Source organism: Pseudoclavibacter terrae (assembly GCF_008831075.1).
Lineage (GTDB): Bacteria > Actinomycetota > Actinomycetes > Actinomycetales > Microbacteriaceae > Pseudoclavibacter > Pseudoclavibacter terrae.
In genome coordinates, this window is sequence record NZ_WBJX01000003.1 from 55,442 (window position 1) to 111,424 (window position 55,983).

At 68.8% G+C, this 55,983-nt stretch carries 55 protein-coding genes (1 of these 55 running past the window's edge); 22 read left to right on the forward strand and 33 right to left on the reverse strand.

The window, feature by feature from the left end:
* Positions 1–219: 219 nt before the first annotated feature.
* The 5 genes from nagB to F8O03_RS09730 form a co-directional block, all read right to left on the reverse strand.
* Positions 220–1,002 (reverse strand): glucosamine-6-phosphate deaminase, encoded by a 783-nt coding sequence (gene nagB / locus F8O03_RS09710; protein WP_151423708.1) that lies wholly within the window; start codon positions 1,000–1,002, stop codon positions 220–222.
* A gap of 184 nt (positions 1,003–1,186) precedes the next feature.
* Positions 1,187–3,112 (reverse strand): N-acetylglucosamine-specific PTS transporter subunit IIBC, encoded by a 1,926-nt coding sequence (nagE, locus tag F8O03_RS09715; protein ID WP_151423709.1) that lies wholly within the window; start codon positions 3,110–3,112, stop codon positions 1,187–1,189.
* A 94-nt stretch (positions 3,113–3,206) separates the two neighbouring features.
* On the reverse strand, positions 3,207–3,923 hold the full coding sequence (locus tag F8O03_RS09720) for a GntR family transcriptional regulator (protein ID WP_167516537.1): 717 nt from the start codon (positions 3,921–3,923) through the stop codon (positions 3,207–3,209).
* A gap of 177 nt (positions 3,924–4,100) precedes the next feature.
* Complete coding sequence (locus tag F8O03_RS09725) at positions 4,101–5,078, reverse strand: SDR family NAD(P)-dependent oxidoreductase (protein WP_151423711.1); 978 nt, start codon at positions 5,076–5,078, stop codon at positions 4,101–4,103.
* Positions 5,079–5,202: 124 nt separating this feature from the next.
* Positions 5,203–5,505, reverse strand: coding sequence for a DUF427 domain-containing protein (locus F8O03_RS09730; protein ID WP_151423712.1), 303 nt, complete (start codon positions 5,503–5,505; stop codon positions 5,203–5,205).
* Positions 5,506–5,692: 187 nt separating this feature from the next.
* Between F8O03_RS09730 and glgX the strand changes: the two genes are divergently transcribed.
* Positions 5,693–7,744, forward strand: coding sequence for a glycogen debranching protein GlgX (gene glgX / locus F8O03_RS09735; RefSeq protein WP_425280955.1), 2,052 nt, complete (start codon positions 5,693–5,695; stop codon positions 7,742–7,744).
* On the opposite strand, the gene F8O03_RS09740 is transcribed toward glgX, so the two are convergent.
* Together F8O03_RS09740 and F8O03_RS09745 are read right to left on the reverse strand one after the other, a co-directional pair.
* Entirely contained in the window at positions 7,713–8,810 is a 1,098-nt protein-coding gene (locus F8O03_RS09740) for a DUF418 domain-containing protein (RefSeq protein WP_244296161.1), read from the reverse strand. The two genes, glgX and F8O03_RS09740, sit on opposite strands and share 32 nt — an antisense overlap.
* Before the next feature lie 158 nt (positions 8,811–8,968).
* Entirely contained in the window at positions 8,969–9,268 is a 300-nt protein-coding gene (locus F8O03_RS09745) for a hypothetical protein (RefSeq protein WP_151423714.1), read from the reverse strand.
* A 130-nt stretch (positions 9,269–9,398) separates the two neighbouring features.
* Between F8O03_RS09745 and F8O03_RS09750 the strand changes: the two genes are divergently transcribed.
* Positions 9,399–9,995, forward strand: a complete 597-nt coding sequence (locus F8O03_RS09750; RefSeq protein ID WP_208851837.1) for an RBBP9/YdeN family alpha/beta hydrolase — start codon at positions 9,399–9,401, stop codon at positions 9,993–9,995.
* Between the two features lie 29 nt (positions 9,996–10,024).
* Positions 10,025–10,609, forward strand: coding sequence for a hypothetical protein (locus tag F8O03_RS09755; RefSeq protein WP_151423715.1), 585 nt, complete (start codon positions 10,025–10,027; stop codon positions 10,607–10,609).
* Between the two features lie 63 nt (positions 10,610–10,672).
* Here the strand turns inward: F8O03_RS09755 and F8O03_RS09760 are convergent, their stop codons facing one another.
* The gene (locus tag F8O03_RS09760; RefSeq protein WP_151423716.1) at positions 10,673–13,228 is read right to left on the reverse strand and encodes a LuxR C-terminal-related transcriptional regulator; all 2,556 of its coding nucleotides are present in this window, start codon (positions 13,226–13,228) and stop codon (positions 10,673–10,675) included.
* A gap of 145 nt (positions 13,229–13,373) precedes the next feature.
* Entirely contained in the window at positions 13,374–14,066 is a 693-nt protein-coding gene (locus tag F8O03_RS09765; protein ID WP_104254184.1) for a hypothetical protein, read from the reverse strand.
* A gap of 339 nt (positions 14,067–14,405) precedes the next feature.
* On the opposite strand from F8O03_RS09765, the gene F8O03_RS09770 reads away from it, so the two are divergent.
* The 6 genes from F8O03_RS09770 to F8O03_RS09795 all read left to right on the forward strand — a co-directional run bounded on the left by F8O03_RS09770 (position 14,406) and on the right by F8O03_RS09795 (position 16,875).
* Positions 14,406–14,873, forward strand: a complete 468-nt coding sequence (locus tag F8O03_RS09770; RefSeq protein WP_151423717.1) for an Asp23/Gls24 family envelope stress response protein — start codon at positions 14,406–14,408, stop codon at positions 14,871–14,873.
* Entirely contained in the window at positions 14,870–15,070 is a 201-nt protein-coding gene (locus F8O03_RS09775) for a DUF2273 domain-containing protein (RefSeq protein WP_104285408.1), read from the forward strand. Before F8O03_RS09770 ends, F8O03_RS09775 begins: the two co-directional genes overlap by 4 nt.
* Positions 15,067–15,447, forward strand: a complete 381-nt coding sequence (locus F8O03_RS09780; RefSeq protein ID WP_151423718.1) for a hypothetical protein — start codon at positions 15,067–15,069, stop codon at positions 15,445–15,447. The genes F8O03_RS09775 and F8O03_RS09780 overlap by 4 nt, the downstream gene beginning before the upstream one ends.
* Positions 15,444–16,025 carry a DUF6286 domain-containing protein gene (locus F8O03_RS09785; protein WP_151423719.1) on the forward strand — a complete coding sequence of 194 codons (582 nt, stop codon included), beginning with the start codon at positions 15,444–15,446 and terminating at the stop codon, positions 16,023–16,025. The genes F8O03_RS09780 and F8O03_RS09785 overlap by 4 nt, the downstream gene beginning before the upstream one ends.
* Positions 16,022–16,627 (forward strand): hypothetical protein, encoded by a 606-nt coding sequence (locus F8O03_RS09790; protein ID WP_151423720.1) that lies wholly within the window; start codon positions 16,022–16,024, stop codon positions 16,625–16,627. Before F8O03_RS09785 ends, F8O03_RS09790 begins: the two co-directional genes overlap by 4 nt.
* Before the next feature lie 74 nt (positions 16,628–16,701).
* The gene (locus F8O03_RS09795; RefSeq protein WP_104254193.1) at positions 16,702–16,875 is read left to right on the forward strand and encodes a CsbD family protein; all 174 of its coding nucleotides are present in this window, start codon (positions 16,702–16,704) and stop codon (positions 16,873–16,875) included.
* A 78-nt stretch (positions 16,876–16,953) separates the two neighbouring features.
* Here F8O03_RS09795 and F8O03_RS09800 read toward each other — a convergent pair whose 3' ends face one another.
* The 3 genes from F8O03_RS09800 to F8O03_RS18425 all read right to left on the reverse strand — a co-directional run bounded on the left by F8O03_RS09800 (position 16,954) and on the right by F8O03_RS18425 (position 18,852).
* Positions 16,954–17,433 carry a CinA family protein gene (locus F8O03_RS09800; protein ID WP_151423721.1) on the reverse strand — a complete coding sequence of 160 codons (480 nt, stop codon included), beginning with the start codon at positions 17,431–17,433 and terminating at the stop codon, positions 16,954–16,956.
* Between the two features lie 88 nt (positions 17,434–17,521).
* Positions 17,522–18,610 carry an NtaA/DmoA family FMN-dependent monooxygenase gene (locus tag F8O03_RS09805; RefSeq protein ID WP_244296163.1) on the reverse strand — a complete coding sequence of 363 codons (1,089 nt, stop codon included), beginning with the start codon at positions 18,608–18,610 and terminating at the stop codon, positions 17,522–17,524.
* 2 nt (positions 18,611–18,612) lie between these two features.
* Positions 18,613–18,852 carry a hypothetical protein gene (locus F8O03_RS18425; protein ID WP_244296165.1) on the reverse strand — a complete coding sequence of 80 codons (240 nt, stop codon included), beginning with the start codon at positions 18,850–18,852 and terminating at the stop codon, positions 18,613–18,615.
* Between the two features lie 114 nt (positions 18,853–18,966).
* Between F8O03_RS18425 and F8O03_RS09810 the strand changes: the two genes are divergently transcribed.
* Together F8O03_RS09810 and F8O03_RS09815 are read left to right on the forward strand one after the other, a co-directional pair.
* Positions 18,967–19,581, forward strand: coding sequence for a TetR/AcrR family transcriptional regulator (locus F8O03_RS09810; RefSeq protein ID WP_151423722.1), 615 nt, complete (start codon positions 18,967–18,969; stop codon positions 19,579–19,581).
* The gene (locus tag F8O03_RS09815) at positions 19,578–20,285 is read left to right on the forward strand and encodes an NADPH-dependent F420 reductase (protein ID WP_244296167.1); all 708 of its coding nucleotides are present in this window, start codon (positions 19,578–19,580) and stop codon (positions 20,283–20,285) included. The genes F8O03_RS09810 and F8O03_RS09815 overlap by 4 nt, the downstream gene beginning before the upstream one ends.
* Positions 20,286–20,320: 35 nt before the next feature.
* Here the strand turns inward: F8O03_RS09815 and F8O03_RS09820 are convergent, their stop codons facing one another.
* Both F8O03_RS09820 and ppsA read right to left on the reverse strand, forming a co-directional pair.
* Complete coding sequence (locus F8O03_RS09820) at positions 20,321–21,154, reverse strand: alpha/beta fold hydrolase (RefSeq protein ID WP_151423724.1); 834 nt, start codon at positions 21,152–21,154, stop codon at positions 20,321–20,323.
* A 115-nt stretch (positions 21,155–21,269) separates the two neighbouring features.
* Complete coding sequence (ppsA, locus tag F8O03_RS09825; RefSeq protein WP_151423725.1) at positions 21,270–23,699, reverse strand: phosphoenolpyruvate synthase; 2,430 nt, start codon at positions 23,697–23,699, stop codon at positions 21,270–21,272.
* A gap of 124 nt (positions 23,700–23,823) precedes the next feature.
* Between ppsA and F8O03_RS09830 the strand changes: the two genes are divergently transcribed.
* Both F8O03_RS09830 and F8O03_RS09835 read left to right on the forward strand, forming a co-directional pair.
* On the forward strand, positions 23,824–25,263 hold the full coding sequence (locus F8O03_RS09830; protein ID WP_151423726.1) for an XRE family transcriptional regulator: 1,440 nt from the start codon (positions 23,824–23,826) through the stop codon (positions 25,261–25,263).
* 47 nt (positions 25,264–25,310) lie between these two features.
* A complete protein-coding gene (locus tag F8O03_RS09835; RefSeq protein WP_151423727.1) occupies positions 25,311–27,548 on the forward strand; it encodes a beta-glucosidase family protein in 2,238 nt (745 codons plus the stop codon).
* A gap of 51 nt (positions 27,549–27,599) precedes the next feature.
* Here F8O03_RS09835 and F8O03_RS09840 read toward each other — a convergent pair whose 3' ends face one another.
* A complete protein-coding gene (locus F8O03_RS09840; RefSeq protein ID WP_151423728.1) occupies positions 27,600–28,202 on the reverse strand; it encodes a TetR/AcrR family transcriptional regulator in 603 nt (200 codons plus the stop codon).
* Positions 28,203–28,363: 161 nt separating this feature from the next.
* Here F8O03_RS09840 and F8O03_RS09845 point away from each other — a divergent pair, with 161 nt between their 5' ends.
* Positions 28,364–29,437 carry an alkene reductase gene (locus F8O03_RS09845; protein ID WP_151423729.1) on the forward strand — a complete coding sequence of 358 codons (1,074 nt, stop codon included), beginning with the start codon at positions 28,364–28,366 and terminating at the stop codon, positions 29,435–29,437.
* A 29-nt stretch (positions 29,438–29,466) separates the two neighbouring features.
* Positions 29,467–30,180, forward strand: a complete 714-nt coding sequence (locus tag F8O03_RS09850) for an SDR family oxidoreductase (protein WP_151423730.1) — start codon at positions 29,467–29,469, stop codon at positions 30,178–30,180.
* Positions 30,181–30,685: 505 nt separating this feature from the next.
* Here the strand turns inward: F8O03_RS09850 and F8O03_RS09855 are convergent.
* The 3 genes from F8O03_RS09855 to F8O03_RS09865 form a co-directional block, all read right to left on the reverse strand.
* Positions 30,686–31,546: an alpha/beta fold hydrolase gene (locus tag F8O03_RS09855; protein WP_151423731.1), complete on the reverse strand. Its 861-nt coding sequence runs from the start codon at positions 31,544–31,546 to the stop codon at positions 30,686–30,688.
* Between the two features lie 52 nt (positions 31,547–31,598).
* Entirely contained in the window at positions 31,599–32,594 is a 996-nt protein-coding gene (locus F8O03_RS09860) for an NADP-dependent oxidoreductase (RefSeq protein WP_151423732.1), read from the reverse strand.
* Between the two features lie 123 nt (positions 32,595–32,717).
* On the reverse strand, positions 32,718–33,908 hold the full coding sequence (locus F8O03_RS09865) for an MFS transporter (protein WP_244296169.1): 1,191 nt from the start codon (positions 33,906–33,908) through the stop codon (positions 32,718–32,720).
* Positions 33,909–34,264: 356 nt separating this feature from the next.
* Here F8O03_RS09865 and F8O03_RS09870 point away from each other — a divergent pair, with 356 nt between their 5' ends.
* A complete protein-coding gene (locus F8O03_RS09870) occupies positions 34,265–34,723 on the forward strand; it encodes a winged helix-turn-helix transcriptional regulator (RefSeq protein WP_151423733.1) in 459 nt (152 codons plus the stop codon).
* A 56-nt stretch (positions 34,724–34,779) separates the two neighbouring features.
* Here the strand turns inward: F8O03_RS09870 and F8O03_RS09875 are convergent, their stop codons facing one another.
* Entirely contained in the window at positions 34,780–35,175 is a 396-nt protein-coding gene (locus tag F8O03_RS09875) for a hypothetical protein (RefSeq protein WP_151423734.1), read from the reverse strand.
* A gap of 224 nt (positions 35,176–35,399) precedes the next feature.
* On the opposite strand from F8O03_RS09875, the gene F8O03_RS09880 reads away from it, so the two are divergent.
* Both F8O03_RS09880 and F8O03_RS09885 read left to right on the forward strand, forming a co-directional pair.
* Positions 35,400–36,335 carry an SDR family oxidoreductase gene (locus F8O03_RS09880; protein WP_151423735.1) on the forward strand — a complete coding sequence of 312 codons (936 nt, stop codon included), beginning with the start codon at positions 35,400–35,402 and terminating at the stop codon, positions 36,333–36,335.
* 9 nt (positions 36,336–36,344) lie between these two features.
* Positions 36,345–37,190, forward strand: a complete 846-nt coding sequence (locus F8O03_RS09885) for a helix-turn-helix transcriptional regulator (RefSeq protein WP_151423736.1) — start codon at positions 36,345–36,347, stop codon at positions 37,188–37,190.
* 33 nt (positions 37,191–37,223) lie between these two features.
* On the opposite strand, the gene F8O03_RS09890 is transcribed toward F8O03_RS09885, so the two are convergent.
* From F8O03_RS09890 to F8O03_RS09915, 6 genes are read right to left on the reverse strand one after another with little or no spacing between them, the layout of a single operon-like run.
* A complete protein-coding gene (locus tag F8O03_RS09890; protein WP_151423737.1) occupies positions 37,224–37,874 on the reverse strand; it encodes a class II aldolase/adducin family protein in 651 nt (216 codons plus the stop codon).
* Complete coding sequence (otnK, locus tag F8O03_RS09895) at positions 37,871–39,121, reverse strand: 3-oxo-tetronate kinase (RefSeq protein ID WP_208851838.1); 1,251 nt, start codon at positions 39,119–39,121, stop codon at positions 37,871–37,873. Before otnK ends, F8O03_RS09890 begins: the two co-directional genes overlap by 4 nt.
* A gap of 2 nt (positions 39,122–39,123) precedes the next feature.
* Positions 39,124–40,140, reverse strand: coding sequence for a TRAP transporter substrate-binding protein (locus tag F8O03_RS09900; protein WP_167516538.1), 1,017 nt, complete (start codon positions 40,138–40,140; stop codon positions 39,124–39,126).
* Positions 40,141–40,184: 44 nt separating this feature from the next.
* The gene (locus tag F8O03_RS09905; RefSeq protein WP_151423739.1) at positions 40,185–41,441 is read right to left on the reverse strand and encodes a TRAP transporter large permease; all 1,257 of its coding nucleotides are present in this window, start codon (positions 41,439–41,441) and stop codon (positions 40,185–40,187) included.
* Positions 41,441–42,022, reverse strand: coding sequence for a TRAP transporter small permease (locus tag F8O03_RS09910; RefSeq protein ID WP_151423740.1), 582 nt, complete (start codon positions 42,020–42,022; stop codon positions 41,441–41,443). Before F8O03_RS09910 ends, F8O03_RS09905 begins: the two co-directional genes overlap by 1 nt.
* On the reverse strand, positions 42,019–43,017 hold the full coding sequence (locus F8O03_RS09915; protein WP_151423741.1) for a zinc-dependent alcohol dehydrogenase: 999 nt from the start codon (positions 43,015–43,017) through the stop codon (positions 42,019–42,021). The genes F8O03_RS09910 and F8O03_RS09915 overlap by 4 nt, the downstream gene beginning before the upstream one ends.
* A gap of 174 nt (positions 43,018–43,191) precedes the next feature.
* On the opposite strand from F8O03_RS09915, the gene F8O03_RS09920 reads away from it, so the two are divergent.
* Together F8O03_RS09920 and F8O03_RS09925 are read left to right on the forward strand one after the other, a co-directional pair.
* Positions 43,192–43,935: a FadR/GntR family transcriptional regulator gene (locus F8O03_RS09920; protein ID WP_167516540.1), complete on the forward strand. Its 744-nt coding sequence runs from the start codon at positions 43,192–43,194 to the stop codon at positions 43,933–43,935.
* A 112-nt stretch (positions 43,936–44,047) separates the two neighbouring features.
* Positions 44,048–44,818 carry an SDR family NAD(P)-dependent oxidoreductase gene (locus F8O03_RS09925; protein WP_151423743.1) on the forward strand — a complete coding sequence of 257 codons (771 nt, stop codon included), beginning with the start codon at positions 44,048–44,050 and terminating at the stop codon, positions 44,816–44,818.
* Between the two features lie 510 nt (positions 44,819–45,328).
* Here the strand turns inward: F8O03_RS09925 and F8O03_RS09930 are convergent.
* From F8O03_RS09930 to F8O03_RS09960, 7 genes are all read right to left on the reverse strand, one after another.
* Positions 45,329–45,859 carry a hypothetical protein gene (locus F8O03_RS09930; protein WP_151423744.1) on the reverse strand — a complete coding sequence of 177 codons (531 nt, stop codon included), beginning with the start codon at positions 45,857–45,859 and terminating at the stop codon, positions 45,329–45,331.
* Positions 45,860–45,883: 24 nt separating this feature from the next.
* Positions 45,884–46,396, reverse strand: coding sequence for a heat shock protein transcriptional repressor HspR (locus F8O03_RS09935; RefSeq protein WP_151423745.1), 513 nt, complete (start codon positions 46,394–46,396; stop codon positions 45,884–45,886).
* Between the two features lie 8 nt (positions 46,397–46,404).
* Entirely contained in the window at positions 46,405–47,415 is a 1,011-nt protein-coding gene (locus F8O03_RS09940) for a DnaJ C-terminal domain-containing protein (protein WP_104254235.1), read from the reverse strand.
* 114 nt (positions 47,416–47,529) lie between these two features.
* On the reverse strand, positions 47,530–48,240 hold the full coding sequence (locus tag F8O03_RS09945) for a nucleotide exchange factor GrpE (RefSeq protein ID WP_104254236.1): 711 nt from the start codon (positions 48,238–48,240) through the stop codon (positions 47,530–47,532).
* Between the two features lie 2 nt (positions 48,241–48,242).
* The gene (dnaK, locus tag F8O03_RS09950) at positions 48,243–50,108 is read right to left on the reverse strand and encodes a molecular chaperone DnaK (RefSeq protein ID WP_104254237.1); all 1,866 of its coding nucleotides are present in this window, start codon (positions 50,106–50,108) and stop codon (positions 48,243–48,245) included.
* A 236-nt stretch (positions 50,109–50,344) separates the two neighbouring features.
* Positions 50,345–51,115, reverse strand: coding sequence for a MerR family transcriptional regulator (locus F8O03_RS09955; RefSeq protein ID WP_167516541.1), 771 nt, complete (start codon positions 51,113–51,115; stop codon positions 50,345–50,347).
* A gap of 85 nt (positions 51,116–51,200) precedes the next feature.
* A complete protein-coding gene (locus F8O03_RS09960; protein WP_208851839.1) occupies positions 51,201–52,448 on the reverse strand; it encodes a DUF418 domain-containing protein in 1,248 nt (415 codons plus the stop codon).
* Between the two features lie 258 nt (positions 52,449–52,706).
* Here F8O03_RS09960 and F8O03_RS09965 point away from each other — a divergent pair, with 258 nt between their 5' ends.
* The gene (locus F8O03_RS09965; protein WP_151423747.1) at positions 52,707–54,332 is read left to right on the forward strand and encodes an ABC transporter substrate-binding protein; all 1,626 of its coding nucleotides are present in this window, start codon (positions 52,707–52,709) and stop codon (positions 54,330–54,332) included.
* A gap of 130 nt (positions 54,333–54,462) precedes the next feature.
* Here F8O03_RS09965 and F8O03_RS09970 read toward each other — a convergent pair whose 3' ends face one another.
* Entirely contained in the window at positions 54,463–55,326 is an 864-nt protein-coding gene (locus tag F8O03_RS09970) for a hypothetical protein (RefSeq protein ID WP_151423748.1), read from the reverse strand.
* A gap of 173 nt (positions 55,327–55,499) precedes the next feature.
* On the opposite strand from F8O03_RS09970, the gene F8O03_RS09975 reads away from it, so the two are divergent.
* Positions 55,500–55,983, forward strand: the beginning of a protein-coding gene (locus F8O03_RS09975) for an MFS transporter (protein WP_151423749.1). It continues 971 nt past the right edge of the window; only the first 484 of its 1,455 coding nucleotides appear in the window; its start codon is at positions 55,500–55,502; the stop codon falls past the right edge of the window.

Here is a 55,983-nt window from a genome sequence, read left to right on the forward strand (position 1 = left end):
GAGGCCGCTTCCACTCCCGGCGTCGAACCGCCTCGGCCGTTGGACCGTGTTGGCTTTTGCTCACCCTGATGGGTTTTTACCCATCACCGTTCGCCGAAACCCAGCACGAGCATCCCAGAAACCCATCAGGGCTGCGGGAACCCCGCACGGTCAGCCTCGAACACGGCGTCGGAATGATCACCGATCGGCCGAGGATGCTGCCTCCTGCTTCTGCCCCGCCTACGCCTGCGGCTGCACCCCGGCGCGGTGTTTGACCGTGTACCGGTAGTAGTCGGCCATGGTGAGCTCGGATGCTGCGGCTTCGTCGATGACGATCGTCGCGCGGCGGTGCAGCTGGAGCACGGAGCCGGGCCACATCGAGGAGACGGGGCCCTCGATCATGGCTGCGACGGCGCGCGCCTTCGACGCGCCTTGGGCGACGAGCACGACGCTTCTCGCGTCGAGGATGGTGCCGAGCCCTTGCGTGAGGCAGTGCACGGGCACATCCTCTGCCTTGTCGAAGAAGCGGGCGTTGTCGTCGCGGGTCTTCGGGGCGAGCGTCTTGACGCGGGTGCGCGAGGAGAGGGAGGAGGTGGGCTCGTTGAAGCCGATGTGTCCGTTGGCGCCGATGCCGAGGAGCTGCACGTCGACGCCTCCCGCGGCGAGGATCTTGGCCTCGTAGTCGGCGCAGGCCGCGTCGAGGTCGGATGCGAGGCCGTCCGGCACGTGCACGCGTGAGGGGTTCAGTCCGAGCGGTTCGACGACCTCGCGCCCGACCACTGCGTGGTAGGACTCCGGATGCGATCGGGGGATGCCGACGTACTCGTCGAGCGCGAAGGCGGTCACGCGACTGAAGTCGAGCCCCGCATCCCGTCGCGCGGCGAGCGCGCGGTACGTCTCCAGGGGGCTCGAGCCGGTGGCGACTCCCAGCACTGCTTCCGGGTTGCCCGCGACGACGTCCGCGATGCGGCCGCCGGCGAAGGCGCCGACTTCCGTCGGCCCGGCCATGATGACAACTTCCATGCGCTGCTCCTAGAGATCGACGACGATCGGTGTGCCTCAGCCCAGTCTTGTGGAGGTCCGGCGTGATCGGCGAGGCGTGTTGCGCATCACCTTACCGGCAAAGCCCTGAGTGGTCTAGTCCACAAGCACGAGGGGTGAGCCGCCGAACCCGGCAACTCACCCCTCGACTCGGTGTGGAGCAGCGTCAGCGCAGCTTCAGCTCGACATCCGTGCCTCCGAGCACGATGACCGGCGTCACGACCGGGTGCCCAGCGGCGCGGATGGCCTCGAGATCGAACCGCAGCAGCGGGGTACCCTCGGTGACCACATCCCCGACCGAGACGAGCGTCTCGAACCCCTGACCCTTCATCTCCACGGTGTCCACGCCGACGTGGACGAGCACCTCGGTGCCATCCTCGAGCCTCATCGCGACCGCGTGGCTCGTCGGGAAGACGTGGGCGACGGTGCCGTCAGCTGGAGCCCACACGGTGTCACCCGTCGGCTCGACTGCGACACCTGGCCCCATGATGCCCTCGGAGAAGGTCGCATCCGGAACCTCGGAGAGCGGCACGACGCGACCCGCGACCGGCTGACGCAGCGTGAGCACCGTCTTCGTGGCGACACCGCCCTGCGGGCCGTCACCTGCGCCTGCATCAGCAGCAACGACCGGCGCGGCGACTGCCGCAGCTGGAGCTTCGACGCGGCCGGCGATGAGGTCCTCCATCGCGTCCTTCACGAACTGCACCTCGAGGCCGTAGATGACCTGCACGGACTTCCCGCCCGGCTTCATGATGCCAGCGGCGCCAGCGCGACGGATCGCCGCGTCGTCCACCTTCGAGACGTCGGCGATCTCCATGCGGAGCCGCGTGGCGCAGTTGTCGAGCTCGAGCACGTTGTCCTTGCCGCCGAGTCCCTTGAGGATCGCGGAGGCCTGGCTCAGGAACTTCGACGACCCCGTCGACGTCTCATCCACCTCGACTTCCTCGTCTTCGCGACCCGGCGTCTTCAGGTCGAAGCGCTTGATGATGAAGTAGAAGGACACGAAGTAGATGACGAACCAGACGGCGCCGGCCAGGAAGATCGCCCACGGGTTCTGCGCCAGCGGGTTGACCCAGCCGAGCATGAGGTCGATGAACCCGCCGGAGAACCCGAAGCCCATGCGCACCGGCAGCAGCGCCATGATGAACATCGAGATGCCCGTGAAGATCGCGTGGACGACGTACAGCGCCGGCGCGAGGAACATGAAGGCGAACTCGAGTGGCTCCGTCACGCCCACGAAGAACGAGGCGAAGGCGCCGGACAGCAGGATGCCCGCGGTGACCTTGCGACGGTTGGTCTTGGCCGTGAGGTACATGGCGAGGGCGGCACCCGGGAGGCCGAACATCATGATCGGGAAGTAGCCGGTCATGTACTGGCCGGTGACGCCTGCCGTGCCCGTGCCGTTGAGGAAGTTGCCGAGGTCGTTGATGCCGGCGACGTCGAACCAGAACACCGCGTTGAGCGCGTGGTGCAGGCCGAGCGGGATGAGCAGGCGGTTGAAGAAGCCGTAGAGGCCAGCGCCGACCGGGCCGAGCCCGACCATCCACTCACCGAACGAGACGAGGCCGCCGAACAGGACCGGCCACACGAAGTAGAGGACGAGCGCGACGACGAGGGATGCGCCCGTCGTGACGATCGCGACGGAGCGCTTGCCGGAGAAGAACGACAGGGCGGCCGGCAGCTGGACGTCCTTGAACTTGTCGTAGCAGTACGCGCCGATGAGGCCGCAGATGATGCCGACGAACGCGTTCTCGATGCGACCGAAGCCGATGTTCACGTCCTCGACGGCGATGCCCTGCAGGGTCGCGACCGTCTCGGGGCTCAGGAGTCGCGTGACGACGAGCCACGACACGAGTCCCGCGAGCGCGGCGGTACCGTCTGGCTTCGATGCCATGCCGATTGCCACGCCGAGCGCGAAGAGCAGGGGCAGGTTGTCGAGGAGCGCGCCTCCCGCTGCAGTGAAGAAGGCCTGGACGAAGTTCTCGCCGGCCGTGTTGAGGATCCAGTACCCGATACCGGACAGGATGGCCGCTACCGGCAGGACAGCCACCGGCAGCATGAGCGACTTGCCGAGTTTCTGGAGATATTTCATGACGAGACTCCGTGGTCAAAGGAAAAGTTAGGGGGACTCTACTTGGAAAATCCGCCCTGGTATAGACCAGAGTTCGTCGGTGGTGCGGTTTACTTCACGAGAAGGGCAGCGTGAGGCGCTCCTGCAGGGGGAAGGTGAGCTCGAAACGATCCGCGGGGAACGTCGCCCGCGAGTACGACATGGGCAGGCCGCGGGCGATCGCGGCTCGCGTGAGGCGCAGAACCGGGTAGCTCGCGGCGATGCCGAGCACCTCGATCTCCTCGGGGCTCGGCAGCGTGGCCGTGACCACCTCGACGCCCTCTGTCGGCAGCAGATCGAGCGTCTCGAGCATCTCGTAGAGACTCCCCTTCGCCGTCTCCTCGTTGAGCTGGGGAACCAGCGCCGCGGGAAGCCACTCGTCCTCGAGCGCGAGGGGCCGGTCGTCGCCGAGGCGCAGCCGGCGCAGGTGGATGGTCTCGGCGTCCGGTGGGAGCTGCAGGTGCTCGTCCACTTCGGCGGGGCGGTCGGTGCTCCGCACGAACGACAGCACCTGCGTCTCTGCGTGCATCCCGTGCTCGCGGACCGCGCTCGCGAACGACCGCAGCCGAACCTGGAGGGAGACGGGCGGGGCGAGCTTCTCCGTGCCGATGCCGCGCTTGGTGCGGACGAGGCCCTCGCGTTCGAGGACGTCGATCGCGGCACGCACCGTCATCCGTGCCACTCCGAGCTCCGCTGCGAGCGTGCGCTCCGAGGGCAGCAGCTCGCCCGGCGAGAGTGATGCGGCGAGGGCGCGAACACCCTGGAGAGCTGTTGAACCACTGACCCTTGCCATGTCGCAAGTATCCCACCGTGTCCGGACCCGGGCGCGGTCATCCGGCTCGCGATCGCCGCCCCGCGTGCGCCGATAGGTCACTTGACGCCCGTTCGCGGCCTCGGGAAGGGCTGAAAGTGACCCGACGAACGGCGCGGGATGCATGGGCGGCAAGGGCCGCGGCAGTTCGGAGGCGCCTCACCCCAGCTCGCTGCGGCTCGGCCCTCGGCCTCCGTACCGGCGGTAGGCGAGGAGCGCGGCTCCGACACCGAGAAGGCCAATGGCCAGGCGTCGCGCCTGCGAGGCTCTCCATCCACCCGTGACGGCACCCTCGTCGGCGACGGGGTGCAGGACGGTTCCGTCGGTGTCGTCGGCGGGACCGCGAAGTCCGACGAGCTCCATCGTGGCGCGGATTCCACGATCGTAGGCGCCCGGGAAGAGCGTGAAGAGCGGGATGCCCGCCGACTGCATGCGGCCGACGGTTCTCGAGTTGCGGGCCCCGGGGCGCGTGGCGCGAACGACAGCCGCGGCAACTCGATGCGGGGACACGGCCGGGGGGATCGCTCGGGGTTGCCGACCGGTCCTGTTGCCCGCCCGCTGATAGCCGGGGGTATCGATGGTGGCTGGCGACACGACGCGCACGTTGATGCGCGGCTCGGACAGGAGCTCCTGTCGAAGGGAGTGCGCGAACCCCTGCACACCGAATTTGCTCGCCACGTACGACGAGACGTACGGGGCCGAGACGTGCCCGAACACGGAGGCGATGAGCACGAACGTCCCGCGGCCCTGCGCACGGAACACGGGCAACGCGGAGCGCACGCCGTTGACCTGGCCGAGGAGGTTGGTGGCCACCACCTGGTCGAAGAGCTCCGGCGGGACTTCCTCGACACGGCCGTAGGCGAGCACTCCCGCGGCTCCCACCCACACGTCGATGCGGTCGAACCTGTCGATCGCCGCGCGGACGAGGCCGTCGACCTCGGATGCCCGCGAGACGTCGGTCGGCACGATGAGCGTCTGCGCTCCGAGCGCCGCGCATTCGGCGGCGGTCGCCCGGAGCGCCATCTCGTCGCGGGCTGCGAGGACGAGGTTGTCGCCTCGCCTCGCGAAGGCGAGGGCCGTCGCGCGGCCAGCGCCCCGCGACCCGCCGGTCACCACGATGGTGCGCGCCCGGCTCACGGCTGCTCGTCTGCTGCGGCGGGGATGGGGGAACGGGGATTGGGGCTCGACACGTCCCCGAAGCTACGCGGCGGCTCCGTCGTCTTGCACGGCCTTGACTTCCCAGGCTGCCGGCGTCACTCGGTCAGCCGATGCTGACCTGCGACTTGTCGAAGGCGACGTAGCCGGCGAAGTCGTGGCCGACCTTCTCGGCCGCACCGGCGAAGGGCTCCGGGTAGCTCCACGCGGCGTCGCGGTGCGTCTCGCCGTCCGTCACCACGTCCCAGTACTGCGCGTGGCCCTTCCACGGGCACGTGTACTGCGTTGCGCTCTCGGTGAATGCTCCCGACGTGAGCGAGGACGGCGGGAAGTAGTGGTTGCCCTCGATGCCGACGAGCTCGGACTCGGGCGCCTCGGCGACGACGGTTCCGTTGACAGTTGCCTTCATGATGCTTCCTCCAAGGGGTAGCGAGTGGGGAGACGGGAAGCGTCGCCCCACAGGCTGGGAGAACGGTGATGCCCGTGGATGCGCGCCGCGCGTACCTGGGAGAACGTCGGCAGAGGCACGGGCCGGCTGCCCTACTCTCAACGGCGGGGTTCCGCGCCGGGGCTCCGCTCCCCCGCCCCTGGAAGGCCTGCCGTTGTCGCACTCCGATCGCTCCCGCCCGTATCCGCTCGGCTTCAGCACCGTCGCCGGCCGCTCGAACTTCGCCGTCTACTCCGAGACCGCAGACGCCGTATACGTGTGCACATTCGACGAGTCGGGATCTGAGACCCGCACCCTGCTCGAGGAGCGCACGGGCCACGTGTTCCACGGCTTCGTCGACGCGCTGCAGGTCGGCACCCGCTACGGGATCCGCGTCGACGGCCCATGGGCGCCGGAGCAGGGCCTCCGCCACAACGTGAACAAGCTGCTCCTCGACCCCCACGCCACCGCGATCGAGGGCCAGTACAGCTGGTCGCAGGCCGTGTTCGGCCACGACATGAACGAGCCCGAGCAGCGCGATGACACCGACTCGGCCGGCTCCGTGCCGCTGAGCGTCGTCACGGACCCGAGCTTCGACTGGGGTGACGACGCGTCGCCGCGCGTCCCGCTCGACCAGACCGTCATCTACGAGGTGCACGTCAAGGGCTACACCCAGCTCCACCCGGAGGTGCCGGAGGAGATCCGCGGAACCTACGCCGGCCTCGCTCATCCCGCCGCCATCAAGCACCTCGTCGACCTCGGCGTCACCTCCGTCGAACTGCTCCCCGTGCAGCAGTTCGTGCAGGACAGCCACCTCGAGGAGAAGGGTCTGCGCAACTACTGGGGCTACAACTCGATCGGCTTCTTCGCGCCGCACGGCGACTACGCAGCTGCCGGCGACGGCGGTGGCCAGGTCGCCGAGTTCAAGGAGCTCGTGAAGGCGCTGCACGCCGCCGGCCTCGAGGTGATCCTCGACGTCGTCTACAACCACACCGCCGAGGGCAACCACCTTGGCCCGACACTGTCGCTCAAGGGCCTCGACAACGCCGCCTACTACCGGCTGGTGGAGGGCGACGAGAGCCACTACTTCGACACGACGGGCACCGGCAACAGCGTCAACGTCAGCCACCCGGCGGCGCTCGGCCTCATCATGGATTCCCTGCGCTACTGGGTGACGGAGATGCACGTCGACGGCTTCCGCTTCGACCTCGCCACGACCCTCACCAGGCAGGGCGGCGACGCGGAACTGCACAGCGCGTTCCTCACGCTCATCCAGCAGGACCCGGTGCTCGCACCGGTGAAGATGATCGCCGAGCCGTGGGATACGGCCGGCTACCAGGTGGGCGGGTTCCCAGCGGACTGGTCGGAGTGGAACGGCAAGTTCCGCGACGACGCCCGCGACTACTGGAACGGCAGCGACGCGACCCTCGGCACGACGGCGCAGCGCATCCTCGGCTCCCCCGACGTGTACGAGGCGAGCCGCCGCTCGCCCCTGTCGAGCGTGAACTTCATCACCGCGCACGACGGGTTCACGCTCGCCGACCTCACGTCCTACAACGACAAGCACAACGCCGCGAACGGCGAGGACAACCAGGACGGCGAGAGCGACAACCGCTCGGCGAACGGCGGGGCTGAGGGGCCGACCGACGACGAGGCCGTCAACGAGCGCCGTGCGCGCAAGCGCCGCAACCTGCTCGCGACGCTGCTGCTCTCCGCGGGCGTGCCCATGATCCTCGGCGGCGACGAGCTGGGCCGCACGCAGGGTGGCAACAACAACGCCTACTGCCAGGACAACGAGATCTCCTGGTTCGACTGGGAGGCCGTCGACGGCGACCTGCTCGAGTTCACGCGCACGCTCATCTCGCTGCGCGCCGAGCATCCGGCGCTGCGGCCCGTCTGGTTCCGGCAGGCACCGGATACGGGCGCGGACGCCACGGTGGACGTGCTGCGGTCGGATGCGCTCGGCTTCGACGACGCCGACTGGGACAACCCGGAGGCGCGTTCCATCGCGTTCGTGTTCTCGCACACGGGTGCCGACTCCTTCGCCCTGCTGCTCAACGCGGCCGAGAACGCCGTCGAGTTCACCGTCCCGGATGCGCCGCACGGCACCTGGGAGCTGGCGCTCTCGAGCGACGACGAGCAGCAGGTCAGCGACCCCGTGACGACGCTCATGGTCAAGGAGGGGTCCTTCACGCTGCTGCGTTCGCCGCTCCAGCGCTGACCGCGCTGGTCTGCGTGGCCTCTCCGGCGGGCAGCCGACGGAGAGGTCCACGCGTGCCCCACGTGCCCCAGCGCCAGAGCCATTCGAGTGGGCCCTGTGTGAAGGACCGGAGCCAGAGCGTGCTCGCGACCCACTGCAGCGCGAGGATGCCGACGACGATGCTCAGCAGCAGCGTCCACGAGGTGCTGTGGGGCAGGTCGAACAGCACGCCGGCCGCGAGCATCAGCGGGGCACCGGCGACGTAGTTGGTGAGCGCCATCTTGCCGAGGGGCGCGAACGCGAGCTGGAGGCCGGGCGCGGCTGGGGTTGTCAGGAGCAGCGACAGCAGTGCGACGTAGGCGCCGGCCATCGCGAATCCGGCGAGCCCGGAGGCCAGGTCGAAGCCGGACATCCGAAGGTCGCTCGCCTGCCAGAGCGCGAGCGGGATCGAGGCGGCGGTGAAGGCGAGCAGCGCGACGACCGAGCCGGCGCGCGACCGGCCGATCCCCTGCACGATGCCGTAGCGGGTGAGGGCCGCTCCGAGGAGGAAGACACCGGGGATCAGCGTGATGCCGCCACCCGTGAGCGCGAAGCTCGCGGCGATGAGGACCGCGGCGCCCGCGGCGACGGCCCAGCGCGGCAGCCAGGTGCTGGGGAGCAGCACGATGAGGCCGGCGATCGCGTACGGCCACAGCGCCGAGCCGCCCTGCAGGAGCTCGAAGGGGATGCCGATGGCCAGCAGGAGCAGGAGGCGCCTGAGCAGGACCAGCCTCGGCCGTCGGGAGCGGCGCTTCGCCGATTCGAAGAAGAGCGCGAAGCCGATGCCGAAGAGCAGCGAGAAGATCGGGAAGAAACGCTGCTGCACGAAGAGCTGCAGCCAGCCACTCGGGTCGCCCAGGTTGGTGGGCTGAGGGGTGCCGGTCTCGGAGCCGAAGTGCACGAGCGGGGCGATGTTGACGAACAGGATGCCGCAGAGCGCGACGCCGCGGATGACGTCGAGCGCCGCGATCCGGCGACCGGATGTGGGGAGTGCGGCGGATGCAGCGGGGGCGGCGGCGGTGCGCTCGGGGGAGGAGGGGGAGGTCAAGACGTGCCTTTCGCGGCGCGGCCCGGATCTCGGGATTGGCGCGACGGCCCATCATGTGGCGACGGCGACCTCGCTCGCGTCCTGCGCTGGGTGGACCGGCGTCATCCGCTGGGCTGACGCCGCGCCGACAACCGGGTCCCTTACGTCGAGCGGACCCCCTACTCCTCGATCCAGGGGCGGGCACGGACGGCGTCCATGTCCCCGCGGAGAACCTCCGCGAAGATCGTGAGCGCCTCGCCCCGGGGCACGTGGGAGAGAACGAACTCGGGGTCGTGTGGTCGTGCGGCGTGCGCGAGCACCACGGTCCCGGACGAGTAGGCGGTGACGAACCAGCCGTACGGGTCACCGGCACCGACGTCCGGCTCATCGTCACTCGCACCGTCGAGTTCGGCGAGGAGGGCCGGCAGGTCCTCGACTCGAGCGGGATCCGACGAGCCGTCCAGGTGCATCACTTTCATGCGGGGCACCCTACGATCCCCTGATGGGCGCCCCCTCAGCGCAAGCACCTGCCTGCGACATCTCCAGCGATCCGGGTGCCGCTCGACTCGATCACGCAGGCTCGCAACTCGTGGCTCTAGCCTGCGTGCCATGGCACCTGCATCCACTGACCCCGCCCACCTCCCGGCCCGCGTGATCATCGTCCACGGCTTCCGCGCGAACGTCGACGCGCACTGGTTCCCGTGGCTTCGGGATGCGCTCGCCGACCGGGGCATCGAGGCGACGAGCGTCGAACTTCCGCTGCCGGAGGCGCCGAACGCCGCCGACTGGGAGCGCGAGGTCGCGCTCGCGTTGGGAACCCCTGACGAGCGGACCTGGATCGTGGGCCATTCGCTCGGCGCCGTGACGGCGCTCCGCGCGCTGGCGGCGCAGCTCGGCGACTGGCGGCTCGGCGGCGTCGTCTTCGTGTCCGGCTTCACCGGCACGCTCGACACGCTCCCCGACCTCGACGACTACCTCGCCGAGGACGTGGATGCGGAGCGCGTCGCCGAGCGCATCAGCACTCGGGTCGTCATCCGCTCGGACGACGACACCCTCGTGCCGGCCGCGGCGAGCGACGCCCTCGCGCGTCGACTCTCCGCCGAGGTCCGCGTGCAACCGGGGGCCGGACACTTCCTCGAAGCGACCGGCATGACGTCCCTCCCGGTCGTCCTCGATGCGATCCTCGGGCAGCACCCGGACCGCTGAGGCGGGCGAATCCTGGGAGGATGACCGGGATGAACTCGCAGACCTCACACGCATCGACTCGATGGTCGAGCTCCGCGCTGCTGCGCCTCGGCGCGCTGGCTGCGCTGAACGCGGTGGTCGCTCTGGCGTTGGCACCGGCGACAACGGTGCTGGCCGCGGTGAATCCACCCGCGTATGCCGCCGTCGCGTCGCTGACGATGATGCTGCCGATGCTCGCCGCGCTGCTTGTGCCCCGATTCGGAAGTGCGACGATCGTCGCGTTCTGCACCGGCATCTTCCTCATGGTCACCCCGCTTGGGGCGATCGCCGTCGTCGCACTGTGCGGCCCTGCGCTTGTGCTGGAGCTCGTCCTCCTGATCGGGCGTTTTCTGCGCCGGCGACACCGCGCTGAGGTCGCTGCTGCACCGCCCGACGTGTCCTGGGCAACGTGGCTGCTCGCGTGCGCCGCAGGTGGAACCGCGATCGCCGCGATGTCGCTCCTGGTCCTCGCCCCTGGTGCAGCGACGCCCGAGCTTGTTGCGCTGCTCTTTGCCATCCGGGTGCTGACCTATGCGGCGATTGGGGCGCTGATGCGTCGGCTTCGCGCACAGCTGCGTTCGGCGGGCCTCGTCTGATCGGAGTCGAACGACCGGTTGCGTCGAGTGCGGAGCATCCCGGCCGGTCGATGCCCGCTGGGGTCACTGATCGTCGAGCAGGTGGAAGGTCAGCGCCATGTGGATGGCTTCCTCCCGCGAGCGCACGCCGAGCTTCCCGTACAGCGATCTCACTTGGGTGCGCACGGTGTTGATGCTGACATCGAGGCGTGCACTGACCTCGGCGTAGCTGGCGTTGTCCATCAGCTCCCGGAGCACCGCGAACTCCCGCGGGGTGAGGGTCGGCGGGGCGGCGGGGTGAGGCTCAGTCGGCTTGGCGAGTCCGTCCGTCAGGTGCGGGAGCGTGATTCCGGTCTCGTCCGCGAGCGACGCCAGGTCCGCGTGGCCGAGAGACCGATGCCCCAGGAGCGGAAGGGTGAGCCCGCCGTTGGTGAGGCTCGCCGCGGCGCTGCGGAGCAGGACGATCGCGGAGTCGCGGTGCCCGGTCCGCTGGTAGGCGGTGGCGAGGGCGAGTTCGTAGTCGAGACGGTCGCGCAGTGTCGTTTCGCGCGCGGGCGGGAAGCGGAGGAGCAGGCCGAGCGCGTCGGTGTCGGAATGGCGGGCGAGATCGACCTTCGCGCGCAGGGTGGCCGCGGGCACGCGGCCGAGCACGTCGACGCCGCGCGAGTACTGGGCGGCGAGCCCGATGCGGTGCGACGCGAGCGCTGCGTGGGTCGTCGATCGATCGAGATGCGCCGTCACGTAGCTCGGGAGTCGACGCTGGCGTTCCGCTTGCTTCCTGGTCTCCAGGATGCGGTCGAGGCCTTGAGCCGGGTCGAGTCCGATGTGCGCCCACGTCTCGGCCTCGAGGAGGAGATGGATGTTCTCGATCGTGCGGTAGTGCGGGTGGAGGCGCGCGAGCACATCCAGCGCAGCTCCGTAGCGGCCCGCTTCCAAGTGCACGTATGCCTCGGCGAGGCGAGCGGGTGAGCCGCTGTAGTCGTTGTGGCGATGCTCCTGCCCGGGGACGCTGTCCGACTCCGCGATCGCCTGCCGTGCCTCTTCCAGTTCGCCTGCGAGCGCGTGTGCTCCCGCGCGCAGAGAGAGCGGAAAGTACCGGGCGCGAAGCGGTGCGTGCAGACTCGCTGCGGTCACGGTTCCGGAGACCAGCGTCTGCAGCGCGTTCTGGGTCAGGCCGGCGAAGAGCTGCGTGGCGGCGAGCTGGGAGATGGCGTGCGGGAGGACGCGGCGGGCGTGTTCCTGCTCTGCTGGGGGGAACTCGGCGAGCATCCTCGTGAGACGTTGCGCGTGGTGGCGCGCCTGCTTGTAGGAGCCGAAGACGGTCCTGGCAGCGACCATCTCGAGGAGCACGTACATGAGCTGCTCGGTGGCGGTCGCGGTTCCCCGCCGGAGTCCGATGCCGGTCAGGCTGAGGGCGAACACCTCAGCGGCCTTCCATTGGTGGTCCTGCATCGCGAGGTAGCAGAGCGCGAGTTCGACACCGAGGAGTGGCCATCGTGCGATCGTCAACCGCGGGAGCCCTTCGAGTGCCGCGACCACTTGGGGGCGGTCGTCACCCAGTTCGAACCAGTGATCCATGATGATGCTCGATGCCAGCGCGTGGTCGGTCGCGTCGATCGCGGCAGTCAACGCGGCATGAGACAGCCCCCGCTCTTTCGCCCATGCTGCGAAGGAGCGGCGCTGCTCGACGAACCTGGCCGGTGCGGACGCCCGCAGCCAGGCGCGCCCTGCCCGCGCGATGGCCGGGGTGAAGCGGAAAGCCGACTGGCTTGTGCCGTCCTCGAGCACGAGCTCCTCCCGGGCACCGAGCCCACGCCGCTCGAGTTCGTCGAGCACCTGGGCGCCGGGGCGCGCCGTGAGCTGCCCGGCCAGGGCCTCGTCGAGGCAGTCCGCGCCCAGGACGCGGACTGCGATGTCGTCGGCACCGTCGAGGACGCTCTCGGTGACGTACTCGCCGAGCCGCTGGTCCAGCCACCGCTCGAGCACGTCGACCGCAACCGGCTGCCCTCGCCCGGAGGTCTCGAGGACGCTGAGCTTCACCAGCACGGGGACGCAACCCGACACCCGCTCGACGACCGTCGCGATGGCTGGGTCCGCGATACCAGCGCGTCGCAGTTCGGCGTCGATCTCCGAGGCCGTGAACAGCAGTTCCTCGGCCGCGATGACCTGCACGTCCATGGACATGCGCGTCCGAACATCTTCGAACCCCGTCATCCGTCGAGTGGCGATCATCACCCTGTGCCAGGGAGCGAGGGCGACGAGCTCGGCGAGGTCGGCCTCGACCTCCGGCTGATCGGCAAGACGCTCGAACCCGCTGATGACCAGCGTCACGGGGGCCGCCGAGACGATGCCCTCGATGAGCGCATCGATCGGGCTGGAACCGCTGTGCGAGGGCTCCGCGGATGCGGGGGAATCGACGTCGGCAGCCACGCTCTGCCAGAAGCGCTCGCGACTCGCGTTCCGATCATCGATGTCGATTCTCACGACGGGACGCCCGTCCTCGCCCTGCCAGTCCCGCAGTGCGTTCGCCTTGCCGAAGCCCCACGGGGCGCGGATGACGACAACACTCGATGTGCTCGCTGCATCGAGCAGTGCTCGGAGCCGGGCGCTGCGTGGCTCCTGCTGGGCGGACGGGTTCACGGTGCTCGGCTGCTTCCGGACGACGGCTCTTCTGCTGCTTGGGACCACTTCGCCTGCGCAGCACGGGATCACGCGTGTGCATGATCGCACAGTCAGGCCGTGGCGGGTTCGCGGCCGCGTCAGGGCATCGACGACCGGGCGGCCGCTAGCAGGGGTTGACGGCGAGGTTGCCGAGTCCGATGACCATGTTCTGCGAGTTCGTGGAGTCACCTGGCTGGAAGTAGCGGAACTCGACCGCGGAGACGGGCGCCGCCCAGGTGAGCTGCACGTTGCCCTGGTTGGACGTCGGCGCGATGTTGCCGTATGGCGAATCCATGCGGAAGGGGTCACCGGCCGTGCCGCTGCCGACGACACGCGTCTGCCGCGCGGCGCTGAACCCTCCGGTCAGCACCTCCACGTGGTCGCGGTAGCCGTTTGTCGTCGCGTCGATGTCGAGGAGGGAGAAGCTGAGGCCGGTCACGGGGCGGTTGAACGCGATGCGGACCGTCGCCGAGTTGTTGGGGATCGGGTTCGAGAACTCGATGCGGTAGTAGTTGCCGGTGACGCCGCCCTGGGGGCCCGCTGCAACCCGACCGCTGGCCGCCGACGGGGTGGACCCAGACGAGTACGTGATGGAGAAGGTCGCGGTGGTGGTGGGGCTGGTGCCGGCAACGGTCACCGTCGTGACGTTCGAGCCAGCAGCGAGGGCTGCCCAGTCGAGGGTTCCGGCCGTGCACTGCGATGCGGAGGCGAGGGGGGCCGCCGTGGCTGCCGCGATGACCGGCACGGACCACACTGCACCGGTGACCAGCGAACGACGAGTCAAGCCGGACTTGGCTTCGGTTTCGAGCGCGCTCATAGGGGACTCCTTGTCGAGGCGGGGCCTCGGAACATTCGAGAAGAGCACCGGGCGGGGGCTGCGGTGCCACACGAGTCGCGATGCCGCTGGACTCGGTGAGACCTCACTGTACGTACCGACGGAGCCCTGTCCGGGTGCGCTTAACATCGGCCTTCGCATCCGCGGGAGCTCCCGCAATCCCCTGGAAGGACATTGGCGAAACGCGACCCAGGGCCCCGAACCTGTGCGCCACCTGAGAGCCGAAAACGAGTTTGTGACACATCGGGGGTGGTCTGCGTCTCACCTGTACAAGCCCACACGGTGCACCGGCACCAGGCAGAGACCAGAAAGAAGAGCATCATGGCGAACACGACTCCCACCACCGCTTCCGCCCCCAAGACGGCTCAGACCTCGAGCAGCGTCGTCCCGACGAACACCTCGGGCGGACGCGGCACGACGACGATCGTCGACAGCGTCGTCGCTCGCGTCGCTGGGATCGCCGCTCGTGACGCACGCGGCGTCTACGACCTCGGCGGCGGCGCGGCCCGCGCCATCGGCGCCATCCGCAACGCGATCAACGCGACGGACCAGAGCCAGGGCATCAACGTCGAGGTCGGCGAGAAGCAGGTGGCCGTCGACGTGACGATCGTCGCCGAGTACCCCGTCTCGCTGCAGGACGTCGCTGACGGCGTCCGCGCCGACGTGATCCGCGCCATCGAGACGATCGTGGGCCTCGAGGTCACCGAGGTCAACGTGACCGTCAACGACGTGCACCTCCCCTCCGACGACGACAACAACGACAAGACGGAAGAAGCGCGAGTCCAGTGAACACCGCATCCCTCACACGAACCGGCATCCTCATCGGCGCAGTCCTCGCGCTCACCTGGATCATCCTCGGCTTCTGGGCGTTCTTCTTCGTCGCGATCGCGATGATCGTCGGCGGCATCATTGGACGTATCCTCGAAGGGAAGCTCGACGCCACCGCACTCGTCGACGTCATCCGAGGACGGAACACCTCCTCATGAGCGCAGCCGCGACCACACTCAGCGGCGCGGCGCAGCGAGGCACAACACGACTCACCGCGAAGGCCCTGACTCGTCTCGTGTCAGCTGTCGCCGGTGATGCGCTCGGGGTCGACGCCGGCAGCGTCAGCGTCGACCTCGACGACCACAACGGCAAGCTCGCTCTGCGCGTGAAGACCCCCATCCGGGTTCCCTCGCTCGCCCGAATCCGCGAGCAGCCAAGCGCGCTCGAGCGCAGTGGCGGCCCGCTCCTCGAGCGAGTCGAGACCGCGAAGTCCACCATCCGCGACCGCGTGCAGACCCTCAGCGGGTCGCAGGTCGGCCTCGTCACCATCCGCGTGACCGGGCTCAACATCAAGGCAGAGGAGCGCGTCAGATGAGCACCAACACCTCCCTGTACTCGCGCCTCTCACGGCGCGAGACGCACGCTCCGCGCTCCGTGCTCGCGATCACCCTCGCAGTGCTGCTGATCCTCGTCGCGGCGTGGATCGGCACGGAGATCGTGCTGTCGCTGCTCGCCCTCCCGGCGCTGCTCGTCGCCCCCGCGGACATGTTCAGCTCCGCGCTCGGCGTGCTCGAGCAGCCCGCCCAGTACGTGGGCATCGCCGGCGTGGTCGTCGCGATCATCGGCCTGGTGCTGCTCATCGCGGGCATCGCCCCCGGACGACGAGCACGACACACCCTCTCCTCCACCCGCACCGCGACCGTCGCCGACAACGCGGTCATCGCCTCCGCCCTCGCCCGCCACGCAGCGCATGCCGGGAACGTCAGCCCGGACAACGTCACCGTGTCGGTCTCCCACCGACGCGCCGACGTGCACCTCACCCCCGCATCCGGGCTCCCCGTCGACGCGGCCGCCATCACGGCCGCCGTCAACCAGCAGCTCGAACAGTACGAACTCACCCCCCGCGTCACCGCCAAGGTCCGGGTCGCAGAGAACGGGAAGGTCGGCGCATGAACAGCACCAACCGAGGCCTGAACCGGCTCCTCGTCACCGCCGTCGGTATCCTCCTCCTCGCCATCGGCGCCGCAGCAGCGGTCGGGGCGTGGCTGCCAGGGGCGAAAGACACCTGGACACCCATCTCCGAGGGCGTGAACACGCAGACCAGCAGCTGGCTCCAGCAGACCCCGTTCCCCGGCGCCGACTTCAGCTGGCTCCTCCTCGCCGTCGTCGCAGTCCTGGTGATCGGCATCATCCTGCTGCTGGTCTTCGCGTTCCGCCAGGGACAGGGACGCACCGGCACGATCGTCAGCGACCGCACGCCGGACACGGGGCGAACCATCGTCGACGTGTCGGTAGCCCGCGACGCCCTCTCGGACGCGCTCGGCGCCCGCGACGAGTTCCTCACGACGAGCGTCTCCGCGTACGACGTGAAGGGCACCCCGGTGCTGAAGGTCTCGGCCACCTGCCGGCGCGGCGTCTCACCTCGAGACGCGACCACGATCGTCGAGCAGAACCTCGAGGCACTGGATGCGCTGCTCGGCCGGCAGGTGCCCGTGCTGCTCCAGCTCAGCGGCGGCTTCCGCGCCCGAGTGCAGCAGTCGACGCGCCTCCAGTAGGGCCCGCCGCGACAACTCCCCACCGCGGTACCGCACTTCGACGGCACCGCACCCCCCAACAGAAAGGAACTGCCATGAGCGCAGGAGACAAGATCAAGAACGCAGCTGAAGAGTTCGGCGGCAAGGCCAAGGAAGCAGTTGGCAAGGTCACCGACAACGAGCAGCTCGTCGCCGAGGGCAAGGCCGACCAGGCCAAGGCCAACGTGAAGCAGGCGGGCGAAGACGTCAAGGACGCCTTCAAGAAGTAGCCCTCACCGGCACGGCGAAGCGGCAGTCGACCTTCGGGTCGGCTGCCGCTTCGTCGTGCGCCGTCGTTCCGGTGCTGGCTAGTGCTTCCCACCGGTCAGGAGCTGTTCCAGCCGCTCCAGCACCTGACGGACGGTCTGGTCGAGGATCTCCGCAGGCTCCCCGTCGAAGTCGTGACGTTCGCTGCCCACGACGCCGTCGACACTCCATCCCAGGAACACGGTGCCTTCCGGTTCGCCCTCTTCCGGTCCGGGGCCACCCGCGCCGGTCGTCGCGATCGAGACGTCGGAGCCGAGCAGGCTCGCGACGCCGACCGCGAGCTCTTCCGCGCACCGGGCCGAGACGACCGGGCCCGGCGTCACACCGAGGACACGCTGCTTCACCTCCGTCTGGTAGGCGACGACTCCGCCGCGCAACCACGTCTTCGTGTCAGGTCCGCTGCCGAGCGTGGAGGCGACTCTTCCGCAGGTCAGAGACTCAGCCACACTCAGGGTGCGGCCCGTCTCCGCGAGTCGTTCGGCGATGGTCTCGATGAGGTTCTCGTCACTGAGCTGTGCCATTGCAGCATCGTAGGAACGCGCGCTGAACGGTGGCGGAGTACCTGGTGAGCGTGTCCGCAGAGCAACGCCTGGGTCGCAGCGCGTCGGCTCAGACCACGCGCGGGTCCCGACCGTACTGAGCGGGGGCCCCGAGGTGATCGCGGAGGGTCGCCCCCTCGTAGTCGTCGGGGTAGATGCCGCGCTCCTGCAGGAGCGGGATGACCTCGTCGACGAACGCGTCGATGCCATCCTCGTTGACGTCGACCGACACCCAGAAGCCGTCGCACGCGCCGGCCTCGAACCACTCCTGCATATGGTCGGCGATCACGCTCGCCGGACCGACCGGCGTGGGGTGGTAGTCGATGACCCCGTGGGCGAGGATGTCGCGGATCGTCCACCCCTCGCGAGCGATCTCGAGGGCGCGCGCGGAACGGGGATCGTACGGGTTCGGGCTGGCGGTGGCCAGCTGGCCCGCGGTGAGCGGCTTGTCGAGCTGGGAGGGGTCCAGCGCCGAGGGCAGGTTCAGCATCTGCCCCAGGTAGCCGACGCGGGCAGGCGCAGCGAGCTCACCGAGGGCCACCCGACGGTCGAGCGCCTCGCGCTTGGTCGCACCGAGGGCTGGCATGACACCGGCGAAGAACTTCACGTCGTCCGGGTCGCGTCCGGCCGCACGCGCAGCCTCCCGCAGCGCCTCGCGCTGCTGCCGCGCATCCTCGATCGTGAACACCGCCCCGATGACTCCGCTGGCGTGACGGCCGGCGATCTCGGCTCCGTTCGCGCCGCCACCGGCCGAGAAGATCACGGGCTGCCCCTGCTCCGAGGGCGGGATGTTGAGGGGGCCGCGGGAGGCGACGTACTCGCCCTGCAGGTTGATGGGTCTGATCTTGTCCCGATCGGCGAAGCGGCCCGTGGCTGTGTCCTTCACCCACGCGTCCTGCTGCCAGCTCCCCCAGAGCGCCTCGACGACCTGGATCGTCTCGTGGGCGCGCTGGTACCGCTCGGGTCTCGGCGCGACGGTGCGGCCGAAGTTGGCCGCCGCTCCCGGGTCGCTTGTGGTGACGGCGTTCCAACCGGCGCGGCCGTGGCTCATGATGTCGAGCGCCTTGAACTGACGGGCGATGGTGAAGGGCTCGTTGAAGGTCGTGGATGCGGTCGCGACGAGGCCGATCCTGTCGGTCTCTCGCGCGATCGCGGCCAACGTCAGCAGGGGTCGATGGAGATCATGAACGACTCGCGGGACAGGTCGACCTGCTCGCCCGGGAAGTCCGGGAAGAACAGGAACGCGAACTTCCCGCGCTCGGCGGCCTGCGCGTACCGGACCTGCGCGTCGAAGCTCGTGTAGTTGGCGGGGTCGACACCTGGCGCTCGCCAGGCGGAGCTCTGCGAGCCGTACCCGCTGCCGATGTGCAGCCCGAGGATCATCGTGCTCTTGCCGGTCATTGCGTCCGCTTCCTGTTGCTGTCGGGAGCACTGGCACTCGCGACGAAATGGAGATACTCTCCTCTTCGAGGGACGATACGGAGATGCTCTCCACTTTGTCAACCGAGGGGCACCATGACCGAATCCACCGCGAGCAAGCGCCGCGCGCCGCGCGCCGACGCACGACGCAACCGAGACCACATCCTCGACACCGCAGAGCAGTACTTCTCTGAGCACGGCGTCACCGGATCGCTGGACGCGATCGCCAAGCGTGCCGGCATCGGCGCCGGCACGCTCTACCGCCACTTCCCCAACCGCGAAGCACTCCTCGCCTCCCTCCTCAGCGCGCGCGACGAACAGCTCGTGGCCCGACGGGATGAGCTCCGCACCTCAGCGAAGAACGCCGCCGAGGCACTCGACGGCTGGTTGAACGCGGTGACCGACTGGGCGTGCGCGTTCGACGGGCTCCCCGAGCCGCTGCGCGCTGCCACGACCACCAACCTGTCCCCACTGGCTGTGACCTGCCAGGGCTTCATCACGACCACCGATGAGTTCCTCCGGGCCGCCCAGGACCAGGGAGAAGCGCGCGCCGACATCCGCGCGCTCGACCTCTTCCTCGCAGCCCTCGCCACCAGCTGGGTGCGAGGGGCCGCCATGGCAGATGCGGCCTCGGGTGCCGCGCTGGCGGCGCTCACGAGAAGCGGATGGGAACAGGCCCCCGACCACTCGAACACAAGGAGAACAGCATGAAGCGCATCGGAATCATCGGCAGCGGATCCATCGGAGCAGCAGTCGCCCGTCTGGCGGTCGCCGCGGGTTGGGAGGTGCTCATCGCGAACTCGCGTGGGCCCGCCTCCCTCTCGGAACTCGTCGAGGAGCTCGGCCCGCTGGCACGGGCGGGTGACGTCCGCGAAGCCGTCGGATTCGGCGAGATCCCGCTCCTCGCGGTTCCGCTCGCGGCATACCCGAACCTGCCGCAAGACGCCTTCGCAGGCAAGACCATCCTCTCGACCGGAAACTACTACCCGCACCGCGACGGCCGGATCGAGCAGCTCGACAGCCTCGCGACCACAACCGCCGAATACGAGCAGGCGCTCCTGCCGGACACGCGCATCGTGAAGGCGTTCAACAACATCCTCTTCACGCACATCCCCAACCTCGCCGGTTCGACGCCGCGGACGGCACTGCCGATCGCCGGTGACGACAGCGACGCCAAGGCCCGCGTCTCGGAGCTCGTCGACACGCTCGGCTTCGACACCGTCGACGCAGGCACCCTCGCCGAGTCGTGGCGCTTCGAACCCGAGTCCGGCGGGTACACGCAGATCTACGCAGCCGACCTGGACGCGTTCCGCGCCGACTACCTGAGCGATCCTGGCGCCCCGCTCCCCGCAGACCGGCTCGTCGAGATCCTGGCCACCGCCCATCGCGCGGACGTTGGCGCGCGACAGTTCTGAGCCGACACCGACTCGGACTCAGTGCACGGGATCGCTCACTGAGCCACAGTCGACAGCCACCGCGTGAGCTCCGCCGCGAGCGCGGCAGGCGCGTCCAGGTGGATCAGGTGGCCGGCGCCGTTGATGAGGGTGAGGGTGGCGTGCGGGATGTAGTCGCTGAGCCGTTGCGCGCGGTCGCTCGGGATCCAGGTGTCCTCGTTCCCCCAGACGATGTGCACGGGTTCGGTGATCGTGCCGTACAGCGGTTCGACCTCGTCCGTGAAGCGCTCGTCGGCCTGCGCGATCTGCCGGTAGAACGCCGCCTGCCCTTCCTCGTCCGCCCACGGGTCGACGAGCGTGGCGAGGTCATCCGCGCCCAGGCCCGCGTGGCTGGCCCCGCGGATGTATGCCTCGACGGCGCCTCGATGCACGGCGGCCGGCAGCTGCTCGAAAACAGCGGCGTGCTCTTTGACGAGGGTGAAGAACGGCGACCCCCACGGCGACAGGGCCACGACGTCGACGAGGCACAGCGACGCGTATGCCGCACCGTGGAGCAGGCGCGCACGCAACGCCACCGCGCCGCCGAAGTCGTGGGCGACGACGTGCGGTCGTTCGAGGCCCCAGAAGTCGAGCAGCTCCGCGAACAGCTCGCCCTGCAGCCCCAGGTCGACAGGATGCGACGGGTCCTTCGACGAGGAGCCGTAGCCGGGCATGTCCCACAGGTAGACGGTGAACTGCGTCGACAGCGCCTCCGCGATGGGCCGCCACAGTGCCGACGACCAGGGTGTGCCGTGCAGGAGCACGAGGGCGGGCCCTTCACCGAAGCTCTGCCAGTGGACGGACCGGCCACGCCAGGCGAGCACATGCGTCAAGGACTCGTCGATCTGCATCCGACGATTGTGTCATCCGTGGTCGGCGCGCCAGCCGACCGCAGTGCGACCGCGAGGACGAGACCGGTGCACAGCCCGCAGGCAGGGCACCGGCCTCAGGGGGTCGAGACGCGCCTCAGTCCTTCGCGGCGAGCCTCGCCCACGTCTCCACGACCGTGTCGGGGTTGAGCGACAGCGAGGAGATGCCGCGGTCGAAGAGGTACTGGGCGAGCTCCGGGTGGTCGCTCGGCGCCTGCCCGCAGATGCCGACGTACCGGCCGTGCTTCGTGCAGGCCTCGATCGCGAGGTCGATGAGCCGAAGGACGGCGGGGTTGCGCTCGTCGAAGCTGTCCGCGATGAGTGCCGAGTCGCGGTCGATCCCGAGGGTGAGCTGCGTGAGGTCGTTCGAGCCGATCGAGAAGCCGTCGACGCCCTCGAGGAACTGCTCCGCGAGGAGCGCGTTCGAGGGAACCTCGCACATCATGATCACCTCCAGGCCGTTCTGGCCCCGGCGCAGTCCGTTCTCGGCGAGGCGCTCGACGACGGCCCGCGCTTCCTGGACCGTGCGCACGAACGGGATCATGACCTGCACGTTCGTGAGCCCCATGTCGTCCCGTACGAGCCTGATCGCCTCGCATTCGAGCGCGAACGCTTCGGCGAACTCGTCGGAAATGTATCGGGATGCGCCGCGGAAGCCGAGCATCGGGTTCTCTTCGACCGGCTCGTAGCGGGAGCCTCCGAGCAGTCCGGCGTACTCGTTCGACTTGAAATCGGAGAGTCGCACGATGACGGGCTTCCCATCGAAGGCCGCCGCGAGCGTCGCGACCCCCTCGGCGAGGCGCCGCACGAAGAAGTCTGCCGGAGAGTCGTACGCCGCGATGCGCTCGTCGATGGCGGCGCGGATGCTCGACTCCTGGTCGTCGAGCTCGAGGAGCGCACGAGGATGCACCCCGATCTGGCGGGAGATGACGAACTCCATGCGGGCGAGCCCCACGCCGTCGTTCGGCAGCGCAGCGAGCGTGAACGCGGCGTCGGGGTTGCCGACGTTGAGCATGATCTTGCCCGGCAGCTCCGGGAAGGAGTCGAGTTCGATGCGCTCCACCTCGATGGGCAGGATGCCCACGAGCACCGCCCCGGTCTCCCCGTCGGCGCACGTCACGGTCACCTCGTCGCCGTCGGCGAGCCGCTCGGTCGCATCCCCTGCCCCGACCACGGCGGGCACGCCGAGCTCGCGGGCGATGATCGCGGCGTGGCAGGTGCGGCCGCCCCGGTTCGTGACGATGGCGGATGCGCGCTTCATGATCGGCTCCCAGTCTGGGTCGGTCATGTCGGCGACCAGCACGTCGCCCTGCTGGAACTCGCTCATCTGCGATGGCGACGTGAGCAGGCGCACGACACCTGCGCCGATGCGCTGCCCGATCGCTCGGCCCTCGACGAGCGTCGCGCCGCGCTCGGGCAGGCTGTGCCGCTCGAGGGTGCCGGCGGCCCGCTGGGAGACGACGGTTTCGGGTCGCGCCTGCAGGATGTAGATGCGACCGTCGATGCCGTCCTTGCCCCACTCGATGTCCATGGGCCGCCCGTAGTGCTCCTCGATCGCGAGGGCCGCCTCGGCCAGCTCCGTGACCTCGGCGTCCGTGACCGAGAACCTCCGCTGCGCATCCAGTGCTGTCTCGACGAACTCGGTCGTGCGCCCGACGCGGGTGTCCTCCGTGAAGACCATGCGGGTGGCCTTGCTGCCGACCCGACGAGAGAGCACCGCGGGCCGCCCCTCGCGGAGGGTGCGCTTGTGCACCGTGAACTCGTCCGGGTTCACCGCGCCCTGCACAACGCCCTCGCCGAGCCCGTAGGCGCTCGTCACGAACACCGCACCGTCGTAACCCGACTCGGTGTCGACGCTGAACATGACTCCGGCCGCGCCCTCGTCGGAGCGCACCATGCGCTGAACGCCGACCGAGATCGCGACACCGGTGTGCGCGTACCCCTGGTGCACGCGGTAGGCGATGGCCCGGTCGGTGAAGAGCGACGCGAACACCTTGCGGGTGGCGGCGAGCACGTTCTCGATGCCGGCGATATTGAGGAACGTCTCCTGCTGCCCCGCGAAGGACGCGTCGGGCAGGTCCTCGGCCGTGGCGCTGGACCGCACGGCGACAAGCAGCTGACCGTCGGTCTCGGCCTCGAGCGCCGCGAACGCCTTCCGGATGGCGGCCTCGAGCTCGGGTGCGAGCGGCGCAGCTTCGATGCGGGCGCGGATGCGGGCCCCGACGATCGCGAGGCGCGCCACGTCGTCCACGTCGAGGCCCACGATCTCTCCGCGGATCCAGGTGTCGATGCCGGTCTCGCGCAGGTGACGGTTGAAGGCGCTCGCCGTCGTCGCGAAGCCGTTCGGCACGCGCACTCCGGCATCCTGCAGGTTGGCGATGAGCTCACCGAGCGAGGCGTTCTTGCCGCCCACCTCGGGGATATCGCCGAGCCGCACGGCACTGAAGGGGAGCACGTAGACGCCGTCGCGGGCGGATGCGTCTGCGCCGGTGTCTGCGGAGAGCGGGGGTTCGTGGAGCAGAGTCATGGTGGGTCCTTCTGGTGTCGTCGTTGACGGGTATTGACGGGTGACCCCAGTATTCGGCGCATTTCGGATGGTCTTTCGAAGAAATGCGCGTAAAGAAGTCTTATTCTTGCGCTAGCGTCATGACATGCCCGCCGACGTGTACACCGCCTCCGTGCTCGGAGCGCGCATCCGCCACTACCGCTCGCTCGCGAAGCTCACGCTCGACGACCTCGCCGCGCTGCTCGAGACGAGCCCCAGCCGCATCTCCCTGATCGAGAACGGGCGCCGAGAGCCGAAGCCCTCCGAGCTGCCCTCCTTCGCGAGGGCCCTCAGGGTGACGGTCGAGGACCTCGTACGCGCCGAGGCGCCGAACAGCCGAGCCGCGCTCGAGCTCGAGCTGAAGCGCGCGCAGGCCTCCCCGCTGTTCGCCGGCCTCGGACTCCCGAAGCTCCGCGGCGGCAAGGGCATGCCAGACGACACCCTCGAGACGCTCGTCGGCCTCCACCGTGAACTCGAGCGACGCGCACAGACCGCCTCCGCCACGCCGGAGGAGGCGCGCATCCGCAACACACAGCAGCGGGCGTGGATGCGGGAGCGAAACAACTCCCTGCCCGAGATCGAAGCGGTCGCCGAGGAGCGCCTCCGCCAGGTCGGGCACGTCGCCGGGGCGCTCACACACCGCGAGGTGCACCTCATGGTCGAGCAGCTCGGCCTCGAGATCGTCTACGCCGACGACCTGCCCCGCTCGACGCGCAGCATCACCGACCTCGAGAACGGGCGCATCTACCTCCCGCCGGAGTCGATCCCGGGCGGCCACGGGCTGCGCTCCATCGCCCTGCAGGCCGTCGCCCACCGCATCCTGGGCCACACGCCGCCAGACTCGTACGCCGACTTCCTGCGCCAGCGACTCGAGATCAACTACTTCGCGGCCGCGTGCCTCATCCCCCGCACGCAGGCCGTCGACTTCCTGAGCGCCCGCAAGAAGGACCGCGACCTCGCCGTCGAGGACTTCCGCGACGCGTTCGGCGTCACCCACGAGGCGGCCGCACTGCGCATGACGAACCTCATGACCGAGCACCTCGGGATGCGCGTGCACTTCCTCCGAGTCGGCTCGGTCGGCGAGGTCTACAAGGCGTACGAGAACGACGACCTGCCGCTGCCGCTCGACGTGACCGGCGCCGTCGAGGGGCAGATCGTCTGCAGGCGATGGGGCGCACGCCGGGCGACGGAGATCGAGCACCGCACCACCGAGTTCTGGCAGTACACGGACACCCCGGCCGGAACGTTCTGGAGCACCATCCAGACCGGCAAGTCAGCCGAGGGGGTGTTCTCGATCACCTTCGGGGTGCCCTTCGACGACGCGAAGTACTTCCGCGGCCGCGACACCGAGAACCGCCAGGTCTCCCGCTGCCCAGACGAGACCTGCTGCCGGCGACCCGACCCGGCGCTCGCGGCCCGCTGGGCGGGACGCGCGTGGCCGAGCGCGCGACTGCACGCGCAGATCCTCGCATCCCTGCCGGCAGGCCGGTTCCCAGGCGTCGACGACAGCGAGATCTACGCTTATCTGGAACGGCACGCGCCCTGATCCCCGGGCCGCGAGCACTCCCCCGCACGACCGATCGGAGCATCACGATGACCCACGCCGAGCACCTCGACGAGCTGACCCTGGAGGAGAAGGCGTCCCTGACGAGCGGCGGGAGCTTCTGGTCGACGAAGGCGGTCGAGCGGGTCGGGATCCCAGCGGTGACGCTGACGGATGGGCCGCACGGGGTGCGCCTGCAGCGTCAGGGCGGCGACCACCTCGGGCTCGCCGACAGCGTGCCAGCCACCTGCTTCCCGCCCGCCGTGGCGCTCGGTGCGAGCTGGGACGCGGACCTCGCTCGCCGCGTGGGAGTCGCGCTCGGCGAAGAGGCCAAGGCGGAGGGCGTCGGCGTGCTGCTCGGGCCGGGCATCAACATCAAGCGCTCTCCGCTGTGCGGGCGCAACTTCGAGTACTTCTCGGAAGACCCGCTCGTGAGCGGCGTCATGGGCTCGGCGCTCGTGGGTGGCCTGCAGAGCCAGGGCGTCGGCTCGTCGCTCAAGCACTTCGCGGCGAACAACCAGGAGACCGACCGGCTGCGGATCAGCGCCGACGTCGACGAGCGCCCGCTGCGCGAGATCTATCTGCGCGCCTTCCAGCGCGTCGTCACCGAGCAGCAGCCGTGGACGGTCATGTGCTCGTACAACAAGATCAACGGCGTCTACGCCTCCGAGAACCACTGGCTCCTCACGACCGTGCTGCGGGAGGAGTGGGGGTACGAGGGCCTCGTCGTCTCCGACTGGGGCGCCGTCGACAACCGAGTCACCGGCGTCGCCGCCGGACTCGACCTCGAGATGCCGGCAAGCGGCGGACGCACGGATGCTGAACTCGTGGCAGCCGTGCGCGCCGGTGACCTCGACGAGCAGCACGTGACCACGGCTGCCCGCCGCGCCCTGGAGCTCGTCGACAAGATCGTGGCGGGCGCAGACGCATCCGCGAGCTACGACGTCGACGAGCACCACGCACTCGCCCGCGAGGCGGCTGGACGCAGCATCGTGCTGCTGAAGAACGACGGCGACCTGCTGCCCCTCGACCCCGGCTCCGACGACACCATCGCGGTCATCGGCGAGTTCGCGCGCACGCCCCGCTACCAGGGCGCCGGCAGCTCGCTCATCAACCCGACCCGACTCGACGACGCGCTCAGCGAGCTGACCAAGATCGCCGGAGACCGAGTGCGATTCGCGCCAGGCTTCACGCTCGACGGCTCCGGTGACGCTGCATCGATGCGTGCGGATGCAGCCAGCACCGCCGCGAGCGCATCCGTCGCCGTGCTCTTCCTCGGCCTCCCCGCCCACGAGGAATCCGAGGGCTTCGACCGTGAGCACATCGACCTCCCGGCCGACCAGCTCGAGCTCCTCGCCGCGGTCCAGGCCGCGAACGAGAACGTGGTCGTCGTGCTCTCCAACGGCGGCATCGTGCGCACCTCGACCTGGCAGCACCTCGCTCCCTCGATCGTCGAGGGCTGGCTGCTCGGCCAGGCCGGAGGCGGCGCGACCGCCGACGTGCTCTTCGGCGTCATCAACCCCTCTGGGCGCCTCGCCGAGACCATCCCGGTGCGCCTCGAGGACTCCCCGGCCCACCTCGGGTTCCCCGGCGCGTTCGGCCACGTCCGCTACGGCGAGGACATCTTCGTCGGCTACCGCGGCTATGACGCGCGGAGCACGGAGGTCTCGTTCCCGTTCGGCCACGGGCTGTCGTACACGAGCTTCGCCTACGACAACCTTGCCGTCGACGTCCAGGACGCAAGCCTGCGCATCCAGGTGGAGGTCACGAACACGGGCAGCCGGGACGGGCGGGAGATCGTGCAGGTCTACACGGGACTGCCCGACTCGACTGTGCCGCGCGCGACTCGCTCGCTGGCCGCGTTCACGGTCGTCGACGTGGCTGCAGGCTCGACGGCAACCGCCACCATCGACGTCCCGCGTTCCGAGCTCGCCTACTTCCACCCCGTCGCCGGGCAGTGGACGGTCGAGGGCGGCGAGTACCGCGTCGAGGTCGGCGCCTCGAGCCGAGACATCCGCGTCTCCACGCACGTGAGCGTCGCGGGTGACGACCTCGCGCTGACCTTGGACGAGACCTCGACCATCGCGGAATGGCTGGACGACGAGCGGGGTGGGCCGTTGCTCCGCTCCGCCCTGCTCGACGGCGAGAGCGGCCTGTCCGGGATGCTGGCCGACCCGGAGATGCTCAAGATGGTCGGCTCGATGCCGCTCGGCCGGGTGGCCGCGTTCCCGGGAAGCCCGCTCGACGAGGCGGGGCTCGACGAGCTCGTGCAGAGCGCCAAGCGCTAGGCGCCGGCCTGCGCGACCGGTCCGGTTCAATGCCGCCGGACCGGCGCAGGGTCAGGCGGGCAGGATCGCGGCGACCTGCGTTCGGACCTGCTCGACGATCTCATCGACCGAGAGCGCGGCGTTGATCGACGCGGCCATCGTGGTGAACATGATGGCGGAGACGACCTGCGCGAGGACGCGGGCGGTGTCGACTGTCGCCACGGTCTCGCGCGCGATGACCTCAGCGACGAGGTCCTGCGTCTGGCTCGTCAGCGTCAGCGCCTCGGCGTGCCGCGGCTCCTGCGGGTCGCCGAAGACCATCTCCCGAAGGTAGGTGCGGCCGTTGTCGACCTGCTTGCGATTGCAGGCCACGACGGGGCGAAGCACGGCGAGCACTCCGTCGAGCACCCCACTCGCCTCGGCTGAGGCCGCTCGGCCCTCCTCGAGCGCACTCTCGTAGAGAGAGTTCTGCACGAGCAGCAGCAGCTCACCTTTGGTCTTGGCGTAGAGGAACAGCGTGCCGGTGCCGATGTCGGCCCGGTCCGCGATCTCCTGCGTTGTGACGTCGTCGACCCCGCGCTCAGCGAAGAGCTCGCCAGCTGCGGCGGTGATGCGCTCGAGCTTGTCGAGCTTGTTCCGCTCACGGCGACCCAACGGGCGGGCTTCGGTGGCCATCTGGTCTCCTCCGGGAATAATTCATGAGCATGCTCAGTTATGAGCATAGTCGCCAATGCGTGGATCCGGTATCCGTGCCGATTCTTCCACGCGAGCGGAGCACTCATCCGCTCCGCCGACGGACGCGACGCACCGAGAACACCGAACTAAGGAATCACCGGATGACCTCCACCCTCTGGCAGCCGTTCACCCTCGGACGGATCGAACTCCCCCACCGGCTGGCCCTTGCACCCATGACCCGGAACCGGGCGGATGCTGACGGCACGCCCGGCCAGCTCGTCGCCGAATACTACGGCCAGCGTGCCTCGCTCGGCCTGCTCATCAGCGAAGGAACCCAGCCCTCCGACGACGGCCAGGGCTACCTGCACACCCCCGGCATCTACACGCCTGCGCACGTCGAGGGCTGGCGCGGCGTCGCCGATGCCATCCACGACGGCGGCGGATCGCTCTTCATCCAGCTGATGCACGTCGGCCGCATCGCGCACCCCGACAACACGCCGCACCACCGGCAGCCCGTCGCACCCTCGGCGATCGCACCGGAGCAGGACATCTTCACGGCAGAAGGCCCCAAGCAGATTCCGACGCCCCGCGAGCTGAGCCTCGAGGAGATCCAAGCGGTCATCGCGGAGTTCCGCCACGCGGCCGCATCGGCAATCGCGGCCGGCGCCGACGGCGTCGAGATCCACGGAGCCAACGGCTACCTGCTGCACCAGTTCCTCTCCCCGAACGCCAACCACCGGACGGACGCGTACGGCGGGTCCATCGAGAATCGGTCGCGCATCGTCGTCGAGATCGCCCGCGCCCTCGCGGAGGAGATCGGGTCCGACCGCGTCGGCATCCGCCTCTCCCCCGCCATGCCGCTCGGCGGCCTCGACGAGGGCGACACGGAGAGCGTGCGCGCGCAGTACCGCCACCTGGTCGGCGAACTCGCGACACTGAACCTCGCCTACCTGCACGTGCACCACGTCGGCGACGACGAGCTCCTGCGCTCGTTCCGCGAGGCCTGGCCCACCGCCCTGCTCGTCGTCCGCTACGGCCGGACCCGCGAGCAGATCGGGGATGACATCGAAGGGGGCCTCGCCGACATCGCCCCGCTCGGCCGCTTCGCGCTCGCGAACCCCGACGTGGTCGCCCGCCTCCGCGAAGGCGCCGAGTTCAACGAGCTGGACCCGTCAACGCTCTACAGCGGTGGCGCAGCCGGATACACCGACTACCCCGTGCTGACGCACGCCTGACGACCTACCGATTAGAAAGAGCCACTCATATGCCTTCACTCAACGGAGCAGTTGTCCTCGTCACCGGCGCGAACGGGGGCATCGGCACGAACTTCGTCCGCGAGGCCCTCGCCCGCGGCGCCGCCAAGGTCTACGCCACAGCCCGCACGCCGCGCACCTGGGACGACGAACGGGTCGTGCCCCTCGCCCTCGACGTCACCGACTCGGCATCCATCGCGGCCGTCGTCGAGGCGGCGCCAGACGTGACCGTCCTCATCAACAACGCCGGAGCCTCGGTCTCGTCCCCCGGCATCCTCTCGCACAGCGATGAGGAGATCCGAGCCAACATCGAGGTCAACTTCCTCGGGCCGCTCTTCCTCGCGCGCGCCTACGCGCCGCTCCTCGCGAACCGCGAGGGCGCCGCCATCATCGACGTGCACTCGGCACTCAGCTGGTACGCCGTGGCTGGCATTTACAGCGCGACGAAGGCGGCACTTTGGTCGGCGACGAACTCACTGCGTGTGGAGCTCCAGCCAGCGGGCGTGCATGTCGTGGGGGTTCACGTGGCCTACGTCGACACCGCCATGGCAGCAGGGGCCGACGGCCCGAAGCTCGACCCTGCCGTGCTCGTGTCGAAGGTCTACGACGCGACAGAAGCTGGCGAGTACGAGGTGCTTGCCGACGAAACTTCCGTGCAGTTGAGGGCCGGACTCAGCGCCCCGCTCGAGGCGGTCTACCCGCAGCTCAACCAGGCGACCAGCTAGCAGCTCGCAGCACGACCGGGGAGGGGCGCCGCCACCAAGCGGCGCCCCTCCCTCGCTGCGACGCACCCCTGCAGACTTCGCGCTCGCGCGTCCCTGCTCCGTCAGGGGGATGCGCAACCCCCAGGTCTGCAGGGCAGGGGCACCTGCAACGCCAAAGTGGCGTGGCTCCGGGTGAATCCGGGGGCCACGCCACTTTCGTTGTCTGGCCTCCGCCTCTGCTTCCGGCTCGGCGAGGATCTCCCCATCGCGCACGAACGTCAACGCCGCCGTGACCTCGTGGGCGTGCACGGCGGACGCGACCGGCGCGAGCAATGCAGAGAGCTGGCCGCCGTCTCGCTCCGCGGCGATGCCGGAGTGGGACCCCTTCCAGTAGTCCATCCCCGTCTGCCGCGTCTGCTCGTTTCGCACTCAGAGGAGGATCGAGGTGCTGAAGCGCTTCTGCACGGCGGTCGCCGAGTTCGATGACGTCGGCATGTGTGTGCTTTTTCCTTGCCCTTGCGCCGCGTCAGCGCGTGAGGAACTCGACGGCGACCGGGGCGAACTGGTGGTGGTACTGGAAGATGCCGCCGTGGCCCGAGTCGGAGTACATGACGAGCTCGGAGCCGGCGATGCGCCTGTGGAGGTCGTTGGAGAGCACCGATGGAACCATGCGGTCGTTGTCGCCGTTGGCGATGAGGGTCGGCTGCGTGAGCTTCGAGAGGTCGGAGGGCGCGGAGCGGCCGTAGCGTTGGATGGCCCCCAGCTGCGTCTGGAACGCCTTCAAGCTGATCGACGTGTCACGGTCGACCGTGCGTTCGGACAACCGGGCGACGAACGCTTTCGCGGCCCGCTTGCCGCGGTCGTCTCGGTTGAAGAAGAGGAACTCCTTGATGTCGGAGCGGGTGAGGATGGAGCGCACGAGGTCGAGGTAGGTGACGCCGACGACCTTGTCCATGTCCTTCCCGCCGCGTGGACCTGTGCCCGTGAGGACGAGCCGGCGGACGAGGTCGGGGTGCTTGACGACGAGGTCCTGCGCGATCATCCCGCCCATGGAGAAGGAGAAGATGTCGACCTTGTCGTAGCCGAGGGCGGTGATGAACTCGTACGCGTGGTCGGCGGCTTCCTCGATGGTTCTCGGGACGGTTCCCGTTGAGGCGCCGACGCCCCGTTGGTCGAAGGTGATGACGTGGCGCTTCTCGGCGATGGGGTCGACGATGCGGGGGTCCCAGTTGTCGAGCGTCGCGGCGAGGTGCACGAAGAAGATGACGGGGATGTCCTCCTTGGGTCCGAGCTCGCGGTAGGCGTAGCTGATGCCGCCCACGGTGATGTTCTTCGCCGGGGCGAGCGCGTAGGAGGTGACGACGGGTTCATTGGATGCAGTGCTCATGGTGTTCTCTCTTGGAACCTTGAGGGGTGAGTGGGGGTGTGACCGCTGGTGGTCAGCGGTTGCTGATGACTGCCTTTCCGCGAATGCCGCCGCCCCTCAGCGATTCGAGCGCCTGCACGGTCTCGTCGAAGGGGAAGACTCGTCCCACTATGGGCTTGATCGCTCCACGCTCGACGAGCGCGGTGATCTCACGCAGCTGCTCGCCGCTCGCTCGCATGAAGAGGAAGCGGTAGTCGACGCCGAGCCGCTTCGCCTGCTTGCGCACCTTGCCGCTGAGCCCGGCGATCGCGAGGCGCAGCACCGGGTTCAGCCCGGCGCTCCGCGCGAAGTCAGGGGTGGGCGGCCCCGAGATGCCGACGGCGATTCCACCGGGCTTCAGGATGCGCAGGGATTTCTCGAGGTTCTCTCCGCCCAGGCTGTCGAGCACGAAGTCGTAGCCGCTGAGCAGCCGCTCGAAGTCGTCGGCTCGGTAGTCGATCGCGTGGTCGGCGCCGAGCCCACGGACGAACTCGGCGTTGGCCGCGCTCGCCGTGGTGGCGACCTCGGCACCGAGGTGCTTCGCGAGCTGGATCGCGATGGACCCGACGCCGCCCGCACCGGCATGGATCAGGACCTTCTGCCCGGGTTGCACCTGACCGATCTCGACGAGCGCCTGCCACGCGGTGAGCGCGACGAGCGGGAGCGAGCCCGCCTCATCCATGGAGATGGACGACGGCTTCGGCGCCACATCCGCCTCATCGATGGCGATGCGCTCGGCGAACGTGCCGATGCGGTGGTCGCGGGGTCTCGCGTAGACCTCGTCCCCAGGCCGGAACGCGCGGACGGCGCCGCCGACGCGGAGGACCGTTCCGGCGACGTCGTGGCCGAGGGTGAGTGGCAGCTTGTACGGCAGGATCTGCTTGAACTCGCCGATGCGGATCTTCTCGTCGAGCTGGTTCACGCCGGCAGCCTGCACCTGGACGAGCACGTCATGCTCTCCCATGGTCGGCTCGGCGGCGTCGACTTCGAGCAGGGGCGTCTTGTAAGCGGGGAAGGTGAACGCTCGCATGGGTAGGACTCCGGGGTTGTGCCGCTTGATCGCCCCGCAAATGCCGAGCATACTCAATTCTGAGGCGACTCAGTAAGTCTGTCAAGGTCCCCCCAGCGGCAGTGCACGGCGGCCTCGGGTGCACTACTCCCTCGGGATGCACCGCCGTCTCCGCCCCAGGACGATCAGCGCGACGACTGCCACGCACATCGCACCGAGCACAGCGGCCGCGACCAGCACAGCGTCGGCGAGTGCCTGGCCGGTGGCGATGGCCCCCACTCCGATCGCAGTTCCGGCCTGCAACGCGTACGCGACGACGTAGAGCAGCGACAGGCTCGCGCCCCGATGCTGCGCGGGAGCGAGCCGATTGATGAGCCCCAACCCGCCCGTGAACGCGAGCGCGTAGGCGACGCCGCCGACGAAGCACCACCCGAAGAAGAGCGGCAGTGATCCGAACACGCTGGCCGCAGCCATGAGCGCAAGACTCAAGAGGGTCACGACGGCACCGGCCAGGACGGAGAACTGCGCGGAGATACGGGAGAGCAGGAGCCCCGTCGCGCCGATCGTCGCTGACGAGCACGCGAGGATGACGCCGATCAGGGCGCTGTTCTCCGTATCTGCGAACTCCCGGATCATGTGTGCGCCCAGGGAGAGGAAGATGGCCCCCACGCAGTACGCCAGCGCGACCGACAGCGTCGAGATCGTGAACCCGAGGCGGATACCCGCCGGCACCCTGGGCTTCTGGGGGCGCCAGCGGCGGCGCTCCGTCGGCCGGTCGTCCGGCGCCAGCGCGAGCAGCCAGATGTTCACCGCCGCCAACCCCAGCAGCACGACGTAGCTCCAGACGAGCGGCATCGCGACGAACTCCGCGAAGAGCCCGCTGAGCGCGAGGGCTGCGGTGAGGCCGATGGCCGTGGACACGGTCGCTGCGGAACTCGCGAAGCGCGGGCTCGCACTCGTGTTGTTCTCGACGAGCGAGGCGGTCGCGGCGCCCATGGCGAGCCCCGCGCCGACACCCTGCAGCACCCTCCCCGCGAAGAGGAACCCGACATGCGGCGCGACCGCGAAGACGAGGGCGGACACCCCGATGAGCGCGACGCCCCCGATCATCACGAGGCGCCGACCGAGGAGGTCGGAGAGATTGCCGAAGAGCGGGAGCGTGATCACGAGTGCCACCTGGTAGGTCGCGAAGACGCTCGTCACGACGACAGGCGAGAGGCCCCACTGCTCCGCGTAGAGCGGATACAGCACGCTCGGTGCCCCCGAGGACCAGAGCGCGAGGGCGAGCACGAACGCCGCCGCCCAGAAGGCGCGGCGCGCGCCGGCCTCCGGCATCGAAGACCCCTGGGCCACCTCAGACAACGGGGACAGTCCGTGCACGCGAGCGTGCAGAGGCGCCGCCCGGCGCGACACGGGCCCCGGTTCGGCGGCCGAACGTGGTGCAGCGCATAGAGAACCTCCTCGACTGCAGCGCCAGAGAGTGCGCCGCATGGCATGACCCTAAGAAGCTGACTCTGTTTTGGCAACTCAGGTGGTCGTCTGCGGTCATGGATGAGCAAGATCGCTTGACTCCGAACGCACCCGGGGGCCGAGCTCCCCAGGGCTGGACTCCCTAGGGCTGGACTCCCTGGGGCCGAGACCCCTGGTTCGCCCCCTGGCTCCGAAAAGGGGAGTCAGGTTAGAGTCCCAGCATGCCCCGCCAGTCGCCCGCCCTCAGTACGGCCCTGAGCGGATCGTGCGCCATCGCCCGATGCCTCGGCGTCTTCGACGACCCGTGGAGCTTCCTCCTCGTTCGAGAAGCGCTGCTCGGGCGCCGGACCTTCGCGGAGTTCCGAGACAGTCTCGGCATCGCCAGCGATGTGCTCAGCGCCAGGCTGACGAAGCTCGTCGAGGCTGAAGTCCTGACCAAGGCGGCGTACCAAGAACCCGGGCAGCGCACTCGAGAAGCCTACGACCTCACTCCCGCTGGCCGGGAGTTGAGCGCCGTCCTCATCGCCATGAAGCAGTGGGGCGAGGCACACGTACCTCGGGAAGCGCCAGCAAGGGTCGACGCGCGCGCCCACGCCGGCCAGACGACCGTCACCTCGCAGCTCGTGGACGAGCAGGGGCACGCGGTCCAACCCGACGAGGTCTCGTTCGTGCGCCGCTGAGCGCACCGAACCTCGAGGACCTCACCGCGCCCCGTTCGCCTCCATGAATCCCCGAGTCAGCTCTGGTCCCACTCGCTGGCGACGATGACCGTCCCCGGTGGCAACGCCCGCAGCTCCGTGATCCGTGCCGCCGCATCGACCGGTGCACTCTTGAGGGTGAGATCGCGGAGGCCGTAGCGCTCCGCTCGTCCATACAGGTCGATCACGCTCTCGACGTGAAGCTCGTACCGCGTCGGGTAGCCATCACCGCTGGAGCTGATGACCCCCTCCCGCTCGACCATCCCTCGCCAAGGATGCGGCTCGCCGCAAGCGCAGGCACCGCCGACGAATCGAGCCTCGCACGACGAGATGTCCTCATCGCCGATCGTGTGCAGGCGACTGTCCCAGCCTGGCAAGCGGTGGTCCTCACCGGCTCCGTCCGTCCACCGGAGATGCGTGTGGAATCCGATCATGGTGTCCCCCTCTTTCGTTGCCGCCAGTCTCTCGCCGACCACCGACAATCGCGCGCTCGATGATCGACGCCTGCCAGCGGAGCTAGCCAGGGACCGCCGATCCCTGGATGAGCGAGCCCTGAATCGACGAGGATCAAGGCAACAGACTGGGCCAAGCAGCCAGACTGCGCATTCGCTTCATCACCGTCAGCGGGCCCAGCGCCCGCAGGACTCAGGAGAATCTCGTGCCGAAGAACCTCGACATCCAAGTTCCACCCCTCAACGGCAAGCTCGCCCTCGTCACGGGCGCGAGCGACGGCATCGGCTTCCATATCGCCGCCCGCCTCGCCCGCGCTGGCGCCGAAGTCGTCATGCCCGTCCGCAACCGGGAGAAGGGTGAGAAGGCCGCCGCGCGCATCCGGGCCTCGAACCCGAGCGCGAAGCTCGAGCTGCGCGACCTCGACCTGTCGTCGCTCACCTCGGTCGCGACCCTCACGGACGAGCTCGTCACCGAGGAACGCCCCCTCAACATCCTCATCAACAACGCCGGCGTCATGACGCCGCCAGAGCGTCGCGAGACCGGCGACGGCTTCGAGCTGCAGTTCGGCACCAACCACCTCGGCCACTTCGCGCTCACCACCGGCCTCCTCCCCCTGCTCAAGGAGGGCAAGGCGCGCGTCACCACGCAGATCAGCGTCGCTGCCAACCAGGGCGCCGTCAACTGGGACGACCTCAACTGGGAGCGCAGCTACAGCAGCATGGGCTCGTACAGCTCGTCGAAGATCGCCACCGGCCTCCTCGGCATGCACCTCCACCGCCTCAGCGAGGCGAACGGCTGGGGCATCACGAGCAACCTCTCGCACCCCGGCGTCTCCCCCACGAACCTCTTGTCCGCGCAGCCGGGCATGGGCCGCACGAGCGACACCACCGAGGTGAAGGTCATCCGCGTCCTCTCCCGCATCGGCATCGCCGGCACCCCGCAGAGCGCCGCCCTCCCCGCGGTCCTCGCGGCCACGAGCCCGGGAGCGAAGGGCGGGCGCCTGTACGGGCCGAAGGGGCCCGGTCACATCGGCGGCCGTCCGGGCGAGCAGAAGCTCTACTCGCGAGTCACAAGCGAAGCGGATGCGCGCCGCCTGTGGGAGCTGTCCGAGCAGCTCGTCGCCGAGCACGTGGCCAGCTAGCCTCACCTCATGGACAGAGCCCAGCTTGCCGACTTCCTCCGCAGCCGCCGCGAGGCGCTGCAACCCGAGGACGTCGGCCTGACGAAGGGTCCGCGCCGCCGCACGGCGGGCCTGCGGCGCGAGGAGGTGGCCTCGCTCAGCGACATGTCCGTCGACTACTACAGCCGACTCGAGCAGAGCCGCGGCCCGCAGCCATCCGAGCAGATGCTCGCCGCCATCGCCCGCGGGCTGCGCCTCACCGTGGCAGAACGGGACCACCTCTTCCACCTCGCCGGCCAGCAGCCGCCGAAGCGCGCGATCAGCGGCGAGCACGTCGCGCCGGGACTCATGCGCATCCTCGACCGGCTCGCCGACACCCCAGCGCAGGTCATGACCGCCATGGGCGAGACGCTCGTGCAGACACCGGCGGCACGGGCACTGTTCGGTGACGAGACTCGCTTCAGCGGCAACGCCCGCAGCGTCGTCTACCGCTGGTTCACCGACCCGAGCGCGCGCGACGTCTACCCAGACAGCGACCACCAGAAGCTGGGGCGGGCGTTCGCGGCGGATGCGCGCGGCTTCGCAGCCCAGCAGGGTCCGGACTCGCGTGCGCAGCGGGTCGTGGATGCGCTCCTCGCCGAGAGCCCGGAGTTCGCCGAGATCTGGGCCGACCACGAGATCAACGCGACGCACGAGCTCGAGAAGCGGGTGCAGCATCCCGAGACGGGTGTCATCACGGTGCAATGCCAGTTCCTCGTCGACCCTGTGCAGGGCCAGACGCTGCTGGTGCTGACAGCCACGCCAGGCACCGAGAGCCACAACCGACTGCAACTGCTCTCCGTGCTCGGCACGCAGCGCCTGACCGCCGACGCCTGAAGCCCGGGTCGGGCAACCCGTGGCCGCTTCGACTCAGCCGTCACCCCACGGCTGCCCGTAGCGATCGACGAGTTCCTGCACCTCGTCGTCGGTGAGCGGGCGCAGGTCTTCCCGCCCTCCGACCAGAAGCCGCGTGCGCGCTGCTTCCTCGATCTCGATAGCGCGGTCGACAGCCTGTGCAACCGTGCTTCCGCTGACGATGGACCCGTGATTCTGCAGCAGCGCACCGTGGAACTCGAGCGCACTCGTCCGCACGGCCGCGGCCTGCGTCGGGTCACCCGGCGCTGCGTATGGCACGAGTGGCACGTTGCCCACGCGCATCAGGAGGTACGGCGTAATCGGCTCGAGGGCGCTGTGCGCACGCCACGGCGCGAGGCAGGACGCAGCCACCGCATTCGGCGAGTGGAGATGGACGACGCACGTCGCCGCGGGGTCGCGCTCGTACATGGCGAGGTGCAGGGGCGCTTCCTTGGTCGCTTTGGGCCCCTGCGGATCGAGAGGCTCACCGTCGACGCTCACACGCGCAAACGCGGTCCGGTTGAGGGCGCCGAGCGTCGTGCCGCTCGCACTCATCCAGATCTCGTTCCCCAATCGCACCGACACGTTGCCGGAACTCCCAGGTGAGAGCCCCATCTCCGCGAGAAGACGCCCCGCTTCGATCAGCTCATCGACGAGATCGCTCATGCGAGCCTCTCCCAAGCGCTGGAGAAGAGATCGACGTCGCCGAAGTTCCCTGACTTCAGCACCAGGTTGACATCGGGAGCCGCGCGACGGCGCCCGCGCAGCCACGACACGCCTGGGCTGAGGAGCTGTCCGACCTCGAGCACGGAGATACCCAGTCCCTGCGAGACGCTGCCGGACGTCTCGCCGCCCGCGACGATCAGCTGCGAAGCACCAGCGTCGGCAAGCCGAGGAGCGAGACGCGAGTAGAGCGTCTCGATCAGCTCCGATGCGTGCGGCGAGGCTCCGCGCCCTGCAGCCACGTCATCGACGTCACCCACTGAGTACAACATGACCGGGCGGTCTGCGTCCTCCGACCAGCGCTCCACAACCCAGTCGAGGAGGCGCTGCTCTTCCCCCGCCATGTCGTCGACGAGCGCCCGCACATCCAGCTTTCGACTCGACATCGTGCGACGTGCATCCTGCACCTGCGCCTGCGTCGCCCTGGATGCGCTGCCGGCGAGCACGACGCGTCTGCCCCGAATACCGGCGAGGTCAGTCGGGGCCACCCGCTTCGCTTCGGCCCCGAGCGCCAGCCCTGACCCGCCGGTGACGAGCGGATCGTCACGCGTCGCGGTCGCGATGGTTCGAAGGTCTGCACCGTCGATCGAATCGACGACGACGTACCGCGCACCACGTGCACCCGCGGCATCGATCGCCTCACGCACGGCCGCTGCTCCCCGCTTTACGACATCGACGTGCACCTCCGCCACGGCGTGCGGCGTCTGCGCGCTGAGGAGTGCCGAGACGCGCGAATCCCACATGGGGTTCAGCGGATGGTCTCTCATCGAACTGCGGTCGAGAGGATCGTTCCCGACGAACAGATGCCCCTTGTACACGGTGCGACCCGCATCCGGGAAACCAGGGACGACAACCGCGACCCTCGCCCCCGTCTCCTCGAGCAGCGCGTCGGCGATGGGGCCGATGTTGCCCTCAGGCGTCGAGTCGAACGTCGAGCAGTACTTGTCGTAGACCTGCGTGCACCCGAGCTCCCGCAGCACAGCAGCGGCCTCGCGCACCTCAGCGACAGCCTTCTCCGCTCGCACCGACCGGATCTTCAGGGCGATCACGACGGCGTCGTGCGCGCGAAGCGCATCAAGCCCATCGGCCTCCGGGACCCCGAGCACCACGGCAGTCGAAAGCCCACGCGAGCGCCAGTTGCCGGCCAGGTCGGTGGCCCCGGTGAAGTCATCGGCAATCGCTCCCAGCACGGTCAGCCCCTCGCCTCGGCACTCGCGCGGATCTTCTCGACCCACTCCACCACCTGCGGATCGACGTGCTCGAGCACCTCGCTCGTCGCATCCGCCCACTCCGCTCGGTCGATCTCGTGGAACTCGACGCCGTTCTCTTCGAGGAAGGCGATGTTCGCGTCGCGCTCCTCGATCGAGGTCTGCTCGTACCAGTCCGAGACGTCGGCGATTTCGGCATCGACGATGTCGCGCAGCTCGGCCGGCCAGCCCTGATAGGACTCAGCCCAGGCTTGGAAGTGGAAGTTGCCGTAGATGTGATTCGTCAGCGTGACGTTGGGCGCGACCTCGTAGAAGGAGTTGAACCGCACCACGTCGATGGGGTTCTCCTGCCCCTCCACCGCCCCCTGCTCGATGGCGGTGAACACCTCGCTCAACGCGAGCGGGGTCGGGCTGGCCCCGAGCGACTCCCACGTGTCCAGGTACGTCTGCTGCGTGGGAACGCGGAGCTTCAGGCCCTGCGTGTCGGCGAGCTCGGCAACGGGTCGCTGGGTGTTGAGCACGCGCGCCCCTCGGTACATCTGGCCGAGAAGCTGGAAGCCTGTATCCTCGCGAACGGCGTCGAGGATCTCGTCGCCGAGCTCCCCCTCCCACACGTCGAGGAACTGCGCCTCGTCCTCGTAGAGGAACGGCACGCCCTCGATGGCGGCAAGATCCGTGTAGCGCTCGAGAGATCCCACGGATTCGATGACGATGTCGACCGCCCCGTATTCGAGGCCCTCCTGCATGTCCTCCCAGCTGCCCAGCTGCGAGGCGGGATACACCTCGATCTCGATGCGCCCGTCGGACGACTCCGCGACCTGCTCCGACAGCATGTTCGCAGCGCGGTCCTGCAGGCTGCCGGCGCCGTACGAGTGACCGAGGCGAAGCAGCAGCTCTGGCTCGGAAGCAGGCGGGGCGGCGGTGCATCCGCTGAGGATAAGGGCGGCGCCTGCGAGGGCAACCGCACCTCGACGAAGCGACGCGCTGATTCCTTTACTCACGAGGGGAACTCCTTTGGTGGTGGATGTCGCTGGACGCATCGGGATCAGTACCACCCCAGCGCGAACGGCGCGTAGGTGACGATGAACAGCAGCAGGATCGACACGCCGAGCCACGGCAGCATGTCCTTCATCGCCTTCTCGGCGGATATGCCTGCGATGCGGCTCGTGATGAGCAGGTTGATGCCGACAGGTGGCGTGATTAGGCCGATCGCGAGGTTGATGACCACGATGAGCCCGAAGTGCACGGGGTCGACCCCAACGGCCGTCATGATCGGCAGGAGCACGGGCGTGAAGATGATGATCGCAGCGTTGCCCTCCACCACGGTGCCGACGAGCAGGAGCAGGACGTTCGCGACGAGGAGGATCACGAAGATGTTGTCGGTGATCCCGAGGACCGCCGCTGCGAGGATCTCCGGCGTGCCACCGGTGACGAGCGCCCACGAGTATGCCTGCGCCATGGCGATGATGAGCATGATCGCGGCTACGAGCATGGCGGTCTCCCGCATTGCTGTCACGATGCGTGCCCAGGTCAGGCCTCGGTACACGAAGAAGCCGATGATCGCGGCGACCGCCACCGCAACCGCGCCTCCCTCCGTCGCCGTGAACACGCCGAGGCGGATGCCTCCGAGCACGACGACCGGGATGAGGAGCGCGGGAATCGCCTTGAGGAAGGCCCTTCCGAGACCACGCAGGTCGGTCGACTTCTCAGCTGGATATCCCTTCTTGCGCGCGATGAGCCACCCCGTGATCAGGTAGGCCACGCCGAACGTGAGACCGATGTACAGACCGTGGAAGAACAGGTCGCCGATCGAGACCTCGGCGGCGACGGCATAGATGATCATCGTGATGCTGGGTGGGAGCACGAGGGCGATGATCGAGGCAGCGGCGGTGACCGACGCCGCGTCGCCAGGCGAGTAGCCGCGGCGCAGCATCTGCGGGATGAGGAGACGGCCCACGGCCGACGCGTCCGCGACGGCCGAGCCTGACATGCCGCCGAAAGTGACGTTCGTGAGCACGTTCACCGCCGAGAGTCCGCCGCGGATGCGCCCGACGAGTGCGTACGCGAAATCGATGAGACGCTGCGTCGTGCCGCCTGCGTTCATGATCGCGCCAGCCAGGACGAAGAGAGGAACCGCGAGTAGCGGGAAGGAGCGCATGCCGGCGATGAAGCGCTGGGCCCCCACTTCAGGTGGGACGCCCTCGACTGCCAGGCTGACGAACGACGCGAGGCCGACGGAGATCCCCACCGGGACGCCGATAGCGAGGAGCAGGAGGAGCAGCCCTCCGAGGATCACGGGCATCAGACGTCCTTGTCTTCTGGGGTCTTGGTTTCGTCGACGCTCGTCTCCGCGGTGAGAACCGCGACGACGTCGATGGGCTCGTCGAAGTCGCCACGCAGGGCCGCGACCAGCTTCTCGAGCGAGAAGAGGAACGAAAGGCCCATGCCGATGGGGACCATGAGGTACATGGCGAGCAAGGTCACGTCCACGCCGGAGGCGATAGTGAGACCAGTCATGAGCTGGCGTGCCCCCGTGGGCAGCATCATCGCCGCATACACCGTGACCAGCGCGAAGAGGGCGGCGGTCAGAACGTAGGCGACTACGACGAAGGTGCGCCGCACCTTGCCGTGCATGCGATCGACGACGAGCGTGACCGCGATGTGCTCACTGTGCCGCACGGCGACGGGGATAGCCGCCATGACGCACCACACGAACATGAGCGTTGCGAACTCCTCGGACCACACCGTGGGGCTGTTGAGCACGTACCTCATGAACACCTGGAACACGAGGACGAGGCTGATGAGCGTGACCGCGATGGCGGCGATCGTGAGGAGTGCGCGCTCGATGCCCGTGAAGATTCGGCCGACGACTCCGCCGATCACGGGACCATCACCAGCTTGACGATGTCACCTGGGCCGTCTGCGGCCATCCTTGTGGTGATCTCGGCTCCCTCTTCCAGGGAGGTCGTCCGCGAGACGATGGCGTCGGCCAGACCAGGGTGCCGGTCGAGGACGTCCAGCGCGGTCGTGAAGTCCGTCTTCGTGTACATGGCTGTGCCGAGCAGGGCGATCTCGCGAACCTGCAGCTCACCGACGGGAACCGGCACGGGCTTGCCGAAGACGGCGACCTGCACGATGGCGCCTCCAGGTGCGACAGCCGCGAAGGCCCGCTCGAGGAGAGCTGGCACGCCAGCCGCCACGAAGACCGCGTCGTAGCTGTGCGATTCGAGCTCGGCGTCCGGCGTGTGCACTCCGGTTGCACCAAGCGACTCGAGCATCGGATGCACGTGGCTTCTCGGTTCGATGACGTCGAGAACTTCTGCACCAGAGTCGCGCACGACGCGAGCGACAAGGGCACCGATGGTTCCGCCTCCGAGGACAAGCGACCGTGTGCGCTCCCGGTCTCCGAGCTGGGCGACCGCATGGGCCGCGACTGCGATGGGTTCGGCCAGAGCGAGGTGCTCGTCGGCGACGCCGTCTGGTGCGGGGATGACGGTGCTCGCCGGAACCGCCGTGAACTCTGCGAACGAGCCGTCCCATTCCGCGATGCCGAGCATCTGCTTGCTCGCGCAGAGGTGATAGCGGCCGCCTGTGCACAGCGCGCACTCGCCGCAAGACCGCTGCGGGTCGATGACGACCCGATCGCCGAGTGCCAACCCATCCACGCCGGGACCGATCTCAGCAATCCGCCCACCCGCCTCATGGCCTGAGATGAGCGGCGGAACGCGGAACGGATGCGTGCCGCGAAGCGCAGCGAGATCGGAGCCGCACACTCCGGTGGAGGTCACCTGCACGACCACCTCGCCTCGCCCGGCTAGAGGTTTCGGAATGTCGACCACCTGGGCTTTCCCAGATTCGTCGAAACGGATAGCGCGCATGTAACTGCTCTTCCCCGCGACTCACGGCCGCGTTGCTTCGCGTGCGGGTAGATGCTTGTGCTGCGATCCCAGCGCTGGGGGCAGACTACAAGCTGACTGACTGCATCCTATCATACCAGTTGTGTCATGCTTCAGTGCGGCAGAATGAAGGCCATACCGACGAAGGGAGCGCTGATGCCCGGCACTGCTCGCACCCAGCGCACGCCACAGGCTGGGATCATTCGGCAGAAGCGACTCTCCGATCAGGTCGCGGACGCAATCAAAGATGACATCCTGGCGCGCGGGCTGGAGCCCGGCGACAAGCTCCCTTCCGAACGCCAGCTCTGCGAGGCCTATGGCGTCTCGCGCACCGTCATCCGCGAGGCTGTCCAGGCACTCACCGCCAAGAGCATCGTGATCGCGACCCCCGGTTCCGGACTCACCGTCGCCCGCGCGAGCATCGACGATGTCGGCCAGATGCTGCAGATGTTCCTCCGCAACGGCCCAGAAGTTCCCTACCTGCAGTTGCACGAGGTGCGCGCGACTCTCGAGGTCTCTGTCGCGGGGCTGGCCGCAGAGCGCATCGACGAGGTCGGCATCAGTGCACTCGCGGACCTCTGCGAACAGCTGCCATCGTTCTCAGACGACATCGCTGCCGCTTCGCGCAACGACTACGACTTCCATCGTGGACTCGCCGTAGCCACCGGCAACGACTTCTTCGTCACGCTCTACGACGTCCTGGGGGAGGGACTCATGCAGACACGCATCGCTACCTTCTCCTTCGACCCGAGGCGCATCGAGGTCGTGGCTCGGGCTCACGCGGCGATCGTGGCGGGACTCGCGGCGCATGACTCTGACGGCGCAAGCTCTGCCATGGTGGATCACCTCGGAGAGGTGCGCGAGACCTGGATTCTGCACCAGTCCCACCCGTCGGCCTGATCGCGACTCTGTTCACTGTGTGACTACACAGTGATTACGGATGCGTGCTCCGTAGCCTTCGTTGAATCCCGGGCGGCCAGCCACGGATCACCGACGACAAAGGAGTTGCGATATGACAGATTTCAGCGGACGCTCAGTCCTCATCACCGGCGGCGCGGGCGGCATCGGCGCGGCGACCGCCGAGGAGTTCCTCAAGCTCGGCGCCCGCGTAGCGCTCGTCGACCTCTTCGCAGAGCCACTCGAGGCGACGCGCGAGCGCCTCGCCGCGCTCGGCGACGTCATCACGATCACGGCCGACGTCACCAATGAGGCAGACGTCGAGCGCTATGTCGCCGAGACCGTCGAAGCCTTCGGCACGGTCGACGTGTTCTTCAACAACGCCGGCATCGAAGGCGCCGTCGGCCCGCTCACCGAGGCGAGCGTCGACAACTACGAGAAGGTGTTCGCCGTCAACGTCCGCGGAGTCTTCCTCGGCATGAAGCACGTGCTCAAGGTCATGACCGAACGCGGCAGCGGCAGCATCATCAACACCTCCTCGGAGGCAGGCCTCGACGGGTCGCCGGGCGTCTCCGCCTACGTCGCGTCGAAGCACGCCGTCGTCGGCTTTACGAAGTCGGCCGCGCTCGAGGTCGCATCGACCGGCGTGCGGGTCAACAGCATCCACCCGTCGGGCGTGAACACGCAGATGGTGCGGCGCCTCGAGGAAGGCTTCGGCGGCGGGGACATTGAGGCCGCGAAGGCCGGATTCCAGGCCGCGATCCCCATGGGCCGGTATGCGGAGCCACTCGACATCGCACGCGTCGTCGTGTTCCTCGGCTCGGATGAGGCGTCGTTCGTGACCGGCGCGCAGTGGCGCGTCGACGGCGGCAACGGCGCCCGCTGACCGGAGCGCCCTCCGCACAGCGCGCGGGAGCGCAGGCCAGTCGGATCGCCCGCACCATTCGTGGCCCCGCGCCTACATCCGCACGCAGACGCACGCAGACAAAGTTGTGGCCCGATGCTCCTCCCGAGAACGGGAACAGCACCGGGCCACAACTCTTTGGTGCTCGCGGCTCACCTGGGCGCTCGCGGCGACCGCGGCGACCGCCCGCCCCGCCTGTGGCACCCGCCCGCGCGCCGGCAGCACCCGCGGCGACCGCCCCGCCCCGCGCGCGGCACCCGCGGCGACCGCGCGCCGGCCCCCGCGCGCCGGCAGCATCCGCGACCCGCGACCCGCCACCACGCAGGCAAAGTTGTGGCCCGTTGTCACTCCCGCAAGCGGGAACGACAACGGGCCACAACTCTTCGCGCCGCAAGGCCTCACCAGTTGACCCCTGACCCATGGGCCCTGACCCATGGGCCCTGACCCCTGGGTGCCCTGGCCGCTGACCTCCGGCCGCAGTCGCGCCGCCCCTCAGGCGAGACTCGTCAGCACGAACAGCGTCGCGCGCAGCGGCGAGAGGGCGATGGCGACCGCGAGGTCGCGAGGCGTGCACCCGGCGTCGAGCCGATGCGACGTGAACGACGCCCCGCTCGTCACAACCGGCGCCCCATTGCGGGAGAGCTGAACGCTCGAGAGGCCGACGCCGCGCATCGTCCACTCGGTGCCGTCGACGCGAGCCCGCACCGTGCGCGAGCGGCGAGTGAGCTGAAGGTCGAATCGCCGAGCATGCGGCTGCGTCACCTCGCCGGCGACACCGCCGACGACGAGCTGCATCGGGAACCGGAACGTGCCCTCGGGTGCGACCCACGCCGCCCCGCGGTGCTGCTTCTCGTCGGCGATGAGCTCGGCGGTCGGGAGCCCGTGGCCGGATGCCGTCGCGCGCCAGGGGTCGGCCGAATACACGAGCGCAGCCGCGCCGAATGGGGTCTCCGACCTCCACACCTCTTCCGGCGACCTGTGGGTGATCGGGACCCGCTGGGACCTGAATGCACGGATGCTCACGTCACGGCCCGTTCCGCGGCGTGGCTAGTCGCTCGCCGGCTTCTTCGCGGCGGGGCGGCGTCTGCGTACGGGGCGCGGTCGCTCGTCGGCGTCGACCTCTGCCTCGTGCACGCGTGCCGGCCGCCAGACGACGACCTCGGTGCGGCGTGCCGTGCGGCGTCCGTGCGCGAGCGGCACGACGTCGCCTCGCTCGCCAGCCGCGAAGATGCGGCCGCCGAGGCGAGTGAGCCGCTCGTCGGCGAGCTCCGCCTCAAGCGCCCGCACGCGCCGCCGCAACCCGAGCACCTCACGCTGCAGCTCGAGCACGCGCGCGATGCCTTCGAGGCTCACGCCCTCGTTGGAGAGCACTGCGATCTCGCGGAGCTGCGCCACGTCGCGGAGCGAGTAGCGCCGCACGCGGCCCGCCGTGCGCTGCGGCGTGACGAGCCCCATCCGGTCGTACTGCCGCAGGGTCTGCGGGTGCATGTTCGCGAGCTCGGCGGCCATGGCGATCGCGAAGATCGGGGCGTCCTCGTCGAGGTCGGAGGGGAATGCCATGAGCGCCCCTACCGGCCCTGGCGGGCGAGGCGGAGGAGGTCTTCGCGCGGGCTCTCATCGCCGGACGCCGCGACGAAGTCAGCGAGCGCCTTCTCCTGCGCGCTCGAGAGATGGTTCGGAACGGCGACCTCCAGGTGCACGAGCAGATCGCCCTTGCCCTTCTTCGTCTCGATGCCACGGCCCTTGACGCGCAGCGTCTTGCCGTTCGGGGTGCCGGGCGCGACCTTCACGCGCACGGTGCCGCCGTCGACGGTTGGCACCTCGATCGTGGCGCCGAGCACGGCCTCCGCGAAGGAGACGGGCACGGTGACCTCGAGGTTCAGGCCGGAACGCGTGAACACCGGGTCGGGACGCACGGTGACGGTGAGGATCAGGTCGCCGGCCTCGCCGCCGTTCGGGCTCTGACCGCCCTTGCCGCGGAGGCGGATCTTCTGCCCGTCCTCGACGCCCGCCGGAACGCGCACCTTCACGACCCGTCCGTCCTGCCCCTGCAGCTCCACAGTGTCGCCCTTGATGGCGGTCATGAAGCCGAGGGTCGTGGATGCGCTCTGGTCGCGGCCCTTCTGCGGCCCGGTCTGGAACCCGGCGGGGCGACCGGCACCGCCGCCGAAGCTGCCGGCGCCGAATCCGCCGCCGCCTCCACCGAACATGGAGCCGAGGAGGTCCTCGAAGTCGGCGTTCGACGCACCGCGGCGGGCACCGCCGCCGTTGAACATCCCGCCGAACACGTCCTCGAAGCCCGCACCTCCGGGGCCGCCTGGCCCCTGCTGGAAGCGGGCGCCTGAGCCCATCGCGCGCATCTGGTCGTACTCTGCGCGGTGCTCTGGGTCGGAGATCACCGAGTAGGCCTCGGAGATCTCCTTGAACTTCGCCTCTGCAGCGGTGTCTCCCGGGTGCGAGTCAGGGTGGTACTGACGCGCGAGCTTCCGGTACTGCTTCTTGAGGTCTTTTTCGTCTACGTCCTTCGATACGCCGAGCACCGCGTAGAAGTCCTTGTCAAACCAATCCTGACTGGCCATATGGTCCTTCTGTTCCTAGGAATGAGCATGTCTTCTGGATGAACACGAGAGGGGGCCCGCTTCTGCGGTGCCCCCTCCCGTGTTCGATCGGTGCGGGTGCGCCGATCGCGGTGCTTACGAAGCGGGTACGAACACCGCTGCCTTCGCGACGCGGACCACGCGGTCGCCGACCGTGTAGCCGCGCTCGACAACATCCGCGATGGTGTCGGTCGTGACGCTCGGGTTCGGCAGCTGCGCGATCGCCTCGTAGCGCTGCGGGTCGAAGGCCTCGCCGGCCTCGCCGTACGCGGTGAGGCCGAGGCGCTCGACCGCCGTGCGGAGCTTGTTGGCGATGACGGCCATAGGCGTGTCCTCGACGAGGTCGCCGTGCTTCTGGGCACGGTCGAAGTCGTCGAGCACGGGGAGGAGGGAGCGGAGCACCTCGGCCTTGGTGGCGTCGTATGCTTCGGTCTTCTCCCGATCGGTGCGGCGGCGGTAGTTGGCGTACTCCGCCTGGACGCGCTGCAGATCCTGGAGGCGCTCCTGGGCGAGATCGCTCTCACCAGGGGTGCCCTCGGTTGGTGCGTCCTCCGCGCCTTCGCCGCTGAGGAGCTTCTCGAGGTCCTCAACGCTCAGGCCTTCAGCCGCGGCTTCAGCAGCCTCGCCGGTCGCCGGGTCGGCGTCGTCCGTGGTGGACTCCGCCGACTCGGCGCCAGCAGCCTTGCCGAGGTCGCGAACTTCGCCAGTCTCCGGGTCGATCCGACGCTTGTCGTTGATGATCGGCTCGTTTGCTTCTCCCGAGTTCTCGGGACCGCGTGCTTCTGACTCGTTTCGCTCTTCAGCCATGACTACTTGTTGTCCTTGTCGTCCTCGTCATCCACGACCTCGGCGTCGACGATGTCATCGTCGGCAGCCTGGTCTCCGGCGGGTGCGTCAGCCGTGGGGGCCTCCGCTGCCTGCTCAGCCTGTGCTGCGGCGTAGATGGCCTCGCCGAGCTTCGTCTGGCTGGTGTTGAGCTTGTCGAGCGCCGACTTCACTGCTGCGTCGTCGTCGCCTGCGAGGGCCGTCTTGAGGGCGTCGACGTCGCCCTGGACCTCGTTCTTGACGTCGGCGGGGAGCTTGTCGTCGTTCTCGGTGAGCACCTTCTCGACCTGGTAGACCGTGGTCTCGGCAATGTTGCGCTGCTCGGCACCCTCGCGGCGCTTCTTGTCCTCTTCCGCGTGCTCTTCGGCCTCGCGGACCATGCGCTCGATGTCTTCCTTGCCGAGGCTGGAGCCGCCGGTGATCGTCATCGACTGCTCCTTGCCCGTGCCCTTGTCCTTCGCGGAGACGTGCACGATGCCGTTGGCGTCGATGTCGAACGTGACCTCGATCTGCGGCATGCCACGGGGGGCCGGTGCGATGCCGGTGAGCTCGAACGTGCCGAGGTTCTTGTTGTCGCGGGTGAACTCGCGCTCGCCCTGGAAGACCTGGATCTGAACCGACGGCTGGTTGTCGTCGGCCGTCGTGAAGGTCTCGCTGCGCTTGGTCGGGATGGCCGTGTTGCGCTCGATGAGCTTGGTCATGATGCCGCCCTTGGTCTCGATGCCGAGGGAGAGGGGCGTGACGTCGATGAGGAGGACGTCCTTGCGCTCGCCCTTCAGCACGCCGGCCTGGAGAGCCGCGCCGACGGCGACGACCTCATCCGGGTTGACACCCTTGTTGGCTTCCTTGCCGCTGAGCTTCTTGACGAGCTCGGCGACTGCCGGCATGCGGGTGGAGCCACCGACGAGCACGACGTGGTCGATCTGGTCGACCTTGATGCCGGCTTCGCGGATGACATCCTCGAAGGGCTTGCGGGTGCGCTCGAGGAGGTCCTTCGTGAGGTCCTCGAACTTGGCGCGAGTGATGCTCGTGTCGAGGTTCGCGGGGCCGTTCTCCGTTAGGGAGAGGTAGGGCAGCTGGATGCTGGCGCTCGTGGAGCTGGAGAGCTCCTTCTTCGCCTGCTCGGCCGCTTCCTTCAGACGCTGGAGGGCGATCTTGTCGTTCGCGACGTCGACGCCGGTCTGCGACTTGAACTCCGTGATGAGGTACTTGACGAGGCGGTCGTCCCAGTCGTCGCCACCGAGGCGGTTGTCACCGGCGGTGGAGCGGACCTGGATCGTCGAGAAGTCGTCGTCCTTGCCCACTTCGAGGAGGGAGACGTCGAACGTTCCGCCACCGAGGTCGAAGACGAGGATGAGCTCGTCTTCCTTGCCCTTGTCGAGGCCGTATGCGAGCGCGGCCGCCGTGGGCTCGTTGATGATGCGGAGCACGTTGAGGCCCGCGATCTCGCCGGCTTCCTTCGTGGCCTGACGCTCAGCGTCGTTGAAGTACGCGGGGACGGTGATGACGGCGTCGGTCACCTTGTCGCCCAGGTACTGCTCGGCGTCGCGCTTGAGCTTGCCGAGGATGCGCGCGGAGATCTCCTGCGCGGTGTACTTCTTGTCGTCGATGCCCTGGGTCCAGGTGGTGCCCATGTGGCGCTTGACGGAGCCGATGGTGCGGTCGACGTTGGTGACTGCCTGGCGCTTGGCGGTCTCGCCGACGAGCACGTCGCCGTCCTTGGTGAAGGCGACGATGGACGGGGTGGTGCGGAAGCCCTCGGCGTTTGCGATGACCTTCGGCTCGCCACCCTCGAGGACTGCGACGCAGGAGTTCGTGGTTCCGAGGTCGATTCCAACAGCACGTGACATGTGTGGTTCTCCTTTTGTAGAGCTGCTTGTGTGAGTCTGAGTCGGCCCGGCCTGCTGTCTCGATCAAGCGCTTCGTCGAGGTGCGAGCAGACCTGAGCCGTATGCGCTCAAGTTTACTCGACACCGACCTTGCGTCAAGCCAGCAGGCTGAGAGTTGAGTGGGAGCGACTCAAGTCTCTGCGCTCATGTCGCCGAGCTGGGCGGTGGAGCGCCCGGACCCCTGCTCGAGTCCAGTCCTAGGGCGGTGCTGCACCATCGGGGCCGGGATCGACGGAGATCGGCTGGCCGGTCTGCGTCCTCACCTGGAGCATGGATCTCGCGAGCACGTCGAGCTGAGCCTCGTTGTAGAGCGCACGCATCGACTCGACGAGGGCGCTCTCCGCGAGCGGCTGCGCCTGCCGGATGCGCGGCTCGGTGAGCAGCCACGGGTAGCGGTCGAGGTTCTCGCGAAGCGCCGGCAGCATCTGGCTCACGAGCGCGACCCGTTCCTCCTCGTCGGCATCGGCGGGCAGTGCCTCGAAGGCCGCGTCGAGGTCCTGGTACCGCTGCTGGCCGTCCTCGAACATCTCCTTCACGTCGGCCATCGCCGCGTCGTCGTAGACCTGCGCGAAGATCGAGGCGAGCGAGCGATCTGTGGGCGTCATGCCCTCGGCGATGCCCTCGAACCCCGTGGGTGTGTCGAGCGGTGCCCCGTGGGCGAGCAGCGAGCCGACCTCGTCTCGAACCCGCTCGAGGCGCCGGATGCTCGCCTCGAGCTCTGCGTGCAGCTCACGCAGCAGCTCGCGCTGGTCGCCTCCGGCAACCGCATCCGGGATCTTCGAGAGCGACACCCCGAGGTCGCTCAGCCGGCGCACCTGCAGCACCCGGACCAGGTGCTCGACCCCGTACCGCTTGTAGCCGTTCGCCTGCCGCTCCGGCTCCGCCAGCAACCCGATCGAATGGTAGTGACGGACCGTGTTCACCGTGGTTCCCGCCAGCTGCGCGAGCTGGCTCGTGCTCCAGACCATGCGTTTCCTCCCTGCGCCGAGTATCACAGCGGCTACCGACAATCTGCGTCGAGGGCCGGTTCGGGCGGCCCCCGCCATCCGCGCTTCATGGGCGCTTGCGGAGCGTGCGGTAGCTGAGCTTCCGCAGCGCGACCTCGGCCGGGCCTCGCACGTTGCGACGGTCCAACAGGGAGGCGACAGCGACCGTGATGATCCACGCGCCGATCGCGACGACCATCGCAGACCAGCTCGACAGGTGCGCCCCGAGACCGAACCCCCAGGCCGCGAGCAGCGGGACGAACAGCAGGGATTGCGTGAGGTAGCCGCTCAGCGACCGTCGCCCGAGCGCCAGCAGCGCCCGCCCCGGGAGGCGCAGGCCCGACCCTCGCGTCTGCACGTGGTGCGCGATGAGGCCGAACGCCGCGGCGTAGCCCACGCCCGCGAAGATGCCGGTGAAGAAGTGCACTGACCCGAACCCCGCCGGGTTGGGAAGGTCGAGCATGTCGAAGTGCACCATCACTTGGACGAGACCGGCCGACCAGCCGACGCCGATGCCACCGATCGCCGCGGTGCGCAGCAGTGGCAGATGCTTCGCTGGCTCCTCGAGGATGCGGTGGCGGGCGGCGAGCAGACCGAAGAGGAACGCGGTCGGAAGCGCAAGCGAGGCCACGCCGCTCAACAGACCGGGGAACCAGGCAGCCACCCGCAGCACCAGGGCCGCGAGGACATCGGTCTCGGCGAGGATCGGCTGCTGCGCGTTCGGAACAGCGGGCAGGGGCGGGAGGAGCTGCATGGCGGCGAACGATCCGACGGCGAAGACGAAGCTGATCGCAAGCAAGACGCCGATCCAGACCTTCAGCGTCCGGTCGCTGCGGTTGAAGAAGAGGGGCACCATGATGAGTCCGATGAGCCCGTACGTGCCGAGGATGTCGCCCTGCCACAGCAGGACCGCGTGCACGAGGCCGAACGCGAGCAGCCACCAGTGGCGTGTGCGCAGCAGCCGACGCGCATCCTCGACCGGCAGCCCCTTCGCCACCTGCCGCGAGTACAGCTGCCAGATGCCGTAGGCGAAGAGGAAGCCGAACATGGTGTGCGTGCGGGTGTCGACGACGACGATGGTGAACGCCTGCGCGATCCGGTCGGCGAGGTTGCCGTCGGCGGGATGCATGAGCGTCGCGCCGATCTCGGACGTGAACAGGAACCACGGCGTGTGGGCGAGCGCGATGAGCAGCAGCATCATGCCGCGCGCGAGGTCAGGGGCGATGGCGCGCTCGGAGACCGGGGGCGGGGCTGGCGCGTGCCCCGGCGCCGGCGCTGGGCCGGGTTCACGTCTCTGGCCGGTGCTGGTGGTCACGGCGGATGATCCTTCGTGGGATTGCATGCATCCATCGGACACCGTGTGGTCGCCACAGGGTCAAGCGGCGAGTCCGGTAACGCCACGTCAGGTTTCTGCGCGGAGCGTCACCGAGCGACCGCCCCCGGCCCTCTGTTACGCGCATCCTGGACGCCACCCGGGCTACCTGCGACGCTCTCGCCAGCCCGCCACTCCGAGCGCGCCGCCTCCGGGCGCCCAGTGCATCCCTCCCATGCATGCATTCACGACAGGACCGTCATGACCAGACGCCGCTCCATCCTCTCCGCCGCCGCCATCGGCGCGACCCTCACCTCCCTCCTCCTCAGCGGATGCGCGACCGGGCAGAGCACCGCAAGCCAGGGCTCGGACGCCCCCGTGCAGGGCGGTGACCTCGTGCACGCCGTCACCGCGATCGCCGACGGCTGGCAGCAGCAGCAGTCGAACAACTGGCACAAGAGCCAGGTGTGGACGCAGCTCGTCGAGACGCTCGTCTACGTCGACAGCACGGGCGAAGTGCATCCGTGGCTCGCCGAGTCATGGGCGGAGAGCGAGGACGGACTCCAGTACACGCTGAAGCTGCGCGACGACGTCACCTTCTCGGACGGCACGCCGCTGACCGCGGACGTCGTCGCGAAGAACCTCGAAGTGCTCGGCCTCGGCGACGAGAGCAAGGGCATCACCCGCTCGCCCATCGTGCCAGGCGAGTTCGCGAGCGCCGAAGCCGTCGACGACACGACCGTGCTCGTGACCCTCAGCTCCCCGAACCGCGGCTTCATCCCGAGCCTCGGGTTCTTCGCCGCCGGAATCCTCGGCGAGAGCACGATCGACCTGCCGCTGGAAGAGCAGGCGAAGCTCGAGAACGTCGTCGGCACTGGCCCCTTCGTCTTCGAGTCGCAGGTGCCGGAGCGCGAGATCGTCGTCACGAAACGCGACGACTACGACTGGGCGAGCGAGGCGTTCGACCACGAGGGGCCCGCGTACCTCGACTCCATCACTTTCAACGTGCTCGAGGAGGATTCCGCACGCCAGGGAGCGCTCGAAGCCGGCCAGGTCGACTCGGTGCACTTCGTGCAGCCAAGCGAGGAGCAGCGCCTCAGCGACGACGGCTTCAACGTCATCTACGGCGAGTACCTCGGCACACCCATCAACTTCGTGCTGCGCCCTCACGCGGCCATCACCGACGACGTGAAGGTGCGCCAGGCCATCCAGCACGGCGTGGACCGCCAGGAGATCGTCGACACGGTCTTCAACTCCAACTGGAAGCCCGCCACCTCCTCGGTGCAGGCCGCGACGCCCGGCTGGGTCGACCTGAGCGAGAACCTCGCCTTCGACCAGGACCTCTCGAACACGCTGCTCGACGAATCCGGCTGGACAGAGACGGACAGTGACGGCTACCGGGTGAAGGACGGCACGCGCCTCACGATCCCCGCGTACACGTCCCCGTTCGTCAACGGTTCAGGCCAGATCCTCGAGCTCGCCAAGCAGCAGCTCAAAGCCGTCGGCATCGAGCTGGAGATCCGCCAGTCGGATGCGAGCACCTACAGCGACATCTTCGCCGCGGGAGGCACACCCATCTTCCCTGTCGCCAACTCCTTCCTCGATGCGACGACCCTGCGCCAGTACTGGGGCCAGGACTACACGAACCAGTTCCAGCTGAAGAACGGCGAGCTCGAGGAGCAGCTGCTCGGCGTCTCGGAGACCGCGAACGGCACCGACGAGCGCGCCGCGAACCTCGCCGAGCTGCAGGAGACGGTCCTCGAGGAGGCCTACACGGTGCCGCTGGTCGACAACTACCAGGTGTTCGTCACGAGCCCCAACGTGTCCGGCATAGAGACCAACGCCGTCGGCCGCCCGTACTTCTACGACACCTGGCTCGCGCAGTAGCCGCATGGCGGCGGCCCGGAACCGGGAAGGCGCATCCCTTCGCGTCGAACTTCGGTGACTGTTCGGCCTTTTCCGCCCGTCTCGGGCGCGCTGGACCCAAGTTGTCACCGGAGTCTGGCGGCTGCCCGCCTCACGGCTCGTGGAACGTCACCGGGAAGTCCGCGATGTGCAGACCGGATGCGCCGATCCTGCTCTCGATCGCGGCGTGCTGGGCGGCGGGCGCGGTGACGTTCACGTGGTCTCGGCCGCCCATCGGGGCGCTCCCGCCGTCGGCCCAGAAGGCGCCGACCTCGTGATCTTCGGCGAGGTCGGCGAGCAGCGCGAGGTAGGGCTCCTCCTGCCCGGGCAGGATCGTGGCACCGAGCGTCGTTGAGTTGATCTCGACCTCCCTGTCGGGGCCCAAGCCCGCGGCGGCAAGCAGCACCCCAGCGTTCTGGACGAGCGGCAGCAGGTGGGGGTAGCCGTCTCTGGTCTCTTCGATGGAGACGAGAGCGAAGCGGTCGTTCTCCCAGATCGCGGGCTGCACGGCCATGCCGGGCGCGACCTCGTCGAGCTCGTCGACGAGCGACACGGCGTCGAAGCCGAAGCTCGGGCAGGTGCCTCCCGACAGCGCTCGGCCCGAGGAGTCGGTCTGGCTGTGCAGCGACATCACGCCGCCCGCGGCCGCGGGCACCTCGAGAGACCAGCTGACACCCTCGGGATGCGCAGACGCGCAGAGTTCGTCGAGCAGGGCGGGCAGGTGCTCCTGCTCGACGTCGAGCTCGATCTGCGAGATGGGGTCGACGAAGATGGGCGCTTCAACCCAGCGTTGTCCCGACACCTCGGTCACGCCCGGGAGCGCCTCGACCTCCTCGACGAAGGTGTCGAACGCCGCGGTCGGGCGGTCGAAGCGGGTCTCGTTGACCATCCAGCTGAAGAGCGTCGCGGCGCCGAGCAGGACGTCGAGGAGCGCGATCACGAGGGCGGCGAGCCACACCCGAGTCCGGAGTCGCACGTGCTGCCTCCCCTCCCGCAGCCGCGCGTTGCTCCGACCGCTTTCCGGGCCAGGGTGCCACGCGCAGGTCACCGTGCGGTTCACGGCAGACGAACGGCGAGCGAACGCCGACGGCCAGGACCTCGCGCAGGGCCGTTCCCCTCCGCGCCGCCTCCCGCGCATAGAATCCGCGCATGGCACTCCCCGGCCGCGCCGACGACGGCGCCCCCTCACCCAGCGACCCGACTCCGAGCGGACGAGTCGAGACCGTCGACGGCGGCGCTGCGGTCACGCCGAAGGAGCTGAAGAAGCGCGCAACCGCCTGGGCGCTGTGGGACGTCGGCAACTCCGCGTTCCAGGCGGTCGTCGTCACCTTCGTCTTCGCCACCTACCTCGCGAGCGACCTCTTCATCGACCCGCAGGTCGCAGCGCTCGGCGAAGCGAACCCGCTCGACCCGCAGTATCTGGCCGCGCAGGCCGCATCCACCAACGTCATCGCCAACCTGAGCACCGTCGCCGGCCTCCTCGTCGCCCTCATCGCTCCGGTGCTCGGGCAGCGCTCCGACGGCTCCGGCAGGCGCAAGCTGTGGCTCGGCATCTTCACCGGCATCACCGTGCTCATCATGCTCGCGATGTTCTTCATCCAGCCCGGCGAGGAGTACCTGTTCTGGGGTGCGC

Bases quoted from the DNA above. Each gene is read 5' to 3' on its own strand.
- F8O03_RS09800 (WP_151423721.1), bottom strand. From the start codon at position 17,433: ATGGCACAGCTCAGTGACGAGAACCTCATCGAGACCATCGCCGAACGA.
- F8O03_RS09865 (WP_244296169.1), bottom strand. From the start codon at position 33,908: ATGCCGGAGGCCGGCGCGCGCCGCGCCTTCTGGGCGGCGGCGTTCGTG.
- F8O03_RS09965 (WP_151423747.1), top strand. From the start codon at position 52,707: ATGACCAGACGCCGCTCCATCCTCTCCGCCGCCGCCATCGGCGCGACC.
- F8O03_RS09890 (WP_151423737.1), bottom strand. From the start codon at position 37,874: ATGAGCGATCTCGTCGATGAGCTGATCGAAGCGGGGCGTCTTCTCGCG.
- F8O03_RS09875 (WP_151423734.1), bottom strand. From the start codon at position 35,175: ATGATCGGATTCCACACGCATCTCCGGTGGACGGACGGAGCCGGTGAG.
- F8O03_RS09840 (WP_151423728.1), bottom strand. From the start codon at position 28,202: ATGGCCACCGAAGCCCGCCCGTTGGGTCGCCGTGAGCGGAACAAGCTC.
- ppsA (WP_151423725.1), bottom strand. From the start codon at position 23,699: ATGACTCTGCTCCACGAACCCCCGCTCTCCGCAGACACCGGCGCAGAC.
- dnaK (WP_104254237.1), bottom strand. From the start codon at position 50,108: ATGTCACGTGCTGTTGGAATCGACCTCGGAACCACGAACTCCTGCGTC.
- F8O03_RS09935 (WP_151423745.1), bottom strand. From the start codon at position 46,396: ATGGCATTCCCCTCCGACCTCGACGAGGACGCCCCGATCTTCGCGATC.
- F8O03_RS09955 (WP_167516541.1), bottom strand. From the start codon at position 51,115: ATGGTCTGGAGCACGAGCCAGCTCGCGCAGCTGGCGGGAACCACGGTG.
- F8O03_RS09925 (WP_151423743.1), top strand. From the start codon at position 44,048: ATGACAGATTTCAGCGGACGCTCAGTCCTCATCACCGGCGGCGCGGGC.
- F8O03_RS09815 (WP_244296167.1), top strand. From the start codon at position 19,578: ATGAAGCGCATCGGAATCATCGGCAGCGGATCCATCGGAGCAGCAGTC.
- F8O03_RS09770 (WP_151423717.1), top strand. From the start codon at position 14,406: ATGGCGAACACGACTCCCACCACCGCTTCCGCCCCCAAGACGGCTCAG.
- F8O03_RS09920 (WP_167516540.1), top strand. From the start codon at position 43,192: ATGCCCGGCACTGCTCGCACCCAGCGCACGCCACAGGCTGGGATCATT.
- F8O03_RS09940 (WP_104254235.1), bottom strand. From the start codon at position 47,415: ATGGCCAGTCAGGATTGGTTTGACAAGGACTTCTACGCGGTGCTCGGC.
- F8O03_RS09915 (WP_151423741.1), bottom strand. From the start codon at position 43,017: ATGCGCGCTATCCGTTTCGACGAATCTGGGAAAGCCCAGGTGGTCGAC.
- F8O03_RS09730 (WP_151423712.1), bottom strand. From the start codon at position 5,505: ATGAAGGCAACTGTCAACGGAACCGTCGTCGCCGAGGCGCCCGAGTCC.
- F8O03_RS09860 (WP_151423732.1), bottom strand. From the start codon at position 32,594: ATGCGAGCGTTCACCTTCCCCGCTTACAAGACGCCCCTGCTCGAAGTC.
- F8O03_RS09795 (WP_104254193.1), top strand. From the start codon at position 16,702: ATGAGCGCAGGAGACAAGATCAAGAACGCAGCTGAAGAGTTCGGCGGC.
- F8O03_RS09835 (WP_151423727.1), top strand. From the start codon at position 25,311: ATGACCCACGCCGAGCACCTCGACGAGCTGACCCTGGAGGAGAAGGCG.
- F8O03_RS09945 (WP_104254236.1), bottom strand. From the start codon at position 48,240: ATGGCTGAAGAGCGAAACGAGTCAGAAGCACGCGGTCCCGAGAACTCG.
- F8O03_RS09780 (WP_151423718.1), top strand. From the start codon at position 15,067: ATGAGCGCAGCCGCGACCACACTCAGCGGCGCGGCGCAGCGAGGCACA.
- F8O03_RS09810 (WP_151423722.1), top strand. From the start codon at position 18,967: ATGACCGAATCCACCGCGAGCAAGCGCCGCGCGCCGCGCGCCGACGCA.
- F8O03_RS09765 (WP_104254184.1), bottom strand. From the start codon at position 14,066: ATGAGCGCGCTCGAAACCGAAGCCAAGTCCGGCTTGACTCGTCGTTCG.
- F8O03_RS09785 (WP_151423719.1), top strand. From the start codon at position 15,444: ATGAGCACCAACACCTCCCTGTACTCGCGCCTCTCACGGCGCGAGACG.
- F8O03_RS09855 (WP_151423731.1), bottom strand. From the start codon at position 31,546: ATGAGCACTGCATCCAATGAACCCGTCGTCACCTCCTACGCGCTCGCC.
- F8O03_RS09720 (WP_167516537.1), bottom strand. From the start codon at position 3,923: ATGGCAAGGGTCAGTGGTTCAACAGCTCTCCAGGGTGTTCGCGCCCTC.
- F8O03_RS09820 (WP_151423724.1), bottom strand. From the start codon at position 21,154: ATGCAGATCGACGAGTCCTTGACGCATGTGCTCGCCTGGCGTGGCCGG.
- nagB (WP_151423708.1), bottom strand. From the start codon at position 1,002: ATGGAAGTTGTCATCATGGCCGGGCCGACGGAAGTCGGCGCCTTCGCC.
- F8O03_RS09905 (WP_151423739.1), bottom strand. From the start codon at position 41,441: ATGCCCGTGATCCTCGGAGGGCTGCTCCTCCTGCTCCTCGCTATCGGC.
- F8O03_RS09750 (WP_208851837.1), top strand. From the start codon at position 9,399: ATGGCACCTGCATCCACTGACCCCGCCCACCTCCCGGCCCGCGTGATC.
- F8O03_RS18425 (WP_244296165.1), bottom strand. From the start codon at position 18,852: ATGACCGGCAAGAGCACGATGATCCTCGGGCTGCACATCGGCAGCGGG.
- F8O03_RS09870 (WP_151423733.1), top strand. From the start codon at position 34,265: ATGCCCCGCCAGTCGCCCGCCCTCAGTACGGCCCTGAGCGGATCGTGC.
- F8O03_RS09885 (WP_151423736.1), top strand. From the start codon at position 36,345: ATGGACAGAGCCCAGCTTGCCGACTTCCTCCGCAGCCGCCGCGAGGCG.
- F8O03_RS09790 (WP_151423720.1), top strand. From the start codon at position 16,022: ATGAACAGCACCAACCGAGGCCTGAACCGGCTCCTCGTCACCGCCGTC.
- F8O03_RS09850 (WP_151423730.1), top strand. From the start codon at position 29,467: ATGCCTTCACTCAACGGAGCAGTTGTCCTCGTCACCGGCGCGAACGGG.
- F8O03_RS09845 (WP_151423729.1), top strand. From the start codon at position 28,364: ATGACCTCCACCCTCTGGCAGCCGTTCACCCTCGGACGGATCGAACTC.
- F8O03_RS09755 (WP_151423715.1), top strand. From the start codon at position 10,025: ATGAACTCGCAGACCTCACACGCATCGACTCGATGGTCGAGCTCCGCG.
- F8O03_RS09830 (WP_151423726.1), top strand. From the start codon at position 23,824: ATGCCCGCCGACGTGTACACCGCCTCCGTGCTCGGAGCGCGCATCCGC.
- F8O03_RS09745 (WP_151423714.1), bottom strand. From the start codon at position 9,268: ATGAAAGTGATGCACCTGGACGGCTCGTCGGATCCCGCTCGAGTCGAG.
- nagE (WP_151423709.1), bottom strand. From the start codon at position 3,112: ATGAAATATCTCCAGAAACTCGGCAAGTCGCTCATGCTGCCGGTGGCT.